The organism is Pseudomonas sp. GW821-FHT02A08, assembly GCF_059422045.1.
Window position 1 is genome coordinate 14,251 of sequence record NZ_JBWKWD010000041.1, and the last position, 46,420, is coordinate 60,670.

Genomic DNA, 46,420 nt, shown 5'->3' on the forward strand with positions numbered 1-46,420 from the left:
CCAGCGAAGGGGCCGGCACTTTCAACATCAATGTCGTCTGACACGCCGCCTTCGCGGGCAAGCCCGCTCCCACAGGGTAAATGGGTGTACGCCGATTTCGTGGCCGACACAGATCAAAGGTGGGAGCTGGCTTGCCAGCGAAGGGGCCGGCACTTTCAACATCAATGTCGTCTGACACACCGCCTTCGTCGGAACGCCGCCCGGAGCAAGCCCGCTCCCACAGGGTAAGTGGGTGTACACAGATCCGTGCATCACGAAGGCCGACGCACCACCCTCACCTTGCCGCTATTGCCGCCACCGCAGAACAACCGCTCGCCGCCATCGGACTCCAGCCCCGACACGCCCACGCCTTCCGGCATCTTGAGGCTCTCCAATACTTCACCGGTTTGCGAGTCGATGCGCCGCAGTTCACTCTCGTCGCCCTCCCAGGTGCCATGCCACAGTGAACCTTGCACCCAGGTCACGCCGGTGACGAAACGGTTGGATTCGATGGTGCGCAGGATCTTGCCGGTCTCGGGGTCGATCTGATGGATCTTGCGTTCGCGGTACTGGCCCACCCACAACGTCCCTTCGGCCCAGGTCAGCCCCGAATCGGTACCGGCGCCGGGGGCAGGAATCGTCGAGAGGATGCGGCCGCTGCGGGGGTCGATCTTGTGGATGCGGTCTTCGGCGATCTGGAACAGGTGCTCCCCGTCAAACGCGGTGCCCGCATGGGCAGCGACATCGATCGAGCTCAGCACCTTGCCACTCTCCGGGTCCAGGGCGTTGATTTTGCTGTTGCTGGCGAACCAGACCTTTTCGCCGTCCCAGGTGACGCCGCACACATGGTCGACATCGGCAAACGGGCCATATTCACGAATGATTTCAGCAGTTGCGTTTTTCATCTGGCATTCCTCGATGGGGGTTGGTGGCGTTCATCCTAGCCACCGGGCAGCGGTGCCGGGAGTAACAAGGTCGTCGCGAATCCCGGCACCGGTGGCGTCATCCAGCGCCGTGCACGGCCACGGCCAAACCACTGCACCTTGCCCTGCTCCGCCAGTGTATCGAGCGCCCGTTGCACCGTGCGCTGGCTGGTACCCAGCGCCAGTGCCAGGGCGGAACTCGACCACGACTCGCCATCGGCGAGGCAGGCAAATACCGCGGCAAATTTTTCCTCGACCGGTTGCGCCAGCGCCACCACGTGCGTACACACCGACGATTGCAGGGCATAACCGCGGGTCGTCGCGATGACGTCGGCCAACGGCTTGAGTGCCTTGCGCAGCCTGCCGATTTCCACACGAAGCCGGGCGCGATGGGACTCATCCGAGAGCTTCAGACGAAATGCCCGGGCGATCAGCACTTCCCGCGCAACGTCGGCGGGCCAGGCCTCGGCCAAGGCACGGGCGAGCACGAACAGGATCGGCCGCGTCGCCAGCGGCACCGACATGCCACAACCGTGCACAACGTACCGGCAGGCATCCACCACCAGTGACGTTGAACAGAACAACGCTTCAACGTCATCGAGCAACAGCGGCCGTACTTCACCCTGGGCAATCAGGCGCGCGGCGGGGGCATCCAGCAGATACGCAGCGTGCCGGACCTCAGCGATGAGCGCGGCAATCCCTGTTTGACCAGCTGCCTGCCCGGCCCTGTTCAACGCCTCCCGCGCCGCGTGCGCTTGCACACGGCGAATGGCGATCCCCGCCAACACCAGTTCATGGGTTGCCCGCAAGGCCGGCGGCAATGGGTCGGGGTCGAGTTCGGCCAATAACTGCTGCGCCTCGTCGAGCTGTCCGATCAACAGCAAACGGCGGATTTGCAGATAACGCGCATGGGCGGCATTGACCCGATCACCGTGGTGTTCAAGGGTGACCCGCGCCGTTTCGAGCGCCTTGACCGGCCACCCGAGCTCCCGCGAAGCCAGGGCGATTTCCGCCTCGGCCACCACACAGCGTGACCGGGCCAGCACTTCCCTGGGTGCAAAGGCCCGTTGCGCACGCTTGACCAGCGCCCTGGCCCGCACCAGATCGCCCAGTTGCGCCATGGCGATACCGCGCAGGGCCAACGCCGGTGCATCGTCGCGCAAGGCCACACGATCCAGTGCACCCAGCGGATTGCCCGCCGCCAGCGCCTGCGCGGCTGCCGTGATCATCGAGTCCATCGAAATCCCGCCACGCTTGTCACTCCCATCATTCGATACCCGGGTTTAGTCTAAATCACGACCTTTCACCAGGAGCGTACAACGATGAACACGCACAAAACCACGACCCGGGAACAATGGCTGGCGGCACGTTTGCAACTGCTCGAAGCGGAAAAGGCCCTGACCCGACGCAGCGATGAAGTGGCCAGGCAACGCCAGGCATTGCCATGGGTTCGCCTCGACAAGACGTACCGCTTCGATACCGACAACGGCAGCGCCACCCTGGCCGAACTCTTTCAAGGGCGCTCGCAACTGCTGGTCTACCACTTCATGTTCGGCCCCGACTACACAGCCGGCTGCCCGTCCTGCTCCGCCATCGCCGATGGCTTCGACCCCATCGTCATCCACCTGGCGAACCACAACGTGACCCTGATGGCGATATCCCGCGCGCCGTTGGCGAAACTGCAGGCCTACAAGCGCCGAATGGGCTGGACCTTCCCCTGGGCCTCGGCCGCCGACAGCGATTTCACTGCCGACTTCAATGTCTACTTCACCGAAGCCCAGCAGCGTGAAGGCTTGGTCGAATACAACTACCAGCGCGGCGGCCATGCCATGGACGCCAGTGAAATACCGGAACCGGTGAAACAGTTCGCCGCGACCTGTGGCACCGATGCGCCGACCTATACCCGCGACCGGCCAGGGTTGAGCACGTTCGTATTGGAGGACCGCGAGATCTATCACACCTACTCCACCTACGCGCGAGGCCTGGATGGATTGTGGAGCATGTACCAATGGCTCGACCGCGCGCCCAAGGGCCGCAATGAAACGGGACCCTGGTGGCGTCGGCATGATGAATACCAGTGAGCGCCAGCGGTATCACTGACCGCCGATGAAGACATCCGCCAGTTTGTCCACCAGTGCAGGTTTGGTCTGCGAGACCCAGCGCCGGGTCGCCCATTCCTGCCATTCCTCGGCACGGTCCAGGGTGTAGCGCGGTACAAAGTCGCCGACGAACCGACCGAGGTTGTGCAGCGTGACGTCATGGCCGGCGTTGGTCATCTGCTCCAGCAGATCCCTCAGGGCCACTTCGAATTCCGGTGGCCACTGTTCGCCGGCCAACACCTGCTCGACCGTAGAATGTCGATCAAAGCCAAGCGAATTGCACACTGGCATTGGCATATTCCTCGGTAGGCGTTGTGGATGGAGTCAGCCAAAAATGCTGCACAGCTCAATGCTGCGCAGCCACTTCACTTGACGAGCCCCGGAATGACGATCGCTTCCCGAGACCAATGAAAGGTGTTCGCCGAGCTCCGTCTGCTGGTGGGAATGTTGTCGGTACACCACCAGTACCGCATCGCCCACGTCGGTATTGATCAGTTCGTTCCAACTGAACAACGCGACATAGCCGTCACTGGCACGCGCCACCACGTAGGCGCGTTTCCAGCCTTTGGGATCGTCGCTCTTCAACCCGGCCTTGAGGACAATTTCCCGCAGCAGCACCCCGCGATAGCCCTTTTTCTGTGCTTTCTGCGCATTGCCCTCGCAGGTATTGCTGGTCAGTCTCACCCAGTCGTAACCCGGCATGGCATGCAGGTCGGCCACACTCAGGCACAGCGGGTTCTGCACTTGCCCGACCACTTCCAGTGTCTGCTCAGCCACATTGATGACCGGGCGTGACAACAACACGGGGTCGGCGCTGGGGCGAACAAGGCTTTGCACAGTCGAAAAAATAGAACGCATGGCGATGCTCCTGTCGGGGTTGACCAATCACCTGACGGTCCTGGGCTGCCCACCGGCAAGCCAGGACCGGGACCGTGCTTAAAGCAGCGGCAGGCTATAGCTGAGGATCAGGCGGTTTTCATCCAGGTCGCTGCTGGCATTGCCACGCAAGCTGGCGTTACGCCAGGAAATGCCCACCCCCTTGAGTGGACCGCTTTGCAGCGCGTAATCGATGCGCAGGTCGCGCTCCCACTCTTTGCGGTCACCGGCGGCGGAGTCGATATTGTCGCCGCTCAAATAAGTGACCACTGTCTTGAGCCCCGGCACGCCAAGCGCCACGAAGTCATACCCGTATTCGGCCAGCCAGGTGCGCTCGCCGGCACTGAGGAACTTGCCGATCTGCCGGTCGGTGATCAGGTACGCAGTGGCGCCGTCACCCTGATTGACGAACGGGAACGCGCTGTCGCCAGAGACTTGCTGGTAGCCGGCGCTGAAGGCATGGCCACTCAGGCTGTAGGTGAACAGGGCACTCCAGGTGTTGTTGTCCACCTCACCCGCGTGGGCGTCCCCCGCTTTCCAGAAACCGCTGCTTTTGTAGCCCTGGGCCCGCCCGGCCGCGTTGCCGTTCTTGCCATCGGCGCTGCTGTTGAAATAGCGCAGGTCAGTCTTCAGCGCGCCGGGACCGATGGCCAGGGTGTGGATGAGGCCGAGGAAGTGCTGTCGGTAGAAATCTTCGAGGCTGCCGTAGTAGTACTGGGCGGTCAGGTCCTTGGTGATCTTGTAGTCGCCGCCGGCAAAGACGAAGTTGTCCGAGTCGGCCAGCGCGGTGCTGGCCGGAGTACCGGCGGGACGCGTCGCACCGCCGATGCGCAGATCGATATCGTCGGTGGAGCTGCGGGTCTTGGTGCTTTGCAGTTGGCCGGCGGTAAGGGTCAGGCCGTCGATTTCGCTTGAGGTGATCTGCCCGCCTTCGAAGGTTTGCGGCAGCAGACGACCGTCGTTGAAGTTGATCACCGGCAGCTTGGGCTGCAGGGTACCCAGGCGTGCTTCGGTCCTGGAAATGCGCACTTTGCCGGTCACGCCGCCCTTGGAATACTCATCGACCGCATGGCCGTCGCTGTCCGTGGGAAACAGCGCCCCCGGCGTGCGCTCGATACCGGCCTTGCCCACGCGACCGCCGCTGTCGAGCTTCAGCCCTGTCATGGCGATAGCGTCCAGGCCAAAGCCGACGGTGCCCTGGGTGAATCCGGAGAACACGTTGAGTTGCAGCCCTTGCCCCCACTCCTTGGCTTGGCTGGTGTAGGCGGCATTGCCCACCTTGCCCTGGCTTTCCCGGTTGTCCGAATTGAAATAGAAATTGCGCAGGTTCAGCGAGGCCTTGCTGTCTTCGATAAAACCGGCGGCGATGGCCTGATGGGTCAAGCCACCCAGGGTGATGGCCAGGGCCAGGGGTTGCAGCTTCATTGTGTTTACTCCGGTGCGGATCTCTTGTTTTTTTGGTGTCCAGGGTCCTGATCCCCCTCGTGACCTGACGTTTTCGCCAATCGCTATATATTTTTGTATATAGCGATTGGCGAAATTTACCGCCTGCAGGTCTGCAAGCGCCGTCAGTGCGACGTGATTGAGGCTGGGAAAAGATCGAAACAGGTCTGGCGGCCTGCATCTTTCTAGAAGCTGACTTTGAAGTCAATAAATTTAACAAAAGTGATTGGCGCGTTTGATCACGCCTGCCGTAGGCGTTCAGCAGAAAGTAAAACAGAGTCACCAGAATATAAAATGCGGTGGTTGGATGATTTGAGCCAATTGAAGCGCCACCGTCGATGCCTGGTCGGCACTGGCGATGTTCGTGAAGCCAAGCTGGCGCAGTGGTCGTTGGCTGGTTACGCATAGGACGCCTGGCCCAGGCTTGATCAGCCGATAGTGGCGTGCTGAGCAAAAAAACCTTCAGTGCGACCATGACCATCAACGGAGTCGGCAGGCCGTACGGGGCGATACTCATGCCAGCGGCCCAAACAGACTGTCAGCGTCCAGAGCAAACCGATGCTGGCGTTGGCAGTCACAGTTCCAGCCCCATGTATTGCTGTTTGATCAGAATCAGTGCCAGGTAGATCTGCAAGCGGAGGACCGTTGCGCGGAGCACGCATATGGCACAATGTTTTCTTCCTGACTCAATCGTTGAGACCTCATGATCCGCGACTTTCGAAACGTTGACCTGGAGCCCGTATTGGACATTTGGCTACGAGCGTCAATCCAGGCGCATCACTTCATAGCCCCCGAATTCTGGCATAGCCAGCTTGATGCCATGCGTGAGGTCTACCTGCCCGGCGCCATGTCCCGAGTGTTTGAGGCTGACGGGACGGTAGCAGGGTTCTGCTCTGTATATGGAGACACACTTGCGGCGCTATTCGTATCGCCTGAACGTCAGAGGGACGGTATAGGTACGCAGCTTCTCGCGGACGCCATGGCATCCAAGTCAACTCTACGGCTGACTGTGTATTCGGCGAATGCGCCTGCTATCCATTTCTATGAGAAGCAGGGTTTTGTAGTTCTCAATGAACAACTGGACGCGCACACTGGCCACCTTGAGAAGGTGATGCGCTGGGTCGCATGATCGGACTCATGTAGCTACAGGCGAAAGGAAAACCACAGGTCGCGCTCGCTTCAGCCCAAGCGTCTGCCCAACTGATCTTGTGTCGTTAAGAGGGCGACGCGATCCCCGACTTGCACATTGCAGACACCGGCACCCACAACGGCCGCGAACATATTCCTTACATGTTTTTACATCTTAGAACGCGGCGTACAACGGCAACTTACATCGCCTTCCAATAATCGGCATCGGAATAATAAAAAGACCGATTACATGGAGAGTTTCAGATGCCCTTTACTCGTACTGTTCTAGCGTTGTCCCTCGGCCTGTTTTTTTTGCAGAGCCAGGCCCAGGCGGCGCCGCCGCTGTCGCTCACTAACGGCAACTCCGAGCTGACTGCGCAAATCAGTAATGCCTGGATTGAAATCAACAAGACCGCGTTAGAGCACAATATCCGTACCCTGCAAGCGGAGCTGGCCGGCAAGTCGAAACTCTGTGCGGTACTGAAAGCCGACGCTTATGGTCATGGTATCGGGTTGGTGATGCCTTCGGTGATCGCGCTCGGTGTACCCTGTGTGGCGGTCGCCAGTAACGAAGAGGCGCGAGTGGTTCGCGAAAGCGGCTTTAAAGGCCAGTTGATCCGTGTTCGCACCGCTTCCCTGGGGGAGCTGGAAAATGCTCTGCAGTACAACATCGAGGAACTGGTGGGCAACCTCGATTTCGCCCGCCAGGCGGCCGATCTTGCACATAAGCACGGTCGCAAACTGCAGGTGCACATCGGCCTCAACTCAAGCGGCATGAGCCGTAACGGCGTGGAAATGGCGACCGAACAGGGCAAGAAAGACGCCGTGGCAATCACAAAGGTACCGAATCTGGAAGTGGTCGCAATCATGACCCACTTCGCGGTGGAGGATAAGGACGACGTACGCAAGGGCCTGGCAACCTTCAACGAACAAGCGGCCTGGCTGATGGACGTGGCCCAGCTCGATCGCAAGAAAATCACCCTGCACGCGGCCAACTCCTTCGCCACCCTGGAAGTACCCGAATCGCGCCTGGACATGGTGCGCACGGGCGGCGCGTTGTTTGGCGATACCGTCATTTCGCGCACTGAATATCGGCGCGTGATGCAATTCAAGTCGCATGTGGCCTCGGTCAATGACTATCCCGCTGGAAACACAGTGGGTTACGACCGCACCTTCACCCTGACACGTGATTCGAAACTTGCCAACATCACGGTCGGTTACTCCGATGGGTATCGCCGCGTGTTCACCAATAAAGGCGTGGTATTGATCAATGGTCATCGCGTACCGGTGGTGGGCAAGGTTTCGATGAACACCGTGATGGTCGATGTCTCGGATGCACCCGACGTCAAGGCAGGTGATGAAGTAGTGCTATTTGGCAAGCAAGGCGCAAACGAAGTCAGCCAGGCTGAAGTCGAAGAGATCAATGGTGCGCTTCTGGCCGACCTCTACACCGTCTGGGGCAGTGCCAACCCGAAAATACTGGTCGAGAAGTAATCCCGCCACCATTGTAAATTACCGGGCACGCTCATTCGTGCACAGTTTTGCCAAGCGCGGAAAAGCTCAAATGTATGGCAGGGACCGACAGGAGAGAGGTCGCATTCTCTTGTCGGAAGGTGACCATTATGTTTTTTTCCGCGCTGACTCAATGTATCGCCGGTGACGGCGCAGTTGCCTGAGATATTCACTACTGCGTCATGGCGTTTGATCACGCCTGCCCTCGGCGTTCAGAAGCGAAAGCGCACCTTATCTATCATGCAAATGCTTTTTCAAGAACGACCGCGACACCCTTTGTAGCAGCTGCCGAGCCCGCGAGGCTGCGTTCGGCTGCGAAGCAGTCGTGAGTCCAGCTGACGCAGCCTGCCTGACGTACCGCAATGACTGAATTTACGACTGCTTCGCAGCCGAACGCAGCCTCGCAGGCTCGGCAGCTGCTACAGATCGCATTACCGCTTAACTGACCGGCACTAGCCAAAGCCCCCTCTATTCATGATCAATCCGGCAACAGTGTTTATCCCGCCGACCGATATTTGCACCCTTGCCAAACGCCTACCATCGGTTCTACCCAAGTGAGTAAAGCCAAACAGGCGCTATTCACTCACGCGGGAAAAAAGGCTCAAGGGATAACGCTTTAACCACGAGGTGAAGATCATGAAACTGTTGAACATCGCACTCTTGCTTGCGCTTGGCAGCGCCGGCACCCAGGCCTTTGCAGACGACAGCCACTCGACTGCCGCCACCAGCCAACCGCCGGTTGAAACCTACACATACGGCACCAGGCTTGATATCAAGCGCGTCATCGAAGTATCGGAAATCGCCAACGAATGCGGACCGGTTCCGGCGCACATGACCTATGAAGATTCCCGGGGCCAACGCCGCACCGTTGAGTATCAAGTGATGGGCACCAGTTGCTCGAACTGTTTTGTTACCTATGTGGGTGAGTCATACCGCGACGAGCAGCAACGGATGTAATCACGCCGGCGGAATCGTCGCCAGCACACCGATAAGAATGGTCAACAGCAGAAAACCGCCGAGAAAAATCGTCATCTTGGCCATGGGGCCTCCCACACTATGAATTGGCGGTACAGCGGCGCCGAGGGCTACCGTACCGGGGATTTATTGTGGGCTGGCGGCTGTATCCGTTACAGAGGCAGATTGCGCTGAAAAATACGGATCAGATCCGCTTTGAGGCTGTGCTTTCCGGGGTTTTCCAGGGAAGAATTTGCGGGCGACATCCACGAAAGGCGTGACGATCAGCCCCCGCAGCGTCAGGTAACGCTCGTGATCGTTCTCACCGGTGCCGAAGTGAATGGACTCGGGTGTGGACCGGGTGACGTAGAGCGTGCCGAACATCCAGTCCCACAGTGACAGATTGATGCCGAAGTTCTTGTTGAAGTGTCGCGGTGCATCGCTGTGATGAATCTGGTGTTGCGCCGGGCTGCTCAGTACCCGTTCCAGCACCGGTCCGAAGGACAACCAGACGTGGCTGTGACGCAGGTTGGCCGCCAGGGCATTGAAGATGAACACCATGTAGGTCACGCCGAACAAGGTATAGCGGCTGATCTCCCCGCCGCAGACATACCAGAAGCCACCGGCAAACGCGCCGACGCAGATGATGTCCGTGAGCTTTTCGACCACTTCTTCCAGAAAGTGCACGCGACTGGCCGTCGCCGGTACCAGCACGGGTGCCGAATGATGGACCTTGTGAAAGGCCCACAGATACCGCGAATGAAAAGCGCGATGGCCCCAGTAATGGCTGAAATCCTTGACCAGAAATACGCCCAGCCCATAGAGCAGGGTCAGCGCCAGGTGCTCCTCCACTTGCGTACGCGCGCCCCACAGGTGGGTGAAGAATGCGATGTAGTCCGCTGAACGCAAGACGTACGGATCCACCAGGGCGACGATGGGTAGCACCAGGGCAACCTTGAGGATGGCGAGTACGAAGTAGTAGCGATAGTCGAGCAGCGCCGAGCGATGCAGGTACACCCGGCGGCCGCCGATGAACTGCCCGAATGAGCGCGCGTCGGTCAGGCCCCTGGATTTTCGGTGGCGGAACAGGCAATAGGCGACGCCGTAAGACATGCAGAGAAAGGCTAGACCGAGTCTGCCGTTGAAGTCGAAAATGCCCAGGAACTGCCGGGTGACCGGCTCGATCACCCATTGGGATAAATAAAGATGGATTGCGGCAAGAACATCCATACCGGGCTGCCCGACGTAAATGGAAGGGCAATAGTAAATGAGAATGAGTCTTTAGTGTGCTGAATTATGACCGGTTGTCAGCCACCGAGTGCAATGATCGCAAGGATCAGCACACCTCCCGTGGCGGCCATGATCACCCCACCCTGCCATTGCGTGGCGCCAGCGTATCTGGCGAGCATCCAGCCTGCGAGGAACAGCACCACGAGCCCGATCAGGTTGGACAGGCGAATGGCGAGTGCCGTCTGATCGAGCAGTATGAACGGCACCACCAGCGGAAATGTCGAGCCCACGACCAACAGGAAAACGCCGAGGGCGCCCCTGAAGTCGCTCCAGCCCAGGCCGGCCCTGATCGGCAAGGAGGGCTGATCGAGCAGCCGACGGCGCAACAACTCCAGCCCCTCGCTGCCGGCCGCCGTCGCCAATTGCAACGGCAACACCTGCGCAACGAGCGCCTGACCGGCCGCGGCGTCCGTGCCGTTGCGCAAGGCCATGTACAGCTTGATCCTGCGCGTGCGCTCGACCAGTGCGCGCAACAGGTACATGACCGCATCGGCCAGTCCCCAGGCGAGATTGCAGCCGAGTGCGGCAATCATCATCGTGCGTTCGGCTGCCTGGTCCGCCGTGGCCACGCTGATGGTGCCGGTGAACGTCATGGCCATCAGCAGGCCGAAGATCACCTCGGTAATGCGCTCGACAGGGTCAAGTACAGGCGCCCTCTCGAATTGACCATTGGTTGGCATGAATTCACCTCGTCGCAGTGTGCTTGCACGGTATCGGTCGATGCTTGGGCCAGGCACCGGTTGTTCCGGCTGGATATCCGCATCCCTGTCAAGTGTAGATTGAACGGCTACACTCATCCGCACACGTTACCTGCTTCAAGAGGAGTGGTTCATGCTTGATTACTTCGCCCTGGGCCTGCTGGTCTTTGTCGGGCTTGTTCTGTTTTACGGGATCATCCTGCTCCACGACATTCCCTATGAAATTGCCGTCCACCGCAACCACCCTCACCAGGATGCGATCCACGCCACCGGCTGGGTCAGCCTCTTCACCCTGCACGCGCTGTGGCCGTTCCTGTGGATCTGGGCGATGGCCTATCGAGAGGACCGGGGCTGGGGTTTCAGTGACGGACACTCACCAAAGAGCCATGTGGTTCACCTCGAACAACAGGTCGCCGAACTGCAAGGCCGGATCGAGCGCCTCGAGGCAGCGACCGGTACTGCACAGAGCAGGCTGCCAACGAACAATCTCGGCGAGGGCCTTTGATCCATGGATCTTTTACTCGTTCTGACGTATGCGGCAATCTGCGTAGCCATCTTCAAGATCTTCCGCATTCCATTGAACAAATGGACAGTGCCCACGGCGGTGCTGGGCGGGATCGTGATTGTCGGCGCGATGATTTTCACGATGAACTACAACCACCCCTACTCCGAGGTGGCGCGTTCCTATTTCGTATCGGTTCCGGTGATTCCGGTGGTCAGCGGCCAGGTGATCGATGTACCGGTAAAGACCAACCAGCCCCTGGAAAAAGGCGATGTGCTGTTTCGCATCGACCCGGCGCCGTTCGAATACCGGCTCAAATCCCTCAAGGCTCAGCTGATTGCCGCCCAGGCCGATCGCGCGCGGATCACCGAGCTGATCAAGCGTAATTTCAGCACCCAACGGGAACTGGACATGGTGGTCGCGCGCAGTGACGACCTCAAGGCACAACTGGACAGCGCGCAGTACGAACTCGACAACACCACGGTCCGTGCGCCGAGCAAAGGCTTCGTCACCCACGTTTCGCTGCGCCCGGGCATGATGGCGACCAAGTTGCCGCTGCGCCCTTCGATGGTCTTCATTCCCGCCGAAGGGCACTACTTCTCCGCGTGGATGCGCCAGAACAGCCTGTTGCGCCTGACCGAAGGCGACGAGGCGGAAGTCGCTTTCGACGGCATTCCCGGCAAGGTGTTCGAAGGCAAGGTGAAAACCGTCGTGTCGGTCATCGCCGAAGGCCAGATCCAGCCATCGGGCACGCTGATCGGTTTCACCGGTTCACCACCGGCCGGCCGGGTCCCGGTGATCATTGAAATCACCGATCCCGACTATGCCCAGTATGCCAACCAGATGCCCGGTGGGGCCTATGGCCAGGCCGCGTTATACAGCCAGCATTTCCATCACATCGCGATGATGCGCAAAATCCTTCTGCGCATGGCTGCATGGATGAACTACATCTTCCCGTTCCACTGATCGAGAAGTGACGGCAACCGGCTCAATCCTTGAATTGGGTCAGTTGCCGGTTCAGCGAACCGGCCTGGTCGCGCAGTTGCAACGACTGATCGAGCAGGCTGCGGATCGCGTGATCGTTCTGCTCGGAAATCCGACTCACACCCTGTATCGCGACGGACAATTGCTCCCCCGTCGCGGCCTGGCTCTGGGTCTGGCGCGCCACTTCGCTGATGCGCGTCAGAATGTCCTGGGCATGCTGGCGGATCTGGTCGACACCCTGCGCCGACGTGGTCAGTTGCACGACACCCTGACGCACCGCCTCACCGACCTGCTGCACGTTGGCGACGGTGTTGCGCACGTCCGAACCGATGGCGCCGATCATCTCGCCGATTTCCCCGGTTGAACGGCTGGTGCGCTCGGCCAGTTGCCGCACTTCATCGGCCACCACCGCAAACCCGCGACCCTGCTCTCCTGCCCGCGCCGCTTCAATCGCCGCGTTGAGCGCCAGCAAATTGGTCTGGTCGGCAATGCTGCGGATCACCGCGATGATGCCGGCGATCTGCTGCGAACGTTTTTCCAAATCGCCCACGGCGCCAGCCACCACATCCATGGTCTGGTCGATGTGGGTGATGCCGGCGAGCGTCTGGCTCATGTCCCCGGAGATATGCGTGGTCAGCATTTCGGTATTGCGCGCCAGCTGCTCCACGTCCTCGGCCTGCTGGGACATTTCCGTCACCGAGTGCGCCAGCGCCGTGACGCCGCTGGCCATTTCCTCGGTGGCCGTGTGTTGCGAGGTGGCGCGCTCGGCCACCGCCTGGGTGGTGTCGCCCAGGTGCGTGGAGATCTGCATCAGCGTCGCGCTGCTGTGGCGGATCGACCCCACCAGGTCCCCCAGGCGCTGGATGAACTGGTTGAAGGCCCCGGCCAGCTTGCCGGTTTCATCGCCGCTGCGTTGTTCGAAACGCAGGCCTAGTTCGCCGCCCCAGGCCTGGATACCGACCGTCAGGCCCGACAGCGGACGGATCTGCCATGCCAGCAAATGCCAGAGCACAATGGCCAGCGCCAGCAGCGCCACCAGGCCGATGACCACCGCGGTATAGAGGAAGTGATTGATGCCGGCCATGGCTTCGGCCAGTGGATAGGCCACCATCAATGCCCAACTGTTCGGAGCCTTTCCGATGCGCACCGGTTGCAGCACATAGCCCCAGCCATCGCGCTCGAAATGATAGGGCTGGCCGGCCTTGATGGCACTTTTGGCTTCAGCCGGCAAATCATCGGCCGGTTGTGCCAGGCGCTTGGCATCGGGATGGCTGGCGTACAGCCCGTCGCTGGAGACCAGCGCACCGTAGCCTTTATAGGCATCGATTTTCGCCAACTGCCGGTTGATGTTTTCCAGCGGAATATCGACACCGGCCACACCCAGCGCTTTGCCACCCTGCAACAGTGGCGCCATGATCGATACCAGCATCACTTTCTGGCCGTTGCCCGTGCTGTACACGTAGGGCTCGGTCGCCCATGACTGGCGGGTGTGCAGCGGCCGGTAGTAGTACTGGTTATCGGCATTCTCCGGGGCGTACCCGCTCAGCGGCTCGGACTTCACCGTGCCGTTCGCGCGATTCCAGTACGTCAGGTAACGGCCCGTGGCGTCGTGGTTCGGCTGGTTGACGAAGTCACTGTCCTTGCCGTCGAACGCGTTGGCTTCCCAGTATTGCCCCAGGCCCAACAGGTTCGGATTGGCCTCGAGCAACTGGCGCGTCATGGCATCGGCGGCCCGGCGCTCGACGTGCTGTTGCTGCATCGCCGTGGCGACACTGGCCAGCGACTCGGCCACGGTAAAGCCGGCCCCCAGTTCAACTTCGACTTCCTTGGCATTGGCCTTGACGATGGTCTCGACCAGCGCAGAGGTTTCCTTTAGCGACGTGCCATAAGCGATCCAGGCAATGGAACCCAGGAGCAGCGCCATGACGACCACTGTTCCAGTCAGGGCCGTCCAGAACAACTTGAAGTGTAAAGAGCGGTTTGGCATGCACATTCTCTATTGGGCAAGGCGTCAGCCAGAGCGCCCAACGATGTGAATGCAGCTCCGCTGACCAAGGTGTGATATTGTTATGCCACTATATAGAGACGCACCGTCACAGTGCAATGCAATTGACCGTTCGTCTGCCACTGGAATGCGTCAGGGAAAACAGGTCTCGGCAGGACCGCAGGAGAGGAAGAAGGTCAAACCGTGGCTTGCACCCTCGCGAAGCTTGAAGTATCGGGCATGGTACCAAGGGGTTAAGCAGCGAATGAGCCACCACCACAGGGCGAAGAAAAAGTCCAAGTTAATGAACAAGCTGTTTGACGGTGTGCCAGGCGAGACGCAAGTTTGGTGATAAAGGCCCAGTCAGGTGGGTGTAATAACCTATGTGTGGGGATGTAGGAGCGAGCTTGCTCGCGATAAACCCGAGAGCGCCGCAGGGTACCCGCCAACCCGCGTTATCGTTGACGACCATCGCGACCGATGCCGCTCTGCTTGTAGCCACTCCACGGTGCGCAAGGTCTACTTCATCCTCGGTTAACCGGCCGCGACAGGTACGTCTGGCTGCTGACGTACCAGGTTGCGCCCGTTGCGCTTGGCCTGGTACAGCGCGTCATCAGCGCGGGTCAACAGGCTTTCCAGTGTGTCGCCAGGTTGTGCATGGGCCACGCCGAACGACGCGGTAATGGTGTCCAGCACCGTGTCGGTGCCCCGGGCCTTGACCCGCAGCGACTGGATTTTCAGGCGCAGACGCTCGGCAAAAGCGCCCGCGGTGGCCAGGTCCTGGCAGTCCTTGAGCACCACGCAGAACTCCTCGCCGCCGTAACGCGCCGCGAACGCTTCGCCGGACAGCGAATCGCGCAACACCCGGGCGACATGCTGAAGCACGCGGTCGCCCAAGGGATGGCCGTACTGATCGTTGAATTGCTTGAAGTGGTCGATATCCAGCATCACCAGCGCCACGCCGGTCGCCGCGTTACTCATCGCCTGTTCAAGCTGGCGGTTGAAGGTGCTGCGGTTGAGCAATTCGGTCAGGCCATCGAGGGTCGCGGCCAGTTGGGCGCGTTCGAGTTTGTCCCGCAGGCTTTTGATTTCATGCTGCGCCGACTGCAACTGGGCGAGGAAGTGCTCCTGCTGCCCCTGCATCAGCCGGGTACTCTGTTGCAGCTGGACCAGGATGCTCGGCAAGCGCTCGTCGGCGGGCTCTTCGAGCATTTGCAGGTATTGGCCGAGGCTGGCCTGGAAGTTCTGGTTGCCCTTCACGCTGCGCGACACATCGCGCTCCATGTCGTCGACCAGGTTGATTGCGTCCTGCTGCCCGGAGCGGGCGTCCGCCAGTTCATCGCGGATTATGTACTCGCGAAACAGCTTGGCCGCCGACTCCGGTGGGAAAGAGTCGAAATCGTTGACCACCCGGTCCAGGTGCCGATTGAGCTCCGGCTCCTGGCCCTTGCTGTAGGTGTACCAGAGCGCGTAGTGCACCGGGTTGGGCGGAATGTTGTGACGAACCATCAGCGGCACTGCCTGCTTGAGCAATGCCGCGGCCTCGCGGGAGTCTTCCGGATACAGCGCTAGAACAGTCGCTCGCGTGTCTGATTGGCTCATGGTTTCACTGTGATTGTTATCATTGGCGTTTGGCAAACCTGCTGAGCATAGCGATACACCCGGCAAACGACCATCCCGAATTACACAATCATTTCAACCCGCCACGCCGGTTCCAGCGTCCTTTATAGGTTGCCCGACATCAGACCCGCCACGTTCTGCCGGCGACGATAAGCGGTATCGCGGTTCGCCAGCCAGTAGTACAGCGGCGTCGTGACGATCAAGCCCACCAGCCACGACAGATCCGCGCCATCGATATGCACCGCCACGGGGCCGGTGTAGATCGGCGTGTTCATGAACGGAATCTGCACCACGATGCCGATGGCGTAGGCCAGCAGCGCCTGCGGGTTGAAGCGGCCATAGATGCCGCCGTCGACGCGGAAGATCGAGGCGATGTCGTAGTCACCCTTGTGGATCGCGTAGAAGTCGATGAGGTTGATCGCGGTCCACGGCACCAGCACCACCAGCAACGCCAGCACCAGGTCGACGAAATGCCCGATGAAATCCGCCGAGGCGCCGATGGCCGCCACGCAGCAACCGGCGAGGATGATCAGCGACAGCACCGCCCGGCTTTGCGCGGTCGGAATCCAGCGGTGGGCGAAGGTTTGCAGCAAGGTGATCACCGAGAGCACGGCGCCGTAAAGGTTCAGGGCGTTATGGCTGATCACGCTGAGCAGGAACAGCACCAGCATCAACGGGCCAATGGCACCGGTGGCGAGTTTCACCGCGTCCATGGTGTCCATGCCCACTGGCGTGGCCAGCACGGCGACCGCGCCGAACACGAAGGACAGGATCGAGCCCAGCGACGAACCCAGGTAGGTCGCCCAGAAGGTCGAGCTGACCTTGACGTCCTTGGGCAGGTAGCGCGAGTAATCGGATACGTAAGGCGCGAACGCGATCTGCCACAGCGCTGCCAGCGACACCGTGGCCAGCCAGCCGGAGATGTTGAAACTGCCGCGGGTCAGGAAGTCATCGGTCTGTACGTGGGTCAGGATGTAGCCGAAGCCCAGCACGATGCCCAGGCCCAGCACCCAGGTGCCGATGCGATTGAGCACGTGGATGAAGCGGTAGCCAATGATGCCGATGATCCCCGAACCGAGGCCGCCGAGGACGATGCCCACCGACACCGGCACACTCTCGACCACGCCATGCAGCGACTTGCCGGCCAGGACGATGTTGGAGGCGAAGAAGCCGATGTACATCACGCCGGCAATCACCACCACCAGCAATGCACCCAGGGAACCGAACTGCGCGCGACTCTGGATCATCTGCGGGATGCCCATCTGCGGGCCTTGCGCCGAGTGCAGCGCCATCAGCACACCACCGACCAGGTGGCCGACGATGATCGCGACAATGCCCCAGACCAGGTTCAGGTGGAACAACTGCACGCCAAGCGCGCCGGTGACGATGGGCAACGGCGCGATATTGCCGCCGAACCACAGGGTGAACAGATCTTTGACCTTTCCGTGGCGATCCTCAGGAGGGACGTACCCGATCGTGTGTTTCTCGATGAGCGGGGCGGATGAAGCGGTGGTGGACATGACGAACTCCAAGGCAAGGATGAGTACGTGTTCGTACTTCGGTGTGCGCAGACGGGACGGCGCATTTCTTGTTGGAGCCGATCATGGACAAAGAGCGCGGGGAGGAAAATTAGTTAATTTGTGCCTTTAAACCTTAAAAAAGATTGCGCAGTAATGGCCAATTATCAGCAGGAAAAACCAATAAAAATCCGAACGACGAAATCCCTGTGGGAGCGGCGGTGCGGCGATCCGACTTGCCCGCGAAGACGGCGGCACATCCAGCATCCATGTGGCTGACAAACCGCTTTCGCGAGCAAGCCCGCTCCCACAGGGTCCTGCGTTTTAGCTGACTACCATCACCACTGCGCAAACCCGGCAAAGCTTGAACCCGAGGTATCGCACTGCTTTTTGTGGGAGCGGGCTTGCTCGCGAAGAGGCCGGCACAAGCAACATTAATGTTGACTGGCCCGCCGCCTTCGCGGGCAAGCCCGCTCCCACAGGGATTTGCGTCTTCACACGGTTGCTGGGTTAGCGCACAGCCCAGGCATTGAAGCGCTGTTCAAGCTCTTCGCCATGGTCGACCCAGAACTCCGCATCAACCGCCCGGGCACCGTAAAAACAAAAACAAAAACAAAGCACAACACACCGCCACCCTTTCCCGACATTCGAGAGGGTAAACGGCAAATTTTTGGCCAATGAAGATTCCTGTGGGAGCGGGCTTGCCCGCGAAGAGGCCGGCACAAGCAACATTAATGTTGACTGGCCCACCGCCTTCGCGGGCAAGTCGGATCGCCGCACCGCCGCTCCCACAGGGTTTTGTGTCGCTACACGATTGTGTATCAGCGCGCAGCCCAGGCATTGAAGCGCTGTTCAAGCTCTTCGCCATGGTCGACCCAGAACTCCGCGTCCACGGCCCGGGCGCCGGCCAGGTTGGCCTCGGCGGTCGGAAGTTGCTCCTGCACGTCCTTGGGCAGCAGCGGCAGGGTCTGGCGATGCACCGGCCCGTAGGGGATGTTTTCCGAGAAGACTTTTTGCGTCTGCGGCTGGCTGGCAAACGCGATGAAGTTTTCCGCCAGTGCCTTGTTCGGTGTGCCTTTGACCACTGCCCAGTATTCCGGGTCGTACAGGCTTTGCGGCCAGACGATACTCAGCTTCATGCCCTCCTTCTGCGCCGAGGCAATCCGGCCGTTGTAGGCGGCGCTCATCACCACATCCCCGGCCACCAGCCATTGCGCCGGTTGCGCGCCCGCCTCCCACCACTGGATGTTCGACTTGATCTGGTCGAGCTTGGCAAAGGCCCGCGTCACGCCTTGCGGGGTTTTCAAGACCTTGTACACGTCGTCCGCCTTGACACCGTCGGCGAGCAACGCGATTTCCAGGGTGTACTTGGCACTCTTGCGCAGGCCGCGCTTGCCCGGGAAGTCCGCGACGTTCCAGAAGTCCGCCCAGGACTGCGGCGCCTTGGCCTGTTTGCTCTGGTCGTAGGCCATGACCATCGACCAGACGTAAGTGGCCACCCCGCACTCGGTCAACGCACCGGGCACAAAGTTTGCCGAATCACCGAAGCGCCCGGCGTCGAGCTTCTCGAACAGACCCTCCTCGCAGCCGCGCAACAACTCGGGGCTTTCGACTTCCACCACGTCCCAGCTGGTGTGGCCGGCCGAGACCATGGCCTTGATCTTCGACAACTCGCCGTTGTACTCACCGGCGATGATGTTGCCCGCGCCGCTGGCGTTGAACGGCTGGAAATAGGCCTTATCCTGGGCCTGTTTGGTAGCACCACCGAAAGAAATCACGGTGAGGTCCTGGGGGGCCGCCCACACACTGGCACTCAACAACGCCAGGGCAAACGGAACACTGCAACGCAAGGATCTGGACATGGATCGCTTCCTCGGGGCTGGTCGGCCCGTTGTTGTTATGGGTGTTCGGATTCACTCAAGTAAGCCGCCAGGCGATCCATCAGGCGGTCACAGGCCGCCATCTGATCGACGCTGACAAATTCATCGGGCTTGTGCCCCTGGTCCATGCTGCCGGGACCGCAGACCACGGTCGCAATCCCGGTCTGATTGAACAGCCCGCCTTCGGTGCCAAAGGCCACGGTGCCGAAATCATCGCTGCCGCACAGCTCGGCAATCAGCCGGGCGGCGGCGCTGTCGGCGGGTGTCGCCAGGCCCGGATAGGCCGAGATTTTTTCAAAGCGGATCGCGGTATCGGTGTCCACGGCCTGCATGGCCGGCAGCAACGTCTGCTCGGCGTAGTCCTGCAGCTCATCGACGACCACTTGCGGGGCGAAGTCGGGCAAGGCGCGGATCTCGAAATCGAAACGGCAGTCCGCCGGCACGATGTTCAGCGCCGTACCGCCCTTGATCACCCCGACCTGCACGGTCGAGAACGCCGGATCGAAGCGCTTGTCGTGCAATGGCGGCCGGGCCAGGGTGGCGCCGATGTCGCCCAGCCGACCGATCAGGCGCGCGGCCTGCTCGATGGCATTGACCCCATAAGGCGCGTAGGCCGAGTGACAGGCCGCACCGCGCACATGGCAACGCATCGCCAGCTTGCCCTTGTGGCCGAGCACCGGCTTGAGTTCGGTCGGCTCGCCGATCAAGCACAACGCCGGCGCCGCAATACGTTGAGGCAACACTTCCAGCAAACCGCGCACGCCGAGGCAACCGACCTCTTCGTCATAGGAAAACGCCAAATGCACCGGGCGCTTCAAAGGGCTGGCGAGAAACACCGGCACGGCGGCCAGCACCGAGGCCAGATAGCCTTTCATGTCCGCGGTGCCGCGCCCATACAGCTTGCCGCCCGCCTCGCTCAGGCTGAACGGCTCGACCGTCCAGGCCTGGCCGTCCACCGGCACCACGTCGGTGTGCCCGGACAGCACGATGCCGCCGGCCACGCTCGGGCCGACCGTGGCCAACAGATTGGCCTTGGTCCGCTCGGCGTTGTAGATCAGTTCGCACGCCACGCCCAGTCCGTGCAGGTAGTCACGCACGAACTCGATCAGCTCAAGGTTCGAATCGCGGCTGACCGTGGCGAACCCGATCAACCGCGCGAGCATGGCGCGGCTGCGCAACTCACTCATCACCGGGCACTCCATAGGCGGGGGCCAGGGTCGGATTGAGGGCGCGGGTCAGGTAGTCCTGCAATTGCGGCTCGTAGGCCGACCACAGTTTGCCCAGCTCGCCGATCGGGTTTTCATCGGCCCAATCCACCCGCAGGTCGACAATCGGCCAGGTCAGGTCACCGACCACCGACAGTGCCGCCGAGTGCACCGCGCCGGCTTCGCCACCGACATCCTGCCCGGCCTGCAAGGCGTTCATCAGGCGGGTGGCGAGGCAGCCTTCGCTGTTTTCGAAGGCCGCGACCATCGCCTCGATCACCCCACTGTTGGCCAGCAGATTGCCGGCCGCCACGCATTGGTCACCGGCCACAGCGTTATTGATGCCCAGGGCATGGTTGCCGCTGAACACCGCCGTACGCCCGTGGGCATCCACGACCGCCACCTGCCGATACTGGCTGTAGCCATTGCGGGTCAATGAGTGGTCCAGCGCCTGGGGAGGCGCCGAGCCGCCTGCCAGTTCATCGAGGATCTGCGGGCCGAGGGCCGGCAGCGTGATGTTCTGGCTCGACACCGCGCCGACCCCGGCACGCAGCCAGGGGCAGCGCGCACCGACGGCGATGCTCGAAGAACTGATGGCAATGCCCAGCTGGCCGGTCTCGGCGCAGCGACCCACGATGGAAAAAGTCATGGCGAATTCCTTATTCAGGGATAACGGCAATCACGTCGATTTCCATCAACCACTGCGGCTGGCCGAGGGCACTGACCACAAGGCCGGTGGAAATCGGGAACACCCCCTTGAGCCACTTGCCGACTTCCTGGTACACCGGCTCGCGATAGCGCGGGTCGATCAGGTAGGTGGTGGCCTTGACGATATGGCTCAGGTCGCTGCCCGCCTCTTCAAGCAATTGCTTGACGTTGCGCATGGCCTGTTCGGCCTGGGCGCGCGGATCACCGAGGCCCACCAGTTGGCCGTTGAAATCGGTGCCGACCTGGCCACGCACATACACGGTGTTGCCGGCGCGCACGGCCTGGCACAAATCGTTGTCCAGCGTCTGGTTCGGGTAGGTGTCTTTGGTGTTGAACATGCGGATGCGGGTATGAGTAGGCATTAACGAACTCCCATGAGGCTGGCTTTCTGAACAGGTACGCGGGCGGCGTCGGCTTGACGCTGGGTCGCATCCCGATAGTTGAAATAGGTGTGCTGTTTAACGATGTGATCGGCGATGTGCTTGGCGTCGTGCCAAACGCCCCAGATGAACGCGGAGCCACGACGGGACTGCCACGGCAAACCAACGAAATACACCCCCGGCTCGGCCGACACGCCGCGCTGGTGCTGGGGTTTGCCGTTTTCCTTGAAGGCATCGACCTTCAGCCAGCTGTAGTCGGTGGAGTAACCGGTGGCCCAGATGATCGTGGTGACGCCGGCCTTGAGCAGGTCCAGTTCCAGGATTGGATTTGTCACGCAATCCGGGTCCGCCAGCATGGCCCGGGCTTCGGGTTCCAGCGGCAGGTCCAGGCCGTTGCGCTCGATATAGGCGTCGGCCTTGTCGAGCAGCGCGAGGTAGTTTTCATCGCCACGTTTAATGTTGTCGGCGAGGTTGTCTTCAAAACTCACCACAGCGCCGTTGAACGCCTGGGTCAGGCCGACCAGGGTCATGCCCTGATGTGCCAGGCGGCGGAAGTCCACGGTGTGGCCGCCACGGGCACCGCTCACGGCGATGGTCACGTGCTCCTTGCCCGGTTGCATGGCCTCGGCATCCCACTCGCCCAGCACCCCCAGCCACCAGCAGAAATCACGATTGCGATAGGCACGGGGTGGACGATCGTGGGCGCCCACCGACAGGTAGACCTGCTTGCCGGAACGTTGCAGTTCATCGGCGATCTGCACACCTGAGGAACCGGCGCCCACCACCAGCACCGCGCCTTCGGCCAGTTGCTGCGGGTTGTAGTACTGGGCGGAGTGAATCTGGGTGATGCCGGCGATTTCGGGGGCAATCGGTGGAATGGCCGGACGCTGGAACGGACCGGTGGCGACCACCACATGCCGGGCCTCGATCACGCCATCAGAGGTTTCAACAGTGAAACCCGGACGGTCGGCATTACGCTCCACCTTCTTGACTTCAACACCGGTGCGGATCGGCGCGTTGAACTTGCGGGCGTAGGCTTCGAAGTACTCGGCCACCTGCTCTTTGCCGGCGAAGGCGTCCGGGTCCAGGCCGTCGAATTCCAGCCCCGGGAAACGGTCGTGCCAGGCCGGACCGTTGGCTACCAGCGAATCCCAGCGACCGGTGCGCCAGGCTTCGGCGATACGATTGCGCTCCACAACGAGGTGAGGCACACCGAGTTTGCTCAGGTGTTCACTCATGGCCACGCCGGCCTGGCCGGCGCCAACAACAAGCGTATCAATTTCGGTTTTATCAACTGTCATGGCTGTGCACTTCTGAAAGGTGGTTTGATTCAGGTCGGTCATGGCTGCCGCCTCGATTCTGATCACTGTTGTTCTTCTGCTGCGGCTATCGGTATCAGGGTGTTGGCCGCATTCTGTTCGGAGCCGGGAAATAGCGAAATTATGTTTTTTGTGGTTGCTGGCGAGGAAAAAGCGTCGAGGTGACCGGCTGGCCGTGCAAGGTTGCGGTCGACCCGATCCCGGCCTATGGTCCAAGCGATGCATTGCCCGCGACCGGCGCGAAGACCCGGCGCGGATTGCTGTCCATCCAGTGCGGATTCACGCAAGGAGTGATGACATGCCCGACAATTCCCGTCCTGCCGTACTCGAACTGATTGGCAATACCCCGCTGGTACGCGTCAGCCGGTTCGATACCGGTCCCTGTACGCTGTTTCTCAAACTCGAATCACAGAACCCCGGCGGCTCGATCAAGGACCGCATCGGTCTGGCCATGATCGACACCGCCGAACGCGATGGTCGCCTCAGGCCCGGCGGCACCATCGTCGAAGCCACCGCCGGCAACACTGGCCTGGGCCTGGCCCTGGTCGGCCGCGCCAAGGGCTACCGGGTGGTGCTGGTGGTGCCGGACAAGATGTCCACCGAGAAGGTCTTGCACCTCAAGGCCATGGGCGCCGAGGTGCACATCACCCGCTCCGACGTCGGCAAGGGCCATCCCGAGTACTACCAGGACGTCGCCGCGCGGCTGGCGGCGGAAATTCCCGATGCGTTCTTCGCCGACCAGTTCAACAACCCGGCCAACCCGCTGGCCCACGAATGCAGCACCGCGCCGGAGATCTGGGCACAAACCCAGCACGATGTGGATGCCATCGTCGTCGGCGTCGGATCGGCCGGCACCCTCACCGGGCTGACCCGTTTCTTCAAACGCGTACAGCCGGACCTGGAAATGGTCCTGGCCGACCCGGTCGGTTCGGTGATGGCTGAATACAGCCGCGGTCGCCCCCTCCCCACCCCCGGTTCCTGGGCGGTGGAAGGCATCGGCGAAGACTTCATCCCGTCGATTGCCGACCTGTCCAGCGTGCGCCACGCCTATTCAATCAGCGACGAAGAAAGCTTTGATCACGCCCGCCAGTTGCTGCGCGCCGAAGGCATTCTCGGCGGCTCATCGACCGGTACTTTGCTGGCGGCGGCGCTGCGTTACTGCCGCGAACAGACCCAGCCGAAACGGGTGGTGAGCTTCGTCTGCGACACCGGTACGCGTTACCTGTCGAAGGTCTACAACGACCAGTGGATGAACGATCAGGGCCTGCTGCAACGCAAGCACTACGGTGACCTGCGCGACCTGATCGCGCGGCGTTTCGAGGACGGCCGGGTGATCAGCGTCGGCCCGGATGACACGCTACTGACGGCTTTTCAACGCATGCGCCTGGCGGATGTCTCGCAGCTACCGGTGCTAGTGAACGGTAAACAACTGGTCGGCGTGATCGACGAGTCCGACATCCTGCTGGGGGTGCATGAAGACGTTGCGCACTTCCGTAAAACCGTGGCCAGCGCCATGACCGACAAACTGCAAACCCTGTCCCCCGACGCCACGTTGGCTGAACTGGAAGCCGAACTGGGCCGTGGCCTGGTGGCGATCATCCAGGATGCCTCGGGCTTCCACGGCCTGATTACCCGAACCGACATGCTCAACCATTTGCGGAGATCCCTGCCATGAGTCAACAGGACAAAAACACCCCGCCAAAGGGCTTCGCCACACGGGTGATCCACGCCGGGCAAACGCCGGACCCATCCACCGGGGCCTTGATGCCGCCGATCTACGCCAACTCCACCTATCTGCAACAGAGCCCCGGGGTGCACAAGGGCCTGGACTACGGACGTTCCCACAACCCGACGCGCTGGGCGCTGGAGCGTTGCGTGGCCGACCTCGAAGGCGGCACCCGGGGCTTTGCCTTCGCCTCGGGGCTGGCGACCATTTCCACGGTGCTGGAACTGCTCGACGCCGGCTCGCACATCGTCTCGGGCAACGATCTGTACGGCGGCACCTTCCGCCTGTTCGACAAGGTGCGCCAGCGTAGCGCCGGGCACCGCTTCAGCTTCGTCGACCTGACCGACCTGGCGGCGTTCGAGGCCTCCCTGCAGGACGACACCCGCATGGTCATGGTCGAGACCCCGAGCAATCCACTGCTGCGCCTCACCGACCTCGCCGCCATCGCCCGCACCTGCCGTGCGCGCGGCATCATCTGCGTGGCCGACAACACCTTCGCCAGCCCGTGGATCCAGCGCCCGCTGGAGCTGGGTTTCGACATCGTGCTGCACTCGACCACCAAATACCTCAACGGCCACTCCGACGTGATCGGCGGCATCGCCGTGGTCGGGCAAAACGCCGAACTGGCCGAGCGCCTGGGCTTCCTGCAAAACGCTGTCGGCGCCATCGCCGGGCCGTTCGACGCCTTCCTCACCCTGCGCGGCGTGAAGACCCTGGCCCTGCGCATGGAACGGCATTGCAGCAACGCACTGGACCTGGCGCAGTGGCTGGAGCGCCAACCGCAAGTCTCACGGGTCTACTACCCCGGCCTGCCCTCGCACCCACAGCACGAGCTGGCCAAACGGCAAATGCACGGTTTCGGCGGGATGATCTCCCTCGACCTCAACAGCGACCTGGCCGGCGCCAAACGCTTCCTCGAAAACGTGCAGATCTTCGCCCTGGCCGAGAGCCTGGGCGGCGTGGAAAGCCTGATCGAACACCCGGCGATCATGACCCACGCCACCATCCCGCCCGATACCAGGGCAGAGTTGGGGATTAGTGATGGGTTGGTGCGGTTGTCGGTAGGGGTTGAGGACGTCGAGGACTTGCGCGCGGATCTGGCGCAGGCGTTGGCAAGGATGTAAGCAACCTGAATGGTGGGACACCGCAAAACCTGTGGGAGCGGGCTTGCTCGCGAAAGCGGTGTGTCAGTCGGTAAGGATGCAGACTGACACTCCGCTATCGTCGGAACGCCGCCCAAAGCAAGCTCGCTTACAGGGGTGGTGTTTCAGGAGGGCCACCACCGTCAGTACCATCGCCAGCCCAGGCGATACATCAGACTCATCGCACGCCTCCACCCGCAGCGATTGCTGCGTCCGTATTCATGACGCAGGGTCAAGGGTTCGTCCACGGCGTGGCCAGCGCCAATGTGATGAGGTAACGCTCTTCCGTTGGGCGCTTGTTGTCCTTGAAGCGATGAACCACCAGCATCACTTGATACTTGTCTTCCGCATGCCAATAGGAGGTGCCGCCTTTGTTCACGTCACGCAATCGGGCTCGCCATTCTGGCGTATCGGCGAATGGAGGATCTTCTTTGACCCGGATGGGGGTCCAGCCGGCTTTGCGCCATTGTTCCTGCAAATCCAGCACGACCTTGAGGGTGTCGTCGAGCAGTAGTGGCTCGATTTGCGGGGACATGCGGACGCCGTCGATCTGTCCATCATCGAAACCAATCGTGAAAAAGCGGGCCAGTGGGGTTACAAAACCGTACTTGGGATCAACGAAGCGCAGACGAGCATCGGATTCTGGAATACTGAACCATGCGTGACCAGGAATAGCCGGGCCAATGCTTGCGCTGGAGCGCTGGCGCATGGCTTCGTAGGGTTCGCCAATCACCAAGGCGATTTCCGGTTCATCCGACAGGAGTTGAATCACCACCACTGTCAGGAGAACCGTGACTGCAAGCACCACGACACCACGTCGCCACCCCACGCGATGCATCAAACTCATCGCATGCCCCGTGACTTACCAAGCTCCAGCGTGATGAGATAACGCTCTTCTGTGGGGCGATTTTTATCCTTAAAACGATTAACCACCAGCATCACTTGGTACTTGTCGCTTGCAAGCCAGTAGGCAGTGCCGCCTTTGTTAACGTCCCGCAGTTGGGCGCGCCATTGGGGCGTATCGGCGAACGATGGAAACTCCCTGACCCGATTCGGCGTCCAGCCACCCTTGCGCCATTGCTCCTGCAGGTCCAGCACGACCTTGAGCGTATCGTCTAGCAGCAGGGGCTCGACTTGCGGAGACATATGGACAACATTGACTGACTCATCACCTTTGAAGCTAATGGTGAAGTAGCGCGCTAGTGGAGTTATAAAGCCATATTGAGGGTCAGCAAGACGAAGGCGAGCATCCGCCTTTGGCAATCTACCCCAGAAATGCCCAGGGATGGCCGGATCAATGGCCGCACTGGAGCGTTCTCTCATGGTTTCCCAAGGCTCACCAATTACCAGTGCGATTTCCGGTTCATCCGATAGCACTTGAGTCGCTGCATATGTCAGGGGGGCCGCCACCGCCAGTGCCTGCACGCCGCGTCGCCAGCCAATGCCCTGCAACAGACTCATTGCACTCCCCTTGATCGGTGGATTCCCAATGTGATCAGGTAGCGCTCCTCGGTGGGACGCTTATTGTCCCTGAAGCGACTGACCACCAGCATCAGTTGGTACTTGTCACCTGCTCGCCAGTAGACTGTACCGCCCTTGTTGACATCGCGTAGTTGGGCTCGCCATTGCGGGGTGTCGGCTAACGATGGGAAATCCTTGACCCTGATGGGTACCCAACCGGCGTTACGCCATTGGTCTTGCAGATCCAGCACGACCTTAAGGGTGTCGTCGAGCAACAGTGGCTCGACTTGTGGGGACATGCGGACACCCCTTACTTTCTCGTCAGTAAAACCAACGGTAAAGAAGCGGGCCAGCGGGGTTACAAAGCCGTACTGAGGGTCTATGAAACGAAGGCGGGCATCAGACTTGGGGACGTTGAACCATGAGTGCCCCGGTATGGCGGGGTCGATGCTTGCGCTGGAGCGTTGACGCATGGCCTCGTACGGCTCGCCAATCACCAGCGCTATTTCCGGCACTTCCGATGGAACTTGAATCGCCGCTAGCGTCAGAAGGGCCGTGACCGCCAGCGCCATGACGATACGGCGCCAACCCACGCGATGTATCAGGCTCATCGTACGCCCCCATCCAAGGCGATATCCCGAATCGATTGCTCAATCTGTTCACGTTTGTCGCTATGCAACAAGCTATCAAACTGCTCTGCGGCTCTGAGCACGAAGGCCATGCGTTGCTTGACGTCGGCCAGGTTGGCAACGGGGTTGTTGCCAAACCCAATGGTGCGCCCGTCATCGACGGGATGGCACTGGCTGGCCAGGGTCAGCTCGATGGCTTGAGCGGCCCCAGAGGGCAAGTTGGTGACGTAGGAGGCATGGTTGCCACGAAGCAGCCATTTCAGTCCCGTGTCATCGTACATCGACGGTTGCAGGATGTTGACCTGTTCGTGTTCGGCAAGAAGCGCGACACTTTCCGCGATCCTGCCAGTCTCAATCGCCTCGAAGGCCAAGAGGACTTCTTCATGGTCAATCCCGAATTTCAGCGTTTCCTGCCCCACCGGCCACAGCACCGGATACTCACCACTCCCATAGATGTTCTTCCGTGAAGCCAGACAATCCTTCAACGCCGCCAACCCCCGCTCCGCATAAAACACATGCAGCGGATACACATCGAGGAACAGCGTGGTATTGCCCATGGCCAGCATCTCGTACACGAACTGGAACAGCCGTTGCGCGTACGACAGCGAGTCGTCGCCAGCACCGAGGGTGCCAAGCGGCACCGGGTTGTCGCGGTTGGCCTGTTCGTAATCCCGTTGGCGCTGTTCGAACTCGCGTATTTTCGCCCGCTTTTCCCGCTCACTGCGGCTGAGCAAGCCCACCAGCCCTTGTCTGGCACTGTACTTCAGGTGCTCTGTGGCCTGGTATTCGGCGTGAATCTTCTCGATCGACTCCGCCGCGTGCAGCAGACCGCAGCCCACCTGCTTGGAGGCGAAGGCGGCTAGGCCGGCCCACTGGAAGCGTGGGTCGTCGCGCCACAGTTGAGCGTAGGCGGCATTGATCGCCTTGTTGCGTGCCTTGGGGTCGGCAATCAGCTGGCCGCCCGGCGCCACGATTTTTTCGCCTCTCTGTTGATACACGCGCCAGAAGTTCTCGCAGACCCGGCCCGGCCATTCGCTGAAGGTCGGCACGTAGGGTTTCGGCGTCGAGGTATAACTGGCGGGGCGATTGCCGGGTGCGGAGGGCGTTTCCGGTTGCGCGGCTGTCCTTGCCGCTCGTGGCGCCGGGGCCTCTTCGTTGCAGTAAGTGGTATCGAGCACGGATGGAATCAGCCTGGCGTTGCAGGGGCAACTGCTGAAGCTGTCCAGCGTGCCGGCCAGTAATCTGCCGTGACTTTCGATGTGTGAAATGCCACCGACGATGACGTAGATCCTGTTGTCCTTGCCGCAGGAAACCGGGTCCCCGGCGCACGCGGCGGCAAAGTCAAACATCATCAGGTGGCCATCGGCATCCAGCACCTTGCCGCCGCAGGTGGTCCAGTCATCCTTGCGAATGAAATATCCCTCTGTCATTGCTTGATTTCCCTGTCTGTTGACGATTTGAGACAGGCGCTCGGGGCGCCCGCCAACACTCAAATGGCTCCCGCTCCCGATTGAAAAGGGAGGCATGGCAATGCGCGGCGCACAGGGTTAACGCAGGGGAAATGAACGTAAATGGGACGTTTCCGAGATACATGTAGGAAATGGAGAATTAATCGCTTACTGCTACGGTCTTCCAGCGATGAGTGTGAGGGGAACCGTGTTTTTCCAGCCGGCACGCGTAATCGTTAGCGTGCATCGCGAGCAAGCTCGCTCCTACACAATGCTGGTCAAGCACGCAGGACTCCCTATAATCGCGGCGTTTTCGTCTACCCTCACGAAGCGTCGTGCAGCAATCAGCTTGTGCGGGGCGCATCGACATTTTTCCGCTATTGAACCGGAGAACTTCCATGCTCAAACGTACCCTGGCTATGGCCGTCGGCCTGACCCTGTCCCTTTCCACCCTGCTGGCACAGGCTGCCGAGACCCTCAAGGTCAGCGCCATTCCCGACGAAGCCCCCACCGAATTGCTGCGCAAGTTCAAGCCCCTGGGTGAGTATCTGGAGAAGCAACTGGGCATGAAGGTCGAGTTCGTGCCGGTGTCCGACTACCCGGCGGTGGTCGAGGCGCTGGCCACAGACCGCATCGACATGGCCTGGCTGGGCGGTTTCACCTTCGTGCAGGCGCGTTTGAAAACCGGCAATGCCATTCCCTTGGTACAGCGTGAGCAGGATGCGCAGTTCACCAGCAAATTCATCACCGCCGACCCGGCGGTCAAATCCCTGGCCGACCTCAAGGGCAAATCGTTCACCTTCGGCTCGGTCTCTTCGACGTCCGGCAGCCTGATGCCGCGTTATTTCATGCTGCAGGACGGCATCAAGCCGGAAACCTATTTCAGCCGCGTCGGTTACTCCGGCGCCCACGACGCCACGGTCGCCTGGGTTCAGGCGGGCAAAGTGGACGCTGGCGTACTCAACGCCAGCGTCTGGGAAAAACTGGTCAAGGCCGGCAAGGTCGACACCGACAAGGTCAAGGTCTTCGCCACCACGCCGGCCTACTTCGACTACAACTGGACCGTGCGCGGCACCCTCGACCCGGCCCTGGCCGAGAAAATCAAGGTCGCCTTCCTCGCGCTCGACCCGGCCAACCCGGAGCAAAAGGCGATCCTGGACCTGCAGGCCGCCAGCCGCTTCATCGAGACCAAGCCTGAGAACTACAAGGGCATCGAGGAAGCCGCGCGCGCTGCCGAACTGCTGAAATGACCTTGCATCTGAACCGGGTCAGCCTCACCCACGACACGGGCGTGCGGGCGTTGCATGAGATCGACCTGCACATCGGCGCCGGTGAGCAGGTGGCGATCATCGGCCCGTCCGGCGCCGGCAAGTCGAGCCTGCTGAACCTGCTGGCCACCGCCCTGCGCCCCGACAGCGGCACGGTCGAGGTGCTCGGCGAGCAAGCCTGGCAGCTCGGCGCCCGACAGCGCCAACGCCTGCGCGCGCGCATCGGCCTGGTGCATCAGGCGCCGCCACTGCCACCGCGCCAGCGGGTGGTCACGGCGGTGCTGGCCGGCAAACTGGGGCAGTGGGGTTTTGCCAAAAGCCTGCTGAGCCTGTTGCATCCGGTGGATGTGCCCGGCGCACGCGCGGCCCTGGTTAAACTCGACCTTGGCGACAAATTGTTCGCCCAGTGCCAGCAATTGTCCGGTGGCCAACTGCAGCGCGTGGGCATTGCCCGCGTGCTGTACCAGGCCCCCGACGTGCTGCTGGCCGATGAGCCGGTGTCGGCGATGGACCCGGTGCTGGCCGGACACACCCTGTCGATCCTCTGCCGCCACGCCCGGGAACACAAGGTGACCCTGGTCGCCAGCCTGCATGCGGTGGATCTGGCGCTGAGCAACTTCTCGCGCATCATCGGTTTGCGCGACGGCCAGATCCTCTTCGATCTTCCCGCTGCCGACGTCGACCACGACTTGCTCGACCGGCTCTACGCCAACGAGCAACTGCAATCCCCGCCCGCTCCGGTGGCGCCCTTGAGCCTGCAGATTCCCCGATGCTGACGCGCGATACACGAGACCCGGCCACCCTGCCCCGCCTGCTGCTCAGCCTGCTGGCGCTGGCCCTGCTGTGGCCCGGCATCCACTTCAGCGAACTGGACCTGGGCGTGCTGCTCAAGGCCGACAGCCAGAGTGAAATGGGCCGTTTCGTTTCGGCCTTCTGGCCGCCGGCCCATGGCGAAGAGTTCCTCCAGTTGCTGTGGCAAGCCACCTTGCAGACCCTGGCCATCGCCACCGCCGGCATGGCCCTGGCCTTGCTGCTGGCCGTGCCCGCCAGCTTGCTCGCCAGCCGCGCCCTGTCACTGTCGGCTGCCTCGCGGGGTGGCCGCCCGAGCGCCCTGGGCCGGTTGTTGCGCTGGCCGGTGCGCGGGTTGCTGATCTTCCTGCGCAGCGTGCCGGAAATCGTCTGGGCCCTGCTGTTCGTGCGCGCCGTCGGCCTTGGCCCGACGGCCGGGGTGCTGGCCATCGCCATCACCTACAGCGGCATGCTGGGCAAGGTCTACGCGGAAATCTTCGAGTCGGTCGACCAGCGCCCCGCCCACTCACTGCTGCAAGCCGGCAGTGGCCGGTTGACGGCGTTCTGCTACGGCATCCTGCCCAATGTCGCGGCGGAGCTGCTGTCGTACACCGTGTATCGCTGGGAATGCGCGATCCGCGCGTCCGTGGTGATGGGCTTCGTCGGCGCCGGCGGGCTGGGCCAGCAGATCGACCTGTCGCTGCGCATGTTCGCCGGCGGTGAAGTGGCGAGCATGCTGCTGACCTTCTTCGTCCTGGTGCTATTCGCCGACCAGATCAGCCGCCTGCTGCGCTGGAGGTTCGCATGAATCGCCTGATCAACCTGCTGCTGATCCTCTGCATCGGCGCCGCGATCGTCGCCTCGTTCCGCTATCTGGGCATCGACCTCGGCGAACTGACGGGCAGCGGAAACCTGAAGCAGATGGGCGCCTACGTGCTGCGCTTTCTCAGCCCGGACCTGAGCGCCAGCCACCTGCAAGCCATCGGCCGTGGCGCCGTGGAAACCATGGCGATGTCCGCCCTCGGCACCCTGCTCGCGGCGGTGTTTGGCCTGCTGCTGGCGCTGCCGGCGGCCGGGCGCTTCGGCTGGCTGCTGCAGAGCGCGTCGCGACTTGTACTCAATGGCCTGCGCGCCATTCCCGAACTGGTGTGGGCCGCGCTGATGGTACTGGCCGCCGGCCTCGGCCCGAACGCCGGCACCCTGGCACTGGCCATGCACACCACCGGCGTACTCGGCCGCCTGTTCGCCGAAGCACTGGAAAACACCCCGCCGCAACCCGCCGAAGCCATTCGTTTGCAGGGCGGCAACGTGGTCTGGGCCTTCTGCTACGGCACTCTGCCTAACCTGTTTCCGCAGTTGTTGGCGTACATTTTGTACCGCTGGGAGAACAACATTCGGATGGCCAGCGTGTTGGGGTTTGTCGGGGCTGGTGGTTTGGGTCAGATGCTTTATGTCAGCCTTAGCCTGTTTCAGGAGGCTCAGGCTAGTACGGTGATTCTGGCTATGTTGTTGTTGGTGTTTGCTGTTGATGGGTTGAGTAGTTGGAGTCGGCAGCGGTGGGTTAAGGCGTGATGGGGGGTGGATGGATTTGGTCAGCTGATTGCGTTCGAGCTGAGCAGGCATTTGTATGGATTTGACTACCGCGTTTTATGGTTATGACTGGTTGAATCCACAACCAATAGCTGCCCTTCGCGGCAGGCAGCTAACGGCCAATAGCTGCCTGTCGTAACCGGCTGAAATCGACCCACTGCAGACCTTCGGCAACGGACGAAGCGGGCCAAAAGCTGCCTTGAATGTGTCCGTGGAACAAGGGTAATTTGGCCTGACTCAGGCATACATCAAGGCTCGCGCTGATTCGTTTATATCAAGTAATATCATTCAGAGCGTCGCTTGCATGGTGAACGTCAGCTAATCTGCGGTTGCTGCTACAAATTTACCAAACATCCTATGGCCAAGGAAGACTGCATGCCAGAAGTACACGAAGTAGTTTTGCGCCTGAACAGCGAGAAAATAAAATTTGAAAGGTATGAAGAATTACAGTCGTACTTGGAATTACAGATTAAGCATTGGAAATGGTTAACCAAATTGCCGAGCGCTTACAAAGATGCAGGCCAGGCAATATTTGAAACTTATTTCTTGAAGCCGATCCAGGAAGCTAAGCAATACGTTAATAATATTGGGGCGACAGAATTTAGATTAGGGAATGAAAAGATGCCATTCATTCTCTACGATAGTGATGAGGGTTTCCTTATCAGAAGGACTAGGGATGAGTATGATGATGTAACTGCCGCACTGACCCTTGTTTATTTGAATAAACATACCAGAAGTGCGGTTCATCGTGATGGGCAGATAAGCACCCTTACACAAAGTGATCGACTATCGTTTGAAAAATCTATCGCAATACAAATTGCTATTTCACTCCAAGGATTTTCTTCCATAGGCTCAGAAGCTCGCTCATCCGTGATGAGGGAAACCTTAGAGCGTTTTGTCTCCCATGCAGAATTAGCGACCGATGCAGTCAATGAGTACGTGACGGATATTATTGACTCAACATCAACAGCAAAATCGGATATAGACGGCCTCGCCAACTCGCTGACCGCCGCTTACCTGAGGCGTCGGAAAAAATATACAGCTTACATGATAAAAGTGCGTAATTCTGCACGAGCAGCCGTTAGCGAAGCAACGCATACTTTAGCTTCTGCGAAAGCGGCTTACCACGACCAAGTAGACTTAGATGCTTCTGTTCAATACTGGAGTGTTCGTAGGCGTAATCATTCAATATTTAAGGTTGTGTGGTTTTTTGCTGTCTTACTAAGCATGGTAGTAATGTTCAGTTCTGTACTGGGATACTTCGCAGCTGGGGGCGCTGTGGGTCTGTCTAGTTTAATTCACCAGCAACGCACGGAAAAGTCAGTCCTTATCAATCCGCCTTCCATGCGATTAGAGTCACCACTATCGTCAACTCAATCGACAAACCTTGCAGTCACACCGTCTAAGCTCGCACCTATCACGTCAGAATCCATAGCGTCTTCTTTGACTCCTTTGTCTACAATAGCCGTAGCAGCACCCACTCGCTCTGAACTCACTCTTGCAGTGGCGGATCTAGCGGGAGCGGCACTTTTGATAACATTGTTAGGGATTCTTATCAAAATTACTCTTCGTCAGTTCAACACCCATTCTTACTTAGCTTTGGAGGCAGAAGAAAGAATTACGTTCACAAAGACATACCTGGCTTTGTTGAATGAAGGTAAGCTCAAGTCTGAGGACGACCGCAAGTTAGTTTTAGAAAGTTTGTTTAGATCCACGAAATCTGGAGCAGTAGAAGAAATTCCATTCTCGAGTCCTTTAGAATTAATTTTCAAAACCATCGGTGATAAAAAACCAGGATGATGTAGTTTAAAAGCTCTTTCATGGCCGCTCTCTTCCGATCACAACGGGCGGAAGTCGGCCAAGAACAGTCGGTCAGCGTCTACAAAACTAAGGACGATTCACTCGCCCTGATGCCACACAACCTACTCGGGCGCTCTTTCGGGCGAGCGGTTTTTGTTATCTAAGCCAGAATCATCGCCGACCAGACGGCCTTGAAGGCGCTGCAGGAGCATAATAGGGGGATCTGTCGACGAGTCGTAGAATTCAGGTTTAGCAATTCACGTCTGCAGTAACAAGAGTTAGAGAGCGCCAGTCACCCGGCAAAGGCCACCGCGCTTTGAGCGTAGTACTATCACTGTTCAAAGCAAGCCAGTAAACAAAAAGAATAACGCTGTTGCTAAATAGCCCTTTGGTTGAGGCTCTTTCTTTTATTTTGCGGGCTATATATTTTTTTGAATTTAGTAGCTCGTTGATTTCTTTTGAAAGCCCAGGCTCTAACATATTACTGAATGCGTCGATTATTAGGAGTGAGGTTTTACTATCAGGGGCAATGTACTGCCCTCCTATGTGCTCTCTAAATATGTTTTCAAGATCTTTAGCGAATGCCGCTCTAGGTGCATTTGCATCGTCAAGTAATTTGATGGTGCGACTAAACAAATCATCGGTTGTTTCAATCAACGCCATGCTTCTAGCTACATGTCGCTCAGCTGAGCTGGTTACCAAACCTTTTGGTTTGTAAATATTATCGTGAACCATTTCGGCATAAGCATGTTGCAACAAGGTTCTGATCTGAACCTCGCAGCATAAGTCTTTACTGACGTTAAAGTCGTCAACTACAAAATCTTCTAACGGTCGAATTTCATAATGCTTTGATTGGTAGTCGAAGCTCTTTGTATTGCTTTCAATCTCTAGAAGAAAATCTTTAGAAACCTCTGCCTTCCAAGAGCGCTCGGTAGAAATGATGTCGCATATGGTTTTTATGTCTTCAGTCAAGAGCACAACAAATCGAATTCCAACCAAATCTGTCATTTGCAAGATAGGGTTGTCATAGCCTTTTCTTCCGATCTTGCCGACAGCCGAGGCCGTGTCTTTGACCCTAGGCAATACAGGGATTTTTATAAGCGCTGGTGAGTGGCCTGATTCAATAAGGCTTGATTGAATTCTGCTCGCAATAAACCGTCCCCACGCTTCAAGAGGAGAACGGTTTATTTCCAAGTATTCAACAAATGACTCGGCACTCATTATTTCTGGCTTTCAAGTCTGCTATTAATGGTCACAATTGTAGTGCCTTTCTCATCAAGCGATTCAATTTTCAAAAGATTCTCATCACTTTCCGACGGAGTGCTAAGCCATACCCCATTGGTGAAAACATATTTACGTCTACGCTTAAGTTTGGCGTTTATATATTCGTTGTCTTTGATCACCGCATTTTTTGGAAAGCTTTTTGAGTCCATAAAGGATGAGTAGCTTTCTCTTAAACCAACCGGAAGATGTTTTTCGGAAAAATCAGTAACACTTATGGTTGCGGCTTGACTTTTTAAATCTGATCTAAGGGCTTCGTGCAAATCGAGTTTTTGCTCCGTTGAAATAGGAGCAGTATCAATAAAAGTTCTCGTGTGTTCAAAAAAGTCCTGCGTCAGTTTTTTTGACGATGCTTGAATGCTCATACCAAGAAAATTGCCGTAAAAATATGCAGCAGCATTTCGGGTTTCTGTAGCTGTCATCAGATGATCAAAGAGAAATGCCCTATAGTCAGAAGGTGAGTATAAATGATTAACAGGTGCTCGACTGTGCACAGGAGAAATTAAACCGATCTTGTACAGTCGTTGAGCTTCTGTTAATAGCAGCTCAGATATATATTCGACATTAACGTTGTCATCGTCTTCGTTTGCTCTGAAACCATCCTGTATATCTGCTTTTATTACAGCGAGAAAGGGATTGTCCTTGTCTCCAACTCGACCTCGAATTACAGCTAGCATTCCACCTGGAGCGTTTGTGCTCAATTGCGCTTTACTTAAGTCAAGTGCAAGACTCTGGGATTTCAGGATAAAATCCTGATCACTACATGCGAGCATGGTTGCTGACTTTTGGAAGAAGCTGTCAGCATCTTCAAGAGAAATGCTCATTTCTATGCCGTGTGATTTATTACCTAATGCTTTTTGAATTCGCAGTTGGAGTGTGTCAAGTGCTTCTTGAGGGAAGACGCTTAGTTTTTGGCTGGTTTTCGGCGGTACTAAATCCGACCCTGACCTAGGGTGGATTTTGTGAATTATTACTTTTTCAATAGACAGACCTTCAAAACTGAAAGCTGCTAGTTGCGGAGATTCGACTGCCGTCATGATTTTGCGCTCCTTTGCTTTCATATGATCAAGTAGAAACTTTTTTGCTTGACGCACTGCTCCTATGACTACACCTCCATTTGCATTGGATCGGGGCCTAACCCTATGAGGAGCGTTACTATCGTCCTCTGTCATCAATCGTATCTGACGATCCAGTCGGGTCATCATCACGGCATCATCTAAATCTCCTGAGGATATCAATCGGCCTTGGTGTGACCACTTGCAGCGTGCGTCGTGACCTAAGATAAGGCAAAACGCCACCCTCGGATACCCATTCAGGCATTACGTGGAGTCGACGCCGATTGAGCGCAGTTTGTCGATTCTCTTCACATTTGCGGGCCAATACCGAGATCTCCGGCGAATAAAGCTCTTTGCATACCATCGTGAGCTGATCAGAATCTTGACGGTCTCCAGCCTCTCGTCAGTTTCTTCCAAGTCGTACAGCGAATTTTTAATCTGTATGTACATACAGTATAGCAATCTGTAACTTTGTCCGATTTAAGGCGACGAAATGCATGTTTACCGGACGCTCAGTCGAGCGCCATGAGGACGGCTAGGGTGAGCTTGATGAGCTCTTCGTTCTGATCCATGGTGAGCAGCGCACGTTCTCAGCTACGTCGGCGGAGCGATATAGCCAACCTTGTTGCATCGACCGGTTGAATCCACAGTCGATTGCAGCCCATCGCAACAGGCAGAGATCGGCCAAAGGCGGTCTACTTTTTTGCACGTCAGCGATTGAACGCCCGCCTCCCCCCGCAGAACGCCCCATGACAGGACAGGTCCCGCGTCGCTAGCGGAATGAAAAGCGCGACGTTCCGCAGCTGACATCAGAAAAATAGATTCATCCCTTTCACCGTCCCAGGATTGCTCACTGAGGCGTCCAACACGTGCAACGTGGCAATCGGTTATTGAAGGCAACGGCATGGATGGCAGTGATGACGTTGATTCATCAATGTCCATCAATCAGCTAGACGCCCAGTTCCGATGCCAGCTTAATGATGCTAGATTGCCACTCCCACCCATGGAGACTGCTAACCCAAGGAGTGAGTCGTGAGGAATGATTTGGTGGTTGCCTGCTTGGCTCTGTCCCTAACGGGATGTGGGGATGGTGGCGAAATGTATAAGAAGCAGGCAGAGAGCCTTCGATCAGACGTCGAATCTCTCCAGGCAGAAGTGAAGGCCGCACAGAGCAAAATCGCTCAGCTCGAACAGGAAAATACGATCCTCAAAGAGACGCCGCCACTTTTGTTGACGCAGGTCAGAAAGGCTATCGACAGCGGAGATGAAGCGAAGGCGAAAGAAGCCCTCGGATCGTTGACTACACGCTACGCAGACTCAGCCGAAGCCGTAACTGGCATTAGTCTTGTGCAAAAAATGGTTAAAGACCGAGAGGCCAAAGAACAAGAAGAGCGTCGGCTGGCGGCTCTTGGTATCAAAACAATCCCAGTCAAAGACACTTTCGCTGCGGGCGACAGCGCCGTAGCACTGCAGTCTGCGCAGATAGCCGGCCAATGGAGCTTTAACGATCATGGTGATGAATACGAGTATCGATCAGCCGAGCGTGGATCTCGCTACATCACGGCCAAGGTAACCTATTCATCCAAAAGCAAAGACCCTCTGTTGGCGCCACTGATCGTTTACGTAGCAAATGGAAGCGAGCTTAAACGACTAGGGGTTATGGGCTTCGAATTCGTACGCTGGAGCAGCTATGCGACGTTCCTAGGTAACTACCATGACGACGCAAACGATTTTGCTCACACGGCAAGCATCAGATTCTCCATGGGACTTCAAGTCCAGAATGAAGCGATCACTAAACCGTTATATATCGTTGCTTCCTCCACGGGTTGCGCTGATCGTAGCTCGGATCGTTTCGGCAAACCGCCAGTGAGCTATTCGACTTACAGCTGTGAAAAAGCTGCACCCGAAATCCTCCGTGCAAGCGACTTCAAAGATGGCCGGTTCGGTATCGTTAAGCGCATAGATTGAACTGGAAGATAAGACTCTCACCAATGCAATTTGTGCGACCTCTAAGGGCTGACAATATGAAGAAGGCTTTAACTGCATCAGGCATTGCCCTGATCTGCTTGATCGTCTACACCCAGATTACGATATTCTCCGTACCGCCAATCGGAGCGGTGCCTGAGGGAAGGACAGTCATCATGCTCCGCCTCAACAAAACGAATTTCATCGATAGCGCGGATGCCATGTGTGTTCGAATCCAGGGCTATGTCAGCCTCCTTTGCCGAGGGATGACCATGGCGGGCGTCGTAAACGCCACCACCATCCTAGCCCGTCTGCCTTACTCCGAAACCATCTACAAGATAAGTACGGACGGTAAGACCTACGATCAATAGTGTTTTTCCGAAAGCGACCTAATCGGGGACGGACTTTTTTCATCCAGAAAAAATAAATCCGCCCCCTTTTTTCTTACTTCTAAATTTCCCACGCTTGGAATATATCGAGTGATGAATACACCATTTTTTGACGCAGATCACTGGCACCATAAAGCGCTAATGGATTTCATAGCAATCAGAGACTTGCACGAGTTACTTTCTAGCAAAACCGCGATTGATGCTCACCTCAATTCTCGGACTGTAATGTCTTTGAAGGATAATGGAGGCGATTTCGAGATAAAAAATCGGTTAGGCGCTCAGCTTTCGAGTTCTCTGACAAATTCAATCGATCATTTCTCGGCATTAACAGTCCTAGCATTGTCTACAACCTTTGAAGTGGCCACTAAAGATTTTTTTCGTAATATTTTCGTTTCACAGCCGCTGCTCATGCATGATTTCCTCACTTCGGCGGATCAATCTGGAATTATTTTTCTTGCCGACGTGATAAAAGCGGGGGATTTTAACAATCTTATTAACAGCCTAGCTGAGAAAGCGTCAAATTCCGCAGCTAAAGGTAAGTATAGCAGTGTCCTTGCGCGTATATTCAGACTCTGCAAATGGAAAGACACTACGGGAATTAAGGATAAGATTGATTCTATCCAAGCGGATAGAAACTTCATCGCGCACGAAAAAGCGATCAACAGCCGCTCGATAGAGAGCATTTCGGATACGCATTCAGTTGTTGCCCATGCGCTGGAAATACTTGCGGAGTGCGCCATAAAAAAGAAAATTCCGGGACGTTACACTTGCGTACAGCGTACGCATTTTTTGATATTAGGCGATCTACATGTCTTGGCTGACGACGTGATGAAAGATGCTTGACCAAGCTTGAGCTAGTTAGGCAGTTGTGGTGGTCAAACATACACGGACTCTTTCTGGTTCTGATTCAAGATGAGACCCAAACCGAAGTCGCACACTGTACGACCGCTTGTCATCGCCACTAAGCTGCCACTCTTGAACGCCCGCTTTGGGTCGGCTGAAGCCCTTGGCGACAGGCAGCTATTGGCCGTTCTCTGCCGGTCATGGTTACAAAGCTGCCGGTTCAATCCGATGCAATCGGTGGTCAAGAGGAGTGCAATTCCGCGCCTGACGACCAAACCACTACTGCCCACACAAAAAAACCCTTCCTGCGCCTCAACACAGGAAGGGTTTTTTGTTTGCGGCTGATCAGTCTTTAGCCTGGCTCAACTTGGTGAACAGCTCGGTCGGCACTTTCTTGCCATTGGAGGTGTACTGGTTGGTTCGGAATTTGTACACCTCCCCCTCGGACAGGAAACCGTCGCCGTTGGCGTCCATCGCTTTGAATTCCTCTGTGCCCTTGGGTGCCACGGCCAGCAGTTCCTTGAGCGAGACGCGGCCGTCATGGTCGGCGTCGGTGCGGGCGAAAGACGCATCGCCGCACTTGCCTTCACCGCACTTGCCTTCGGCCTGGGTCTTTTGGGCGCTGGCTTCGCTGGCACCGCATTTGCCTTCGCCACACTTGCCTTCGCTGGTCTTTTCGGCGGAGGCCAGTTGATAGCCCTGAGGCAGGGCTTCGGCGGAAAAAGCCGAGGATGCGAAGTTGATACCGCCGACCAGTGCTACAGCGATCAGGCCAATACGGGTTTTGTTCGACTGGATACGAGACATGTTGATACTCCGGATCAATGACGTGGCGGGACCACTATTGGTCGTACCACAAGGGTTGATGAACCTGGTTGCGAGCTGCGTTGTGCTTCTCGCTTTGGCAGGTCTATTTGGCCCCAGTGGTGTATCCGGGCTGTATCCGTGATGAGTGGGTTTTGTAGGGTTGTAGTCGGATTTCGTGCGCTGATACACAGCGATACACGAAAGCCGGTCTTCCGTTGATCAGGGATGTTTTTGCTCGCGTGGGGATCGCTCGACATTGCCCACGAGCGCTTGTTTAAAAAGGTTGTAGGGTATTTCCGGCGGGCTACAAGACCTTGCGTCGTTGCCTACGGGTACGCCAGAATCCGCCGGCTTGTGCGCCTTGGGGTCGGGTTCTATCGTGTCCGCGTCGCTGCCAATTCAGCGATCAGGCTTGGAACCCTGATGAGTAAACGGCGCATGACGCCCTTCATAACAATGCTTGCATGCTTTTGAGCGTGTACTCCGTTATGGCGGCTGTGCGTGGGAGATCTTCGGGTCTGCCGGGTTCCGTTTACCCCGGGTTCCAACCTGCGTACAGCTGCCACCCTTCGCTTGGAACCGAATGGTGCAGCTTTAACTCGTAGACGGAGAGTTGCCATGTTCAAGGTCACCCCCAACCCGCCGGACACCGATCCGACATCCCCCTGCGAACCCGATTCACACAGGCTCAATGAGGCCACCGAACCCGCCTTCCACTTCCCCTCGACCGCAGATATCAAAGCCACACCGCGCACACCTTGTTCCCTGTTTACCGTCGACCCCGAAGCCGATACCGAAACGCTGATGGTGTATCTGGTCGAGACGCTGGCCTCGGTCGATGTGATGGTGCATCAGTTGGTGGATCATCTGGATGGTGGGTCGCGCAATGCCCTGTTGGGGATTTCCAATAGCGTGATGCTGGCGGAGATTACGGCGAACCGGGTGCTGGATCAGATTGATCCGCGTGAATAAACCCGGTCAATTGTAGGAGCTGGCTTGCCAGCGATGGCGGCGGCACATTCACCATCGCATCGCCGGCAAGCCGGCTCCCACAGGGGTTGTGTGTTTGATGTTGGTTAGTTCGGGTCGAGCAACCCGCCGCTCCAGTGACGCGACATCCGGCTGCCGGTGAATTTCGCTACGCCCATGCCCTGGGCGATCAGTCGGTCGCGATAGCGCGTGACCAGGCGCCCTGCTTGTTCGGCGTGCAGGACCACTTCGGAGGACGGATCGCCCGGGGTTCTGAGTATCCGGGCAAAGCGCTGCCCTTCTTCGACAAAATCCCCCAGCTCTTTTTCGAAGATCAGCACGCCGGGTTGCGGGGCGATGATGGTTTCCATGTGGCCCATTTCCACGGCTTCGACAGGCCAGTCTGCAGGCGCCACGGACTCATCGATGACGCCGCAACCGCACAGCCAGTGGTACAGCCCTTCGGCATCCGACTCGGCGAAGCGGTCGTTGACATCGCCCTGTCCGCGCAGCTCCAGGGTCGCGGCCATGCGCCCTGCTGTGACGCCGTCGCGTATCCACGGGGCGATGATGGTTTCTTCGAAGGAACCATCGCCGCCGTCATCCCAGATGATCGCCACGTCCATCTTCATCGCCGCCGCCAGTTCGCGGCCACGGGGCCAGAAATTGCGGTGTACGTAGAGGTACGGCAGGGCCTCGTCATCGGTGTGCAGGTCGAGCATCACGTCGGCCGGGGCGGCCAGTTGCACCAGTTTTTTTTGCCATTGCTGGACGCAGGTCGAAGGTCGCGCCATGGCTGCCGACTGGTCGAACGCGCGATTGAAGTTGTGCCCGGTCGCGTCGTGGTAACGCCCGAGAATCCGGCCCTGGCGAAACTGTCCGATGCCCAGTGGATTGGCTTGTGGCACCACGGTCACCTGGCCCTTGAGCCGACCCTGGGCTTCGGCGATCTGTAGTCGTTGCATCAGCACATGCAAGACCAGCATCCCGGCGATTTCATCGGCATGCACCCCGGCCTGCAGGTGCACGTTCGGCCCGCTGCCATCGCCGGCATAGCGCCAGGCACCGACCCGCACGGCATCGCCGTTGTTGTTGCTGACACTGAACGAAATATCCTGCGGCATTGGTTTTCCCTCCTGTCATGACCGTTGAAAAACGCTGTATCGCGGCTGTCGAGGCTGGTGATTGAACAGGTGTTCAACTAAGCTCGACGGCGTGGAAGCTCATCCAGGGACAGCCTTGTGACAACCGATGCCCAGAAAAACCGTCGCGCCGAACCCGAAGACCGCCGCGAAATGCTGGTGGCGGCCACCCTGCGCTGCCTGGGCCGCGACGGTCACGCCGGGATCTCCGTGCGGCGCATCGCCACCGAAGCCGGGGTGTCCGTGGGTTTGCTCAACCATCACTTCGGCAGCATCGAGGCACTGATCGCCGACACCTACCAGCGGCTCGCGAGCGAACTGACCTGCGCCCTGCTCCAGGAAATCGAACAGGCCGGCACCCCCGCACAGAAGATGGATGCGTTCCTCGTCGGCTCGTTTTCCCCTCGGGTCATGGACCCGAAACTGCTCGGGGTGTGGGTGGTGTTCTGGAGCCTGATCCGTCACTCCGAACACGTCAGCCAGTCCCACGAAAAAACCTACCGCGCCTACATCGATCTGCTCAGCCAATTGCTCGATGAACTGGCAGCCAGCGAAGGCTTCGTGATTCACGACACGCGCCTGGCCGCCATCGGCCTATCGGCGATGCTCGACGGTCTCTGGCTCGAGTGGTGCCTGAACCCCGAGACCTTCAGCGCCGCCAACGGGCTGCATATCTGCCGTTGCTGGATAAAGGGGCTGCGTCACGGAGCATTCAGCACCGACGACGTCCTGTGACGGGTGCCGGCCGAAGATCATCGCCAGGGTGCCACTGACGGCGATCAACCCGGCGCCGATCATCAGTGACGTGTCCATCAGCGTGCCCCAGACCAGGCTCGACAGGGCAAACGCCCAGATCAAGCCGGTGTATTCGAACGGCGCGAGCAAGGTCGCGGTGGCGCGGCGGAAACTGGCGAACAACAGGAACTGGCCGATGCCGCCCACCAGGCCGGCGCCGAGCATGCCCAGCCAGGCCGGTGTCGGCGAGGGTGTGTAGGTCCACGGCAGCGCCACCGCCATGCAAATCACAAACACCACGTTGGTGATCAGCATCTGTTCCAGCACGGAGGTCTGGTCATCCACCTGACGCAGCTGGATGTAGGTGAACGCCCAGCACATCGCTGCCAGCAGGGTCAGGACGATGGGCAACGGATCGGTCATGTGGTCCGGGCGACAGGCAATGACCACCCCGACAAAACCGATGATCAGGCTGAACCACTGCCAGCCGCTGGCGCGCTCCTTGAGTATCACCGCCGCGAGCACCGTGACCATGATCGGCGCGGAAAAATACAGGGTGGTCATCTCGGCCAGGGTCAGGTCCCGGGCCGCCGTGTAGTACAGCACCCAGGCCACTATCGACAGCAAGCCGCGCACCACCAGCAGGCGCCGGCTCGGTGAATGCCAGGCCCGCTGGATAACGCGCGAACGCCCCGCCAGCAGCACGGCCACAACCACCACGGCGGCACGCCAGAACAGAATGGTGACCACCGAATAGTCGGCCACCAGCCACTTGATGACCGCATCCTGCAACGACAGGAACGCATAGCCCAGGGTGCACAGGCCAATGCCCTGCAGCGAGCGGTCGACTTTGGACGAACTCATCAGGCCGACCTGCGCACGGGCGTCCCACGCCGTTCGGCAAAGGCAAACAGCGCTTCGATCAGGAACGTCAGGCAGACGTAGACACCGGCCACCAGCAACAGGGGTTCGTACACTTGCAGGGTTTGCGCGCGGACCACGTTGGCGGCGCCGAGCAGGTCGATCACGGCGATGGTCGAGGCCAGCGCCGTGGACTTGAGCAGCATCACGGTCTCCCCCGCCAGGGTCGGCAACAGCAGGCGCAGGGCCCGGGGCAAGCGCACCCGCAGCAACGACTGGCGCGCGGTCATGCCAAAGGCCGACGCGGCCTCCATCTCGCCCTTGGGCACCGCCAGCAGGCCACCGCGAATCACTTCGCCGACATAGGCCCCCATCGACACCACCAGAGCGAACACGATGTACCAGTAGCCATCGCGCAGGTACGGCCAGAGGAAACTGCCGCGAATCAGCGGGAACTGGGCAAACAGGCTGCCCAGCCCGTAGTAGTAGATGTAGATCTGGATCAGCAACGGCGTGCCGCGCGTCACGCTGGTGTAGAACAGGCTGACCTTGGCGATCACCTTGTTTTTCGAGATACGCGCCAGCGCCACCAGCACCGCCAGCAGGTAACCGAACACACTGGAGACCAACAGAATGATGAGGGTGGTTTGCAGCCCCCGGCCCAACAGCGCCCCGTATTCAACTATCCACGCTGGAATCATTTCATTCTCTCTGCCGGTTCAGTCAACAAGAGGCATCCAGCGACGAATACGTCGCTCCAACCGTCCCGAAAGATAGTTCGACGCCAAGGTCACCGCGTAGTACAGCGCGGCAGCCGTGAGGTAGAACAACAGGTAGTGGCGCGTCGAACCCGCGCCTTGCTTGGCGGTGTACAGCAGTTCGTTGGTGCCGACCACGCTGATCAGCGCGCTGTCCTTGATCAGGTTGATCCACAGGTTGGCCATCCCGGCCATGGCGTAAGGCGCCATGATCGGCAGCGTGACCCGGCGGAACAGACCGAAACCGTTGAGGCCGAACGCCTTTGCCGCTTCGATTTGGCCGAAGGGAATCGCCTGGATCGCCGCGCGGAAAATCTCCGAGGCGTAGGCGCCCTGCACCAGCCCCAGCACCACGATGGCTGCCAGCGGGCCGCTGACGTTCACCACGCCGTAGCCGAGTCGGGTCATCAGCGAGTTGAGGAGCATGGAGCCGACGTAGTACAGCAACAGAATCAGCAGTAGCTCAGGAACCGCGCGGAACAAGGTGGTGTAGCCGCGCATCAGCGCTGCAATCGGCTTTGGCGCGCCGAGCTTGAGGCACGCCACCACCAACCCGATGGCCAGCCCGAGCACAAAGGCCCCGGCGGAAATCTGCAGGGTCATCCAGAGCCCCTTCAACAGCGCACTGCCCCATCCCTGCTCGGTGAAATTGATCAGATCGAACATTGCCGGCATATCAACCTCCAGTAAAAACAACACCGGACCCTGTGGGAGCGGGCTTGCTCGCGAAAGCGGTGTGTCAGTCGACATCAATGTTGAAT

At 58.9% G+C, this 46,420-nt stretch carries 42 protein-coding genes and 4 pseudogenes; 18 read left to right on the forward strand and 28 right to left on the reverse strand.

The annotated features are described in order from the left end of the window. Positions 1-251: 251 nt before the first annotated feature. Entirely contained in the window at positions 252-884 is a 633-nt protein-coding gene (locus AC07W4_RS23315; protein WP_495034141.1) for a Vgb family protein, read from the reverse strand. A 35-nt stretch (positions 885-919) separates the two neighbouring features. Beyond that, the gene (locus AC07W4_RS23320) at positions 920-2,140 is read right to left on the reverse strand and encodes a helix-turn-helix domain-containing protein (RefSeq protein ID WP_495034142.1); all 1,221 of its coding nucleotides are present in this window, start codon (positions 2,138-2,140) and stop codon (positions 920-922) included. Positions 2,141-2,224: 84 nt separating this feature from the next. Here AC07W4_RS23320 and AC07W4_RS23325 point away from each other — a divergent pair, with 84 nt between their 5' ends. After that, positions 2,225-2,983 carry a DUF899 domain-containing protein gene (locus tag AC07W4_RS23325; protein ID WP_495034143.1) on the forward strand — a complete coding sequence of 253 codons (759 nt, stop codon included), beginning with the start codon at positions 2,225-2,227 and terminating at the stop codon, positions 2,981-2,983. 12 nt (positions 2,984-2,995) lie between these two features. On the opposite strand, the gene AC07W4_RS23330 is transcribed toward AC07W4_RS23325, so the two are convergent. From AC07W4_RS23330 to AC07W4_RS23340, 3 genes are all read right to left on the reverse strand, one after another. Further along, on the reverse strand, positions 2,996-3,292 hold the full coding sequence (locus AC07W4_RS23330) for a hypothetical protein (protein WP_495034144.1): 297 nt from the start codon (positions 3,290-3,292) through the stop codon (positions 2,996-2,998). Between the two features lie 33 nt (positions 3,293-3,325). Beyond that, positions 3,326-3,859, reverse strand: a complete 534-nt coding sequence (locus tag AC07W4_RS23335) for a molybdopterin-dependent oxidoreductase (protein ID WP_495034145.1) — start codon at positions 3,857-3,859, stop codon at positions 3,326-3,328. Between the two features lie 78 nt (positions 3,860-3,937). After that, on the reverse strand, positions 3,938-5,302 hold the full coding sequence (locus tag AC07W4_RS23340) for an OprD family porin (RefSeq protein ID WP_495034146.1): 1,365 nt from the start codon (positions 5,300-5,302) through the stop codon (positions 3,938-3,940). A 721-nt stretch (positions 5,303-6,023) separates the two neighbouring features. On the opposite strand from AC07W4_RS23340, the gene AC07W4_RS23345 reads away from it, so the two are divergent. The 3 genes from AC07W4_RS23345 to AC07W4_RS23355 all read left to right on the forward strand — a co-directional run bounded on the left by AC07W4_RS23345 (position 6,024) and on the right by AC07W4_RS23355 (position 8,917). Further along, positions 6,024-6,449 (forward strand): N-acetyltransferase, encoded by a 426-nt coding sequence (locus AC07W4_RS23345; protein WP_495034147.1) that lies wholly within the window; start codon positions 6,024-6,026, stop codon positions 6,447-6,449. 263 nt (positions 6,450-6,712) lie between these two features. Then, a complete protein-coding gene (gene alr, locus AC07W4_RS23350) occupies positions 6,713-7,942 on the forward strand; it encodes an alanine racemase (protein WP_495034148.1) in 1,230 nt (409 codons plus the stop codon). Positions 7,943-8,596: 654 nt separating this feature from the next. Further along, a complete protein-coding gene (locus AC07W4_RS23355; protein ID WP_495034149.1) occupies positions 8,597-8,917 on the forward strand; it encodes a DUF2790 domain-containing protein in 321 nt (106 codons plus the stop codon). Between the two features lie 144 nt (positions 8,918-9,061). Here the strand turns inward: AC07W4_RS23355 and AC07W4_RS23360 are convergent, their stop codons facing one another. Then, complete coding sequence (locus tag AC07W4_RS23360) at positions 9,062-10,144, reverse strand: sterol desaturase family protein (protein WP_495034150.1); 1,083 nt, start codon at positions 10,142-10,144, stop codon at positions 9,062-9,064. A 77-nt stretch (positions 10,145-10,221) separates the two neighbouring features. Further along, entirely contained in the window at positions 10,222-10,884 is a 663-nt protein-coding gene (locus tag AC07W4_RS23365; protein ID WP_495034151.1) for a hypothetical protein, read from the reverse strand. A gap of 151 nt (positions 10,885-11,035) precedes the next feature. Here AC07W4_RS23365 and AC07W4_RS23370 point away from each other — a divergent pair, with 151 nt between their 5' ends. Together AC07W4_RS23370 and AC07W4_RS23375 are read left to right on the forward strand one after the other, a co-directional pair. Next, positions 11,036-11,407, forward strand: coding sequence for a DUF3302 domain-containing protein (locus AC07W4_RS23370; RefSeq protein WP_495034152.1), 372 nt, complete (start codon positions 11,036-11,038; stop codon positions 11,405-11,407). Between the two features lie 3 nt (positions 11,408-11,410). Further along, positions 11,411-12,370, forward strand: coding sequence for an HlyD family secretion protein (locus AC07W4_RS23375; protein ID WP_495034153.1), 960 nt, complete (start codon positions 11,411-11,413; stop codon positions 12,368-12,370). A 22-nt stretch (positions 12,371-12,392) separates the two neighbouring features. Here the strand turns inward: AC07W4_RS23375 and AC07W4_RS23380 are convergent. The 10 genes and pseudogenes from AC07W4_RS23380 to AC07W4_RS23425 form a co-directional block, all read right to left on the reverse strand. Then, a pseudogene (locus AC07W4_RS23380) lies at positions 12,393-12,929 on the reverse strand (methyl-accepting chemotaxis protein); the annotation flags it as partial. Positions 12,930-13,253: 324 nt separating this feature from the next. Beyond that, positions 13,254-14,381: pseudogene (locus AC07W4_RS23385) on the reverse strand (PDC sensor domain-containing protein); the annotation flags it as partial. Positions 14,382-14,906: 525 nt separating this feature from the next. Then, complete coding sequence (locus AC07W4_RS23390) at positions 14,907-15,974, reverse strand: GGDEF domain-containing protein (RefSeq protein ID WP_495034154.1); 1,068 nt, start codon at positions 15,972-15,974, stop codon at positions 14,907-14,909. A 122-nt stretch (positions 15,975-16,096) separates the two neighbouring features. After that, positions 16,097-17,512, reverse strand: coding sequence for a purine-cytosine permease family protein (locus AC07W4_RS23395; RefSeq protein WP_008049652.1), 1,416 nt, complete (start codon positions 17,510-17,512; stop codon positions 16,097-16,099). A gap of 507 nt (positions 17,513-18,019) precedes the next feature. Beyond that, positions 18,020-18,103 (reverse strand): annotated as a pseudogene (locus AC07W4_RS23400) (hypothetical protein); the annotation flags it as partial. Between the two features lie 227 nt (positions 18,104-18,330). After that, on the reverse strand, positions 18,331-19,371 hold the full coding sequence (locus AC07W4_RS23405) for an ABC transporter substrate-binding protein (protein WP_495034155.1): 1,041 nt from the start codon (positions 19,369-19,371) through the stop codon (positions 18,331-18,333). Between the two features lie 35 nt (positions 19,372-19,406). Further along, a complete protein-coding gene (argE, locus tag AC07W4_RS23410; RefSeq protein WP_495034156.1) occupies positions 19,407-20,576 on the reverse strand; it encodes an acetylornithine deacetylase in 1,170 nt (389 codons plus the stop codon). Further along, positions 20,569-21,243: a DUF1028 domain-containing protein gene (locus AC07W4_RS23415; RefSeq protein ID WP_495034157.1), complete on the reverse strand. Its 675-nt coding sequence runs from the start codon at positions 21,241-21,243 to the stop codon at positions 20,569-20,571. The genes argE and AC07W4_RS23415 overlap by 8 nt, the downstream gene beginning before the upstream one ends. Positions 21,244-21,253: 10 nt before the next feature. Next, positions 21,254-21,664 carry a RidA family protein gene (locus AC07W4_RS23420; RefSeq protein ID WP_495034158.1) on the reverse strand — a complete coding sequence of 137 codons (411 nt, stop codon included), beginning with the start codon at positions 21,662-21,664 and terminating at the stop codon, positions 21,254-21,256. Continuing rightward, positions 21,664-23,025 (reverse strand): flavin-containing monooxygenase, encoded by a 1,362-nt coding sequence (locus AC07W4_RS23425; RefSeq protein ID WP_495034159.1) that lies wholly within the window; start codon positions 23,023-23,025, stop codon positions 21,664-21,666. The genes AC07W4_RS23420 and AC07W4_RS23425 overlap by 1 nt, the downstream gene beginning before the upstream one ends. Positions 23,026-23,299: 274 nt before the next feature. Here AC07W4_RS23425 and AC07W4_RS23430 point away from each other — a divergent pair, with 274 nt between their 5' ends. Together AC07W4_RS23430 and AC07W4_RS23435 are read left to right on the forward strand one after the other, a co-directional pair. Next, entirely contained in the window at positions 23,300-24,676 is a 1,377-nt protein-coding gene (locus tag AC07W4_RS23430; RefSeq protein ID WP_495034160.1) for a pyridoxal-phosphate dependent enzyme, read from the forward strand. Then, positions 24,673-25,851, forward strand: a complete 1,179-nt coding sequence (locus AC07W4_RS23435) for a trans-sulfuration enzyme family protein (protein WP_495034161.1) — start codon at positions 24,673-24,675, stop codon at positions 25,849-25,851. The genes AC07W4_RS23430 and AC07W4_RS23435 overlap by 4 nt, the downstream gene beginning before the upstream one ends. 250 nt (positions 25,852-26,101) lie before the next feature. Here AC07W4_RS23435 and AC07W4_RS23440 read toward each other — a convergent pair whose 3' ends face one another. From AC07W4_RS23440 to AC07W4_RS23455, 4 genes are read right to left on the reverse strand one after another with little or no spacing between them, the layout of a single operon-like run. Beyond that, positions 26,102-26,716 carry a hypothetical protein gene (locus AC07W4_RS23440; protein WP_495034162.1) on the reverse strand — a complete coding sequence of 205 codons (615 nt, stop codon included), beginning with the start codon at positions 26,714-26,716 and terminating at the stop codon, positions 26,102-26,104. Then, entirely contained in the window at positions 26,713-27,330 is a 618-nt protein-coding gene (locus AC07W4_RS23445; protein ID WP_495034163.1) for a hypothetical protein, read from the reverse strand. Before AC07W4_RS23445 ends, AC07W4_RS23440 begins: the two co-directional genes overlap by 4 nt. Further along, on the reverse strand, positions 27,327-27,941 hold the full coding sequence (locus tag AC07W4_RS23450; protein ID WP_495034164.1) for a hypothetical protein: 615 nt from the start codon (positions 27,939-27,941) through the stop codon (positions 27,327-27,329). Before AC07W4_RS23450 ends, AC07W4_RS23445 begins: the two co-directional genes overlap by 4 nt. After that, complete coding sequence (locus AC07W4_RS23455; RefSeq protein ID WP_495034165.1) at positions 27,938-29,389, reverse strand: PAAR domain-containing protein; 1,452 nt, start codon at positions 29,387-29,389, stop codon at positions 27,938-27,940. The genes AC07W4_RS23450 and AC07W4_RS23455 overlap by 4 nt, the downstream gene beginning before the upstream one ends. Before the next feature lie 416 nt (positions 29,390-29,805). On the opposite strand from AC07W4_RS23455, the gene AC07W4_RS23460 reads away from it, so the two are divergent. The 5 genes from AC07W4_RS23460 (at position 29,806) to AC07W4_RS23480 (ending at position 34,854) form a co-directional block, all read left to right on the forward strand. Continuing rightward, on the forward strand, positions 29,806-30,657 hold the full coding sequence (locus AC07W4_RS23460) for a putative selenate ABC transporter substrate-binding protein (protein WP_495034166.1): 852 nt from the start codon (positions 29,806-29,808) through the stop codon (positions 30,655-30,657). Next, positions 30,654-31,451, forward strand: a complete 798-nt coding sequence (locus tag AC07W4_RS23465; protein WP_495034167.1) for a phosphonate ABC transporter ATP-binding protein — start codon at positions 30,654-30,656, stop codon at positions 31,449-31,451. The genes AC07W4_RS23460 and AC07W4_RS23465 overlap by 4 nt, the downstream gene beginning before the upstream one ends. Then, a complete protein-coding gene (locus AC07W4_RS23470; protein ID WP_495034168.1) occupies positions 31,445-32,272 on the forward strand; it encodes a PhnE/PtxC family ABC transporter permease in 828 nt (275 codons plus the stop codon). Before AC07W4_RS23465 ends, AC07W4_RS23470 begins: the two co-directional genes overlap by 7 nt. Next, entirely contained in the window at positions 32,269-33,036 is a 768-nt protein-coding gene (gene phnE / locus AC07W4_RS23475; RefSeq protein WP_495034169.1) for a phosphonate ABC transporter, permease protein PhnE, read from the forward strand. The genes AC07W4_RS23470 and phnE overlap by 4 nt, the downstream gene beginning before the upstream one ends. Positions 33,037-33,429: 393 nt before the next feature. Next, complete coding sequence (locus AC07W4_RS23480; protein ID WP_495034170.1) at positions 33,430-34,854, forward strand: DUF6161 domain-containing protein; 1,425 nt, start codon at positions 33,430-33,432, stop codon at positions 34,852-34,854. Between the two features lie 249 nt (positions 34,855-35,103). Here the strand turns inward: AC07W4_RS23480 and AC07W4_RS23485 are convergent, their stop codons facing one another. Both AC07W4_RS23485 and AC07W4_RS23490 read right to left on the reverse strand, forming a co-directional pair. Further along, entirely contained in the window at positions 35,104-36,075 is a 972-nt protein-coding gene (locus tag AC07W4_RS23485; RefSeq protein ID WP_495034171.1) for a GTP pyrophosphokinase, read from the reverse strand. Further along, positions 36,075-37,172: a nucleoid-associated protein gene (locus tag AC07W4_RS23490; RefSeq protein ID WP_495034172.1), complete on the reverse strand. Its 1,098-nt coding sequence runs from the start codon at positions 37,170-37,172 to the stop codon at positions 36,075-36,077. The genes AC07W4_RS23485 and AC07W4_RS23490 overlap by 1 nt, the downstream gene beginning before the upstream one ends. 1,116 nt (positions 37,173-38,288) lie before the next feature. Between AC07W4_RS23490 and AC07W4_RS23495 the strand changes: the two genes are divergently transcribed. The 3 genes from AC07W4_RS23495 (at position 38,289) to AC07W4_RS23505 (ending at position 40,387) form a co-directional block, all read left to right on the forward strand. Beyond that, positions 38,289-39,158, forward strand: a complete 870-nt coding sequence (locus tag AC07W4_RS23495) for a coiled-coil domain-containing protein (RefSeq protein ID WP_495034173.1) — start codon at positions 38,289-38,291, stop codon at positions 39,156-39,158. Positions 39,159-39,214: 56 nt separating this feature from the next. Beyond that, positions 39,215-39,526, forward strand: coding sequence for a hypothetical protein (locus tag AC07W4_RS23500; protein WP_495034174.1), 312 nt, complete (start codon positions 39,215-39,217; stop codon positions 39,524-39,526). A 111-nt stretch (positions 39,527-39,637) separates the two neighbouring features. Next, positions 39,638-40,387 carry a hypothetical protein gene (locus AC07W4_RS23505; RefSeq protein ID WP_495034175.1) on the forward strand — a complete coding sequence of 250 codons (750 nt, stop codon included), beginning with the start codon at positions 39,638-39,640 and terminating at the stop codon, positions 40,385-40,387. A gap of 345 nt (positions 40,388-40,732) precedes the next feature. Here AC07W4_RS23505 and AC07W4_RS23510 read toward each other — a convergent pair whose 3' ends face one another. Continuing rightward, entirely contained in the window at positions 40,733-41,194 is a 462-nt protein-coding gene (locus tag AC07W4_RS23510; protein ID WP_116265222.1) for an HvfA family oxazolone/thioamide-modified RiPP metallophore, read from the reverse strand. 618 nt (positions 41,195-41,812) lie between these two features. On the opposite strand from AC07W4_RS23510, the gene AC07W4_RS23515 reads away from it, so the two are divergent. Next, a complete protein-coding gene (locus tag AC07W4_RS23515) occupies positions 41,813-42,166 on the forward strand; it encodes a DUF6124 family protein (RefSeq protein ID WP_495034176.1) in 354 nt (117 codons plus the stop codon). A 104-nt stretch (positions 42,167-42,270) separates the two neighbouring features. Here AC07W4_RS23515 and AC07W4_RS23520 read toward each other — a convergent pair whose 3' ends face one another. Next, positions 42,271-43,287, reverse strand: coding sequence for a M14 family metallopeptidase (locus tag AC07W4_RS23520; protein WP_495034177.1), 1,017 nt, complete (start codon positions 43,285-43,287; stop codon positions 42,271-42,273). A gap of 171 nt (positions 43,288-43,458) precedes the next feature. On the opposite strand from AC07W4_RS23520, the pseudogene AC07W4_RS23525 reads away from it, so the two are divergent. Further along, a pseudogene (locus AC07W4_RS23525) lies at positions 43,459-43,944 on the forward strand (TetR family transcriptional regulator C-terminal domain-containing protein); the annotation flags it as partial. Here the strand turns inward: AC07W4_RS23525 and AC07W4_RS23530 are convergent. From AC07W4_RS23530 to AC07W4_RS23540, 3 genes are read right to left on the reverse strand one after another with little or no spacing between them, the layout of a single operon-like run. Next, a complete protein-coding gene (locus tag AC07W4_RS23530; protein WP_495034178.1) occupies positions 43,900-44,904 on the reverse strand; it encodes a DMT family transporter in 1,005 nt (334 codons plus the stop codon). The pseudogene AC07W4_RS23525 and the gene AC07W4_RS23530 sit on opposite strands and share 45 nt — an antisense overlap. Then, a complete protein-coding gene (locus AC07W4_RS23535; protein WP_015095644.1) occupies positions 44,904-45,602 on the reverse strand; it encodes an ABC transporter permease subunit in 699 nt (232 codons plus the stop codon). The genes AC07W4_RS23530 and AC07W4_RS23535 overlap by 1 nt, the downstream gene beginning before the upstream one ends. Positions 45,603-45,620: 18 nt before the next feature. Beyond that, the gene (locus AC07W4_RS23540; protein ID WP_007981895.1) at positions 45,621-46,334 is read right to left on the reverse strand and encodes an ABC transporter permease; all 714 of its coding nucleotides are present in this window, start codon (positions 46,332-46,334) and stop codon (positions 45,621-45,623) included. Between the last annotated feature and the right edge of the window lie 86 nt (positions 46,335-46,420).

Coding starts and splice junctions, on each gene's coding strand:
- AC07W4_RS23470 (WP_495034168.1), top strand. CDS start 31,445: ATGCTGACGCGCGATACACGAGACCCGGCCACCCTGCCCCGCCTGCTG.
- AC07W4_RS23345 (WP_495034147.1), top strand. CDS start 6,024: ATGATCCGCGACTTTCGAAACGTTGACCTGGAGCCCGTATTGGACATT.
- alr (WP_495034148.1), top strand. CDS start 6,713: ATGCCCTTTACTCGTACTGTTCTAGCGTTGTCCCTCGGCCTGTTTTTT.
- AC07W4_RS23365 (WP_495034151.1), bottom strand. CDS start 10,884: ATGCCAACCAATGGTCAATTCGAGAGGGCGCCTGTACTTGACCCTGTC.
- AC07W4_RS23520 (WP_495034177.1), bottom strand. CDS start 43,287: ATGCCGCAGGATATTTCGTTCAGTGTCAGCAACAACAACGGCGATGCC.
- AC07W4_RS23315 (WP_495034141.1), bottom strand. CDS start 884: ATGAAAAACGCAACTGCTGAAATCATTCGTGAATATGGCCCGTTTGCC.
- AC07W4_RS23405 (WP_495034155.1), bottom strand. CDS start 19,371: ATGTCCAGATCCTTGCGTTGCAGTGTTCCGTTTGCCCTGGCGTTGTTG.
- AC07W4_RS23420 (WP_495034158.1), bottom strand. CDS start 21,664: ATGCCTACTCATACCCGCATCCGCATGTTCAACACCAAAGACACCTAC.
- AC07W4_RS23535 (WP_015095644.1), bottom strand. CDS start 45,602: ATGATTCCAGCGTGGATAGTTGAATACGGGGCGCTGTTGGGCCGGGGG.
- AC07W4_RS23430 (WP_495034160.1), top strand. CDS start 23,300: ATGCCCGACAATTCCCGTCCTGCCGTACTCGAACTGATTGGCAATACC.
- AC07W4_RS23510 (WP_116265222.1), bottom strand. CDS start 41,194: ATGTCTCGTATCCAGTCGAACAAAACCCGTATTGGCCTGATCGCTGTA.
- AC07W4_RS23455 (WP_495034165.1), bottom strand. CDS start 29,389: ATGACAGAGGGATATTTCATTCGCAAGGATGACTGGACCACCTGCGGC.
- AC07W4_RS23495 (WP_495034173.1), top strand. CDS start 38,289: ATGTATAAGAAGCAGGCAGAGAGCCTTCGATCAGACGTCGAATCTCTC.
- AC07W4_RS23500 (WP_495034174.1), top strand. CDS start 39,215: ATGAAGAAGGCTTTAACTGCATCAGGCATTGCCCTGATCTGCTTGATC.
- AC07W4_RS23360 (WP_495034150.1), bottom strand. CDS start 10,144: ATGGATGTTCTTGCCGCAATCCATCTTTATTTATCCCAATGGGTGATC.
- AC07W4_RS23440 (WP_495034162.1), bottom strand. CDS start 26,716: ATGAGTTTGATGCATCGCGTGGGGTGGCGACGTGGTGTCGTGGTGCTT.
- AC07W4_RS23335 (WP_495034145.1), bottom strand. CDS start 3,859: ATGCGTTCTATTTTTTCGACTGTGCAAAGCCTTGTTCGCCCCAGCGCC.
- AC07W4_RS23435 (WP_495034161.1), top strand. CDS start 24,673: ATGAGTCAACAGGACAAAAACACCCCGCCAAAGGGCTTCGCCACACGG.
- AC07W4_RS23330 (WP_495034144.1), bottom strand. CDS start 3,292: ATGCCAGTGTGCAATTCGCTTGGCTTTGATCGACATTCTACGGTCGAG.
- AC07W4_RS23425 (WP_495034159.1), bottom strand. CDS start 23,025: ATGACCGACCTGAATCAAACCACCTTTCAGAAGTGCACAGCCATGACA.
- AC07W4_RS23320 (WP_495034142.1), bottom strand. CDS start 2,140: ATGGACTCGATGATCACGGCAGCCGCGCAGGCGCTGGCGGCGGGCAAT.
- phnE (WP_495034169.1), top strand. CDS start 32,269: ATGAATCGCCTGATCAACCTGCTGCTGATCCTCTGCATCGGCGCCGCG.
- AC07W4_RS23415 (WP_495034157.1), bottom strand. CDS start 21,243: ATGACTTTTTCCATCGTGGGTCGCTGCGCCGAGACCGGCCAGCTGGGC.
- AC07W4_RS23530 (WP_495034178.1), bottom strand. CDS start 44,904: ATGAGTTCGTCCAAAGTCGACCGCTCGCTGCAGGGCATTGGCCTGTGC.
- AC07W4_RS23515 (WP_495034176.1), top strand. CDS start 41,813: ATGTTCAAGGTCACCCCCAACCCGCCGGACACCGATCCGACATCCCCC.
- argE (WP_495034156.1), bottom strand. CDS start 20,576: ATGAGTGAGTTGCGCAGCCGCGCCATGCTCGCGCGGTTGATCGGGTTC.
- AC07W4_RS23465 (WP_495034167.1), top strand. CDS start 30,654: ATGACCTTGCATCTGAACCGGGTCAGCCTCACCCACGACACGGGCGTG.
- AC07W4_RS23325 (WP_495034143.1), top strand. CDS start 2,225: ATGAACACGCACAAAACCACGACCCGGGAACAATGGCTGGCGGCACGT.
- AC07W4_RS23460 (WP_495034166.1), top strand. CDS start 29,806: ATGCTCAAACGTACCCTGGCTATGGCCGTCGGCCTGACCCTGTCCCTT.
- AC07W4_RS23370 (WP_495034152.1), top strand. CDS start 11,036: ATGCTTGATTACTTCGCCCTGGGCCTGCTGGTCTTTGTCGGGCTTGTT.
- AC07W4_RS23395 (WP_008049652.1), bottom strand. CDS start 17,512: ATGTCCACCACCGCTTCATCCGCCCCGCTCATCGAGAAACACACGATC.
- AC07W4_RS23540 (WP_007981895.1), bottom strand. CDS start 46,334: ATGCCGGCAATGTTCGATCTGATCAATTTCACCGAGCAGGGATGGGGC.
- AC07W4_RS23390 (WP_495034154.1), bottom strand. CDS start 15,974: ATGAGCCAATCAGACACGCGAGCGACTGTTCTAGCGCTGTATCCGGAA.
- AC07W4_RS23490 (WP_495034172.1), bottom strand. CDS start 37,172: ATGACGGCAGTCGAATCTCCGCAACTAGCAGCTTTCAGTTTTGAAGGT.
- AC07W4_RS23340 (WP_495034146.1), bottom strand. CDS start 5,302: ATGAAGCTGCAACCCCTGGCCCTGGCCATCACCCTGGGTGGCTTGACC.
- AC07W4_RS23480 (WP_495034170.1), top strand. CDS start 33,430: ATGCCAGAAGTACACGAAGTAGTTTTGCGCCTGAACAGCGAGAAAATA.
- AC07W4_RS23355 (WP_495034149.1), top strand. CDS start 8,597: ATGAAACTGTTGAACATCGCACTCTTGCTTGCGCTTGGCAGCGCCGGC.
- AC07W4_RS23375 (WP_495034153.1), top strand. CDS start 11,411: ATGGATCTTTTACTCGTTCTGACGTATGCGGCAATCTGCGTAGCCATC.
- AC07W4_RS23445 (WP_495034163.1), bottom strand. CDS start 27,330: ATGAGTCTGTTGCAGGGCATTGGCTGGCGACGCGGCGTGCAGGCACTG.
- AC07W4_RS23485 (WP_495034171.1), bottom strand. CDS start 36,075: ATGAGTGCCGAGTCATTTGTTGAATACTTGGAAATAAACCGTTCTCCT.
- AC07W4_RS23505 (WP_495034175.1), top strand. CDS start 39,638: ATGAATACACCATTTTTTGACGCAGATCACTGGCACCATAAAGCGCTA.
- AC07W4_RS23450 (WP_495034164.1), bottom strand. CDS start 27,941: ATGAGCCTGATACATCGCGTGGGTTGGCGCCGTATCGTCATGGCGCTG.